The following is a 56,441-nucleotide window of genomic DNA, read 5'->3' as shown; positions in this document are numbered from 1 at the left end:
ATCCTGGCGCCGAGGCCATTTACGCCGCTCTGCCCGCCCGTTGCCCATCTGCTGCCGCGTTCGCCGTGGCATGACGCTTGCACATTGGACCTTGAACATGACATCGAATCAATCTGGAGTAGCCCCATGAAAAAATCAAAACTGGTGATGGTCGGCAATGGCATGGCCGGCGTTCGCACCCTTGAGGAGCTGCTCAAGGTCGCCCCCGACCTCTACGACATCACGGTCTTCGGCGCCGAGCCCCATCCCAACTACAACCGCATCCTGCTCAGCCCCGTGCTGGCCGGTGAGCAGACGCTCGACGAAATCGTGCTGAACAGCTGGGACTGGTACAAGGACAACCACATCACGCTGCATGCCGGCAAAAAAGTGGTTGAAGTGGACCGCATCAAGCGCGTGGTCCGCGCCGAAGACGGCACCGAAGAGGAATACGACCGCCTGCTGATGTGCACCGGCTCCAACCCCTTCATCCTGCCCGTGCCCGGCAAAGACCTCAAGGGCGTGATTGCCTACCGCGACATCGCCGACACCAACGAGATGATCGCCACAGCCCAGAAGTACAAAAAAGCGGTGGTCATCGGCGGCGGGCTGCTGGGCCTGGAAGCGGCCAACGGCCTGATGCTGCGCGGCATGGAAGTCACCGTGGTGCACGTCATGCCCTGGCTGATGGAGCGCCAGCTTGACGACGTGGCGGGCAAGCTGCTGCAAAAATCCCTGGAAGACCGCGGCCTCAAGTTCATGATCGGCGCGCAGACGCAGGAACTGGTGGGTGGTGAAGACGGCCGCGTGACCTCGATCAAATTCAAGGATGGCACGGAAGTGGCCACTGACCTCGTGGTCATGGCAGTCGGCATCCGGCCGAACACACAGCTCGCGGAATCCATGCGCCTGCACTGCAACAAGGGCATCGTGGTCAACGACACCATGCAGACCGTCACCGATGCGCGCATCTACTCGGTCGGCGAATGCGCAGCCCACCGCGGCATTGCCTATGGCCTGGTGGCTCCGCTGTTCGAACAGGCCAAGGTTGCGGCCAACCACCTGGCGCAGTTCGGCATAGGCCGTTATTCCGGTTCGCTCACGTCCACCAAACTGAAAGTCACCGGCATCGACCTTTTCAGCGCCGGCGAATTCATGGGTGGTAGCGGCGCTGAAGAAATCGTGATGAGCGACCCCTTCGGCGGCGTCTACAAAAAACTCGTCATCAAGGACGACAAACTCATCGGCGCCTGCCTTTACGGCGACACCGTGGACGGCAGCTACTACTTCAAGCTGCTGCGTGATGGCCGCAGTGTGGCCGACATCCGCGACAAGCTGATTTTCGGAGAGTCCAACCTCGGCGACGCCGGCCACGAAGGCCAGAACAAGGCCGCACTGATGGCCGACGACGCCGAAGTCTGCGGCTGCAACGGCGTCAACAAGGGCACGATCTGCAAGGCCATCAAGGAAAAAGGCCTTTTCACGCTTGACGAAGTGCGCAAGCACACCAAGGCCAGCGCCTCGTGCGGCTCCTGCACCGGGCTGGTGGAGCAGATCCTGATGTTCACCGCGGGCGGCGACTACTCGGCCACGCCCAAGCTCAAGGCCATGTGCGCCTGCACCGACCACGGCCACCAGGCGGTGCGTGACGCCATCCGCGCCAACAAGCTGCTGAGCATCTCGGACACCTTCAAGTTCATGGACTGGAAGACGCCCAACGGCTGCGCCACCTGCCGCCCTGCCGTCAACTACTACCTGATCAGCACCTGGCCCAAGCAGGCCAAGGACGACCCGCAAAGCCGCTTCATCAACGAACGCAGCCACGCCAACATCCAGAAAGACGGTACCTACAGCGTCATCCCGCGCATGTGGGGCGGCGAAACCACGGCCAGCGAGTTGCGCCGCATTGCGGATGCAGTCGACAAATACAAGATCCCGACCGTCAAGGTGACAGGCGGTCAGCGAATCGACTTGCTGGGCGTGAAAAAGGAAGACCTGCAAAACGTCTGGAAAGACATCGGCATGCCTTCGGGCCACGCCTACGCCAAGGCCCTGCGCACGGTGAAAACCTGCGTGGGCAGCGAATGGTGCCGCATGGGCACGCAGGACAGCACGCAAATGGGCAAGGACCTGGAGCGCGCCATGTGGCGCATGTATGCACCGCACAAGGTCAAGTTTGCCGTGAGCGGTTGCCCGCGCAACTGCGCCGAGTCCGGCATCAAGGACGTCGGCATCATCGGCGTCGATTCGGGCTGGGAGATGTACATCGCCGGCAACGGCGGCATCAAGACGGAAGTGGCCCACTTCTTCACCAAGCTCAAGACCGCGGCCGAGGTGCTCGAATACACCGGCGCCTTCTGCGAGCTCTACCGCCAGGAAGGCTGGTACCTCGAGCGCACGGTGCATTACGTCAATCGTGTCGGCCTGGACTATGTGAAGAAAAAAATCCTGGAAGACCACGAAGGCCGCAAAGCCCTGTGGGAGCAGTTGCAGTTTGCGCTGGACGGCGAGCCGGACCCCTGGTTTGACCTGAAAGAAGCGTCGGTGGACGCCCGTCAGTTCGAAAAACTCACGCCCGCCTGACCGGCTGCCCGTCTTAAGCCCGAATTGAGAGATCACTATGTCTGAATGGAAAAAAATCTGCCTGGTCACCGACATCCCGGTGCTCGGCTCGCGACGTGTCTCACGCGCCAAAGGTATTGATGTGGCCGTGTTCCGCAATGACCAGGACCAGGTGTTTGCGCTGCTGGACCGCTGCCCGCACAAGGGCGGCCCGCTGTCGCAGGGCATCGTGTTCGGCACCAGCGTGGCCTGTCCCCTGCACAACTGGACCATAGGCCTGGCGGACGGCTGCGCCAAGCAGCCCGACGAAGGCTGCACGCCCAAATTCACCTGCAAGGTAGAAACAGGCCAGGTCTTCCTGGACGCTGTCGAGCTGGACACGCTGGCGCTGGATTTGCAGCCCCCTCGCGCCGGCCCGGGTGCAACCAGTGGCGCATTGGGCGACGAAAGCTTCAGCGTGCAGGCGCCTCACACGGCATAAGCCGCATCACCGGAATAAACGCGAAGGCTCCCTGAACATTCATGACTGATACCCGATCAACTTGCCCGTATTGCGGTGTCGGCTGCGATCTAACAGCTCATGCTGTTGATCGCTTTGCGATGCACGACAAAGGCCGCAGCCTTGGCTTCGTCCATCATGGCTGAGACCCGGTCAACCTGCCCCTATTGCGGTGTCGGCTGCGGCGTCATCATTGAATCGCAGGGCGACGAAATCACCGGGGTACGCGGTGACCCGGAACACCCGGCCAATTTCGGGCGGCTGTGCACCAAGGGCTCGACGCTGGCGCTCACCGCGACGGCATCCGTTACGCGACAGACGCGCTTGCTGCAGCCGATGCGGCGCGAACATCGGCATGAAGCGCCCAAGCCGGTGTCCTGGGACAATGCGCTCGGCTTTGCCAGCGAAAGCTTTGCGCAGATCATCCGCGAGCATGGGCCCGATGCAGTCGGTTTTTACATTTCAGGCCAATTGCTGACGGAAGACTATTACGTCTTCAACAAGCTGGCCAAGGGCCTGATCGGCACCAACAACGTCGACACCAACTCGCGCCTGTGCATGAGCAGCGCAGTGGCGGGCTACAAGCAGACGCTTGGCGCCGACGCGCCGCCGGCGTGCTACGACGACGTGAACCACGCCCAGTGCATTTTCATTGTCGGCAGCAACACGGCCTACGCGCACCCCATCCTGTTTCGCCGCATTGAAGACGCCAAGGCAGCCAACCCGGCGATGAAGATCATTTTTTGCGACCCGCGCCGCACCGACACGGCCGAGATCGCCGACCTCTACCTGGGCATACAGCCGGGCACCGATGTGTCGCTCTTCAACGGCATGCTGCACATCATGCTGTGGGAAGGCTGGACGGACGCCGCTTACATTGCGGCGCACACCACGGGCTTTGACGCGCTCAAGGCCACGGTGCGCGACTACACGCCCGACCTGGTGGCCGAAACCTGCGGCATCAAAAAAGAAGACCTGCTGGCCGCGGCCAAACTCTTCGCCACCTCGGCCACCACGCTGAGCCTGTACTGCCAGGGCCTGAACCAGTCCAGCAGCGGCACCGCCAAGAATGCCGCACTCATCAACCTCCACCTGGCCACAGGCCAGATCGGCAAACCGGGCGCCGGCCCCTTTTCATTGACGGGGCAGCCCAATGCCATGGGCGGACGCGAAGTGGGCGGCCTGGCCAACCTGCTGAGCGCGCACCGCGACCTGGCCAACCCCGATCACCGCGCCGAAGTCGCTGCGCTGTGGGGCGTGCCATCAGTGCCAGAGACACCGGGCAAGACAGCTGTTGAAATGTTCCAGGCTGCGGCCGATGGCGAGATCAAGGCATTGTGGATTGCCTGCACCAACCCGGCCCAGTCCATGCCCGACCAGGCCACCGTACGCCGCGCCATGGAGCGCGCCGAGCTGGTGATCGTGCAGGAGGCTTTTTCCACCACGTCTAGCTGCGACTACGCCGACCTGCTGCTGCCGGCCACGACCTGGGGTGAAAAGATCGGCACGGTGACCAACAGCGAGCGCCGCATCAGCCGCGTGCGGCCGGCCGTGGCTGCGCCAGGCCAGACACGCCACGACTGGTCCATCGCGGTGGACTTTGCACTGCGGCTTGAAAAGCTGCTGCCCAGCCGCGCGGCAGCCGGCGCCACCCTCTTCCCCTATTCGCTGGCCGAGGAAGCATCAGGCGCGGAAACCATCTGGAACGAGCACCGCGAATCCACCCGCGGCCGCGACCTCGACATCACCGGCTTGAGTTACGCACTGCTCGACGCCGCACCGCAACAGTGGCCCTTCAAGACGGGCGACACGGCGGGCAAAGTGCGGCTGTATGAAGACGGCGTGTTCCCCACCGCCGACGGCAAGGCCCGCTTTGTCAACACGGTCTACAAGCCGGTAGCCGAGCCGCGCGAATCGCGTTATCCGTTTTCGCTTACCACCGGCCGGCTGCGCGACCAGTGGCACGGCATGAGCCGCACCGGCACGCTGGGGCGCTTGTTCGGCCACGTGGCCGAGCCCTCGATTCAAATGAACGTGCAGGACATGGCGCGGCGCCTGCTGAAAGACGGCGATCTGGTGCATGTCACGTCCAAGCGTGGCTCCATCGTGGTGCCGCTGCAGTCTTCACCTGAAGTGGCAGTAAGCCAGGCTTTCATGGCCATGCACTGGGGCGAAGAGTATTTAAGCGGTCAGTCGACCGGCGGCACGCCGCTGGCAGGCGTCAATGCGCTGACCACGTCGGCTTATTGCCCGAGCTCCAAACAGCCCGAGCTCAAGCACGCAGCGGTGAAGATCCTGAAAGCCGAAATGCCGTGGACGCTGCTAGCGATGGCCTGGTTGCCCGAGGGCGATGCGCTGGCGGCGCGTGAGCAGCTCAAGCCGCTGATGGCGCAATTTCCCTTCACCAGCTGCGTGCCGTTTTCCAACAACACACCGCTGGCCGACCGCAGCCTCGAACGCACCGGCGTGCTGTTTCGCGCGGCCAGCCATGAGGCGCCGCCTGACGAAACACTGGCCGCGCTGGAACGCATTCTCGGGTTGGATGCGGCCGATGTGCTGCGCTACGCCGACCGCAAAAAAGGCCAGCGCCGCACCATGCGACTGATGCGCAGCGAAGGCGACGTCCACCTCGCCGGCTTTGTACTGGCGGGCGACACCAGCGCCCAGGCCTGGATCAAAACCTTGCTGCAGGACGAGCTGGCCGCGCAATCGTATGGACGCCTGTTGCTGCTGCCCGGCGCCAAGCCACCGGTGGCGGTGCAGTCGCGCGGCAAGCCGGTGTGCACCTGCTTTAACGTCAGCGACATGGCCATCGACGAGCACTTGTCGCTGTTAGTGGCCGGTGGTGGCGGCGCCGGCCATCTGGGCACTGATGAAGAGCGCCTGGCCTCGCTGCAATCCACGCTGAAGTGCGGCACCAATTGCGGCTCCTGTGTGCCCGAACTCAAACGCCGGGTGCGGTCATCGCGCAACGACGCGCCGCCTTCAGCACCCCGTACCGTGATCCCTATCCGGCAAGTGGCTTAAGCTCATAACAAGAAGTTATCTGCATTGGCGGACAATCACGCTTATGGGCATTAGCCAATACATCAAGGAAATCGGTCGCGGCAAGGATGGCGCCCGCGCTTTGTCACGCGAGCAGGCTACGGACCTGATGGGTCAGGTGCTCGACGGCACCGTGACTGATCTGGAAATCGGCGGCTTTTGCCTGGCCATGCGCATCAAGGGTGAAACGCCCGAAGAGATGGCGGGTTTCCTCGATGCGCTGCACCAGCGCCTCAATCATCTGCCCGCCGGCGACAGCCCCACGGTGGTGCTGCCCAGCTACAACGGCGCCCGCAAGCTGCCGGTGCTCACGCCGCTGCTGGCGCTGTTGCTGGCGCGTGAAGGCGTTCCGGTGCTTATCCACGGCACACCCACCGAATCGAGCCGGGTTTTTGCATCAGAAGTGCTCCTGGCCCTTGACATACGAGCGCAAGCTGCTATTAATAAGATAGCAAACGGCGAAGTGGCCTTTGCACCGACCGAGCTGCTGCTGCCTGCGTTAAAGCGCCTCCTGGACGTGCGCCGCGCCGTAGGCCTGCGCAACCCGGCGCACAGCCTGGTCAAGATCATGACGCCCTGCCTGGGCAAGAGCCTGGTGGTGAGCAGCTACACGCACCCGGAATACGCTGTGTCGATGGCGCAGACCTTTGAGCTGACGGGCGCCAATGCATTGCTGCTGCGTGGCACCGAAGGCGAAGTGGTGGCCGACGCGCGCCGCATGCCGCAGATGGACGCCTTTATCGGCGGGCAGCGCTCACTCCTGCAAGAAACCCAGGCCGGCACGCTCGCCTCCATCCCCGACTTTCCCAAAACAGTGGACGCCGCCACCACAGCGGACTACATTCGCGCCGTGCTGGCAGGCGGCGTGCCTGTGCCGCCTTCGATTGCACGGCAAGTGGAACATATCTTGCAGTTGCTCCCTCAAATCAAGCTGCCTCACATTACGACATCATGAACAACGGAAAAGTCACTTTGGTAGGCGCCGGCCCCGGCGACCCGGAACTGCTGACCCTCAAGGCCCTGAAAGCCATCCAGCGCGCCACCGTGCTGCTGGTGGACGACCTCGTCAGCGACGAAATCGTGGCGTTTGCGCGGCCCGAAGCCCGCGTCGTGTACGTGGGCAAGCGCGGCGGCTGCAAGTCCACACCCCAGGCCTTTATTGAAAAGCTCATGCTGATGGCCGCGCGCGAAGGCGAAGAGGTCGTGCGGCTCAAGGGCGGCGACCCATTCATCTTTGGCCGCGGCGGCGAAGAGGTCGAGCACCTGCGCGCAGCGGGCATTGAGGTGGAAATCATCAACGGCATCACCGCCGGCCTGGCCGCCGTCACTTCGCTGGGCGTGCCGCTCACGCACCGCGAGCATGCGCATGGCGTGGTGTTTGTCACCGGGCATGCCAAACCCGGCGACACCGGCACCGACTGGAAGGCCCTGGCCGCCACCGCGCACAGCGCACGCCTCACACTGGTGATTTATATGGGTGTCAGCGGCGCGGAGCGCATCCAGGACGAACTTCTCTCCGGCTTGCCAGCCTCGACACCGGTCGCCGTGGTGCAGAACGCCTCATTGCCGGGCCAGCGCCACATCACCGCCACGCTGGGCACGCTCGCGCAGGCGCTTGGTCAGGCCGGCATGGCCAGCCCGGCCGTGATCGTCGTGGGCGACGTGATCAGCGGCGTCGCACTGGCCGCCAGCCACCCGCACGCGGTACGCGCAGCCTGAGTTCCTGCCGCCTGGCCGCAGCCCCGCCTCTGCCGGCACGGTGCGCGGCTACACTCCCCGAAGTCAAAACAACAGCAGGGGGAATGGGCGATGCTTGAAAAACTCAATGAACTGACGGAAAGCCACGGCGAGCTGCGCCGCGGCAAGGGCCTCATGAGCGGAGTGATCGCCCTCAGCCTGGGTGTGCTGTGCTTCCTGGGCGTGTTGGCCTTTCACTTCCCCGAATACCTCACCACACCGGAATTGCGCAAAAGCTACAACGTCGACGTGATCCGCATCGTGATGTTCACCTCGCTGGTGATTGCCGGCGGCATCTCGCTGGTCAACATCATCTTCAACCGCTCGCGCTGGCTGGCCGGCGCCGCCTTTTTGCTGGTGGTGGCCACCGCGCTGCTGGGCGGGCACAAGGTGCCGGTGAACGACTTCGCCGACAACACGCCTTACATCGGCCTGGACTGGTTCATCCTCGACCTGCTGGGCTCCTCGCTGATCTTCATCTTCATTGAAAAGCTGTTTGCGCTGCGCAAGGAGCAGCCGGTGTTTCGCGCCGAATGGCAAACCGACTTTCACCACTTCATCGTCAACCACATGATCGTGGGCTTTGTGCTGCTGGCGACCAACCTGCTGGTGCACAAGTTCTTCGGCTGGGCCGCCAACGACGGCATACGCGGCTGGGTGCAGGGCCTGCCCTTCTGGGGTGGCGTGTTGCTGATCGTTCTTGTGGCCGACCTGGTGCAGTACTGGACCCACCGCGCCTACCACGAGGTGCCGGTGCTGTGGCGCCTGCACGCAGTGCATCACAGCGCCAAAAGCATGGACTGGCTCGCCGGCTCGCGCCAGCACATACTGGAGCTCTTGATCACCCGCACGCTCATCCTGGCACCCATCTACGTGCTGGGTTTTTCCAAGGAAGTGATCGACGCCTACATCGTCATCGTCGGCTTCCAGGCGGTCTTCAACCATGCCAACGTGAGCGTGCGCCTCGGCCCGCTGCGCTACGTCATCGTCACGCCCAACTTCCACCACTGGCACCATAGCCAGGACCAGGAAGCACTGGATCGCAATTACTCGGCCCACTATGCCTTCATCGACTACCTCTTCGGCACAGCCGTGAAAAGCACCCGGCTCTGGCCGGAGCGCTACGGCGTGCTGGGCGACTACGTGCCGAATGGCTTTTTGAAGCAGCTGAAGTTTCCTTTCACCTGGAAAGGTTGAAGCGCTCGATGATTTGCTATGGTTTTTATAGCTGCTTGCGCCCGTTCACATTGACCCAGAGGCTGATTTGACACATCAATTCGATGTGGTTGTGATTGGCGCGGGTGCTGCCGGCCTGTTTTGCGCGGCCCAGGCGGGCCAGCGCGGCTTGAAAGTGCTGCTGGTCGATCACAGCGAAAAGGTCGCCGAGAAGATCCGGATCTCGGGCGGTGGCCGCTGCAACTTCACCAACCGCGACGCCACGCCCGCCAACTTCCTGAGCGAGAACCCGCACTTTTGCCGCTCGGCCCTGTCGCGCTACACCCCGCAGGACTTCATCGAACTGCTGCAGCGCCATGGCATCCCGTTTCATGAGAAGCACAAGGGCCAGCTGTTTTGCGACCGCTCGGCCGAAGACATCATCAATATGCTGCTGGTCGAGTGCGATGCCGGGCACGTGACGCGCTGGCAACCCTGCGCCATAAAAAGCATCAAATACGGCTCCAGCCCAGACGGAACAGGCGCCAGCAGCTATCAAATTGAGAGCGATCGCGGGCCGGTCGAAGCGCCGCAAGTGGTCATCGCCACCGGCGGCCTGTCGATCCCGAAGATTGGCGCCACCGATTTCGGCTACCGCATCGCCAAGCAGTTCGGGCTGCGCCTGGTCGAGCCCCGCGCGGCACTGGTACCCCTCACCTTTGACGGCGAAGCCTGGGCGCCCTATGCCCAGCTGGCAGGCCTGGCGCTGCCGGTGCTCATCGAGACCAGCCCCGCCGACGCGACGCCCAAGCAACGCAAAAAGGCCGTGGTTTTTTCGGAAGACCTGCTCTTCACCCACCGCGGCCTGAGCGGCCCGGCAGTCCTGCAAATCTCCAGCTTCTGGCGCGAAGGCCAGCCCATCCGCATCAACCTGGCACCCGGCGTGGACCTTCCGGCCCTGCTGCTGCGCGCCAAGGCCACCTCCAAAAAACTGATCGCCAACGAACTCGCCACCCTGGTGCCCAGCCGCCTGGCCGACGCGTGGGTCAGCCAGGACCCTGCGCTGCAGCGCCCCATCAGCGAAGCCACCGACAAGGCCTTGCTGGCCCTTGCGCAACGCCTGGCCGACTGGGAACTCACCCCCAACGGCTCCGAAGGCTACAAAAAGGCCGAAGTCACCGTTGGCGGCGTAGACACCCGCGATTTATCCTCCCAGACCCTGGAATCGAAGCAGCCAGGCCTCTATTTCATCGGCGAAGTCGTCGACGTGACCGGCTGGCTTGGCGGTTACAACTTCCAGTGGGCCTGGGCCAGCGCCCACGCCTGCGCGGGGGCGCTGGCCGCCCGCGCGGTAGCCGAATAGGACCAAAAAGGCCACAAAACACAGCCCCAGCCCCAGGGTTTCATGCAAGCCAGGGCCGCGGAACCGGCTTCGCCGGGCCGCAGGCGCAGCGCCCCCTCGGGGGGCAGCGCAGTACACGAAGTGACAAGCGTGGGGGTGGTATATAATCCAAGGCTTTGCTAGCAAACCCGCGCCTGGCCTGATCCTGATCAGATCAATTAAGGCGCACCTTTTGGATCAACTGAACAATGACCACCATCCGTGTAAAAGACAATGAGCCCTTCGACGTGGCTCTGCGCCGTTTCAAGCGCACCATTGAAAAACTCGGCCTGCTGACCGACCTGCGCGCCCGCGAGTTTTACGAAAAACCAACGGCAGAGCGCAAGCGCAAGAAGGCAGCCGCCGTCAAGCGCAACTACAAGCGTATCCGCTCGATGCAATTGCCGAAAAAGCTGTACTAATCTTTAGTACCGCCTCACGGCAACAAAAAGCCCGCACGAGGACGCTCTGCGGGCTTTTGTGTTTTTGGCGCAATGCGCCACCCCCACCCTATTCGCTTCAGGAGCATCACCAATGTCAGCACTCAAAGACCAGATCACCGAAGACATGAAGACCGCCATGCGCGCCAAGGACAGCGAGCGCCTGGGCACCATCCGCCTGCTGCTGGCCGCCCTCAAGCAAAAAGAGGTCGATGAGCGCGTGGTGCTGGACGACGCAGCCGTGGTCGCCATCGTCGATAAGCTGATCAAGCAGCGCAAGGACTCGCTCGAAGCTTTCCAGAAGGCTGAGCGCAAGGACCTGGCCGACAAGGAAGCAGCCGAGCTGGTCGTGCTGCAGGCCTACCTGCCCGCGCGCCTGAGCGCCGACGAAGTCGCCGCCGCCGTGAAAGCCATCGTCGCCGAACTGGGCGCCACCGGCCCCGGCGACATGGGCAAGGTCATGGGCGCAGTGAAAGCCAAACTCGCCGGCAAAGCCGACATGGGCCAGGTCTCGGCAGCGGTGAAGGCCGCGCTGGCGGGCTAAACAGAGCAGCCGGCGGTTACACCCCTCTTAGGCCAGTCCGAGCCGCGGAACCGGCTTCGCCGGGCCGCAGGCGGGGCGCCCCCTCGGGGGGCAGCGCATTACACGAAGTGAAAAGCGTGGGGGCCCTAACTCCCGGCGACCTTCATCCGGTTGACGAGAATCGAGCCCACGGTTTTGGCGCCGTAGTTGTAGGCGTCCGCACCCACCGCCTCAATGCCCATCAGCATGTCCTTGAGGTTGCCCGCAATCGTGATTTCCTCGACCGGAAAGGCGATGCGGCCATTCTCGACCCAGAAACCCGAAGCGCCGCGTGAGTAGTCGCCCGTCACATAGTTCACGCCCTGCCCCATCAGTTCGGTCACAAAAAGGCCGCGGCCCAGCTTGCGCAGCATGGCGTCCAGGTCGTCGCCCTTGCGGGTGTTGCGGCTGGTCATGATCAGGTTGTGTGAGCCACCTGCGTTGCCGGTGGTGCGCATGCCCAGCTTGCGGGCCGAATAGGTGCTCAGGAAGTAGCCCTCGACGCGGCCCGCCTCCACCACCTGGCGCGCCTTGGTCTTCACGCCCTCTTCGTCAAAAGGTGCGCTGCCTTTGCCCTTGCGCAGGTGCGGATCTTCGGCGATGTCGATGTGTTTGGGAAAAGCCGGCTTGCCCAGGCTGTCGGCCAGGAAGGTGCTTTTGCGGTACAGCGCACCGCCGCTCACGGCCTGCACAAAGCCGCCCAGCAGGCCCGCAGCCAGCGGCGACTCAAACAGCACCGGGCATTGCGTGGTCGGGATTTTGCGGCTCTTGAGCCGTGCCAGTGCACGCTCGGCGGCATAGCGGCCTACCGCTTCGGGGGCCGCCAATTCACCGGCGTCACGCATGGAGCTGTACCAGGCATCTCGCTGCATCTGGTCGCCCTTGCCGGCAATCGGCGCCACCGAAATGCTGTGGCGCGAACTGGCGTAACCGCCGCGAAAGCCCTTGGTATGCGCACTGAAAAAATGGCTTTGCTGCGCCGACACACCGGCGCCTTCGCTGTTGGTGATCAGGCGGCTGGTACTCAGGGCGGCGGCTTCGCACTGCAGGGCGAGCTGGGCGGCTTCTTCCGAATTGATGGACCAGGGGTGAAAGAGGTCGAGCGCCGGATGCACGCGCGCGATGTCGCGGTCATCGGGCAGGCCGGAGGTTTCGTCTTCCGCCGTGAACCGCGCGATGTCGTAAGCCGCTTTCACGGTCTGCTCGATCGCCGCTTTGGAGAAGTCGCTGGTGGCGGCATTGCCGCGCTTTTTGCCAATGTAGACGGTGATGCCCAACGACTTGTCGCGGTTGCGCTCGACGTTTTCAAGCTCGCCCTTGCGCACGCTGACTGAGAGCCCGCAGCCTTCGGAGGCTTCCGCGGCGGCATCGGTGGCCCCCAGTTTTTTGGCATGGCCAAGGGCGCTGTCGACGAGTTCCTCGAAAAAATCACGGTGGTAGCTGAAACCGGATTCGGGCTGGCCTGACTGGCTCTTGGGGCCCGGGACGGGGCGGGAAGCACTGCGTGTTGCGCCGCTGGCGCGAGAGGAAGCTTTTTGGGTCATATGGGTAGCTATGATACTGACTGCTATGAACAACAAGACTCCCAAGGCCATCAAGGGCTACTGGTCCAACGGCCGCTTCGTCAAACCCGAGGAAATCGCGCTTGAAGAAGTCGGCCCGCCCAGCAAAACCCAGCTCAAGGCCGAGGCCGACGAAAAACAGGCGCTCGGTGAAGCGCTGCTGACGCTGCGCGCCGATTTGATGGCGCGCCTGGACCTGCCCGACAAGCTGCGCGACGCAATTGCCGACGCAAAAAAGATCACGAACTTCGAGGGCAGGCGCCGCCAGATGCAGTTCATCGGCAAGCTGATGCGCCCGCTGGACCCTGACCCCATCCGCGAAGCGATCAACGAGCAGCTCAACGGATCGGCCGACCTGACGCTGGCCCTGCACCTGGCCGAGCAATGGCGCGACAAGCTGATCGCCGACGACGCCGCGCTGGGTGCCTGGCTCGAAGAACACCCCGGCACCGACTCCCAGCAACTGCGCGCGCTGGTCCGCCAGGCCCGCAAGGATGCCAAGCCCGAAAAACCCGGCGAAGCACCGCGCCACGGCAAGTCCTACCGCGAGATTTTCCAGCTGGTCAGGCAAGGCATGGCTCGAGGTCCTGAAGATGGCGAGGAGCCAGAAGCGTGAGCAGCGCCTTTGACGCGGTGAAGATTGGTATTGTCTCGGTCAGCGACCGCGCATCCGCCGGCGTCTATGTCGACAAAGGCCTGCCGGCACTCAAGGACTGGCTCACCCGCGCCCTGCGCAACCCCATCACCTTTGAAGAGCGCCTGATCCCCGACGAGCAGGCGGGTATCAGCGCCGCATTGATTGAGTTGGTCGACACCGGCTGCTCGCTCGTGCTGACGACCGGCGGCACTGGCCCCGCGCTGCGCGACGTGACGCCCGAAGCCACGCTGGCTGTTGCCCACAAGGAAATGCCGGGTTTTGGCGAGCAGATGCGGCAGATCAGCCTGAAGTTTGTGCCCACAGCCATTTTGTCGCGCCAGTGCGCCGTCATACGCGACAAATGCCTGATCATGAACCTGCCGGGCCAGCCCAAATCGATTGCGGAAACCCTCGAAGGATTGAAAAACGCCGACGGTTCCCAGTCTGTGGCGGGCATCTTCGCGGCCGTGCCTTATTGCATCGACCTGATCGGCGGCCCTTACCTGGAAACCGATGAAGCGGTGTGCCGGGCGTTCAGGCCCAAAAGCGCGGTGCGCCCGCCGCGCTGAACCTTGCCGCCCGCCGGTTTGGGCCTGGCCTCTTTCTCACGTAGTATTCGGGCTTTACAACACGAGGAGCTGAGATGGACGACCTGATTGAAACGCCGAGCAAGGAATCGAAAAACACCGCCGTGCTGATCTGGATCGGAACCCTGTTTCTGGGTTTCATTCCGGGGCTGATTGTCTACCTGGTGAAAAAGGACGACGCCTATATCCTGGACCAGTCCAAGGAAGCGCTGAACTGGTCGATCACCGCGACCATCGGCTATGTGGCGGCAATGATCCTGACCTTTGTGCTGATCGGCTTTCTGGTGTTCGCGGCGCTGGGCATCTGCCACCTGGTGTTCTGTGTCATGGGCGCGCTGGGCGCCTCCAACGGCAAGGCCTTCCGTGTGCCTTTCGCGCTTCGCCTGATCAACTGAAGCCCACCGGCGAAAACAAAAAAGGAAGGGCTCGCCCTTCCTTTTTTTTGCCCGTCTTATTCGCCTGCCTGTCTCACCGCCTTATTTACCGACCAGCTGATTGAGCTTGTCGGCTTCAAAGGTTTCCGTAAGCGCGGCGTCCTGCGGCACGCAATCCTTGCTCATGGCCGTCTGCGGTCCGGAGAGTTTCTCAATCGCTTGCCACAGCAGGGCGATCTGGTGCTCCTGGCCGGCGGCGCTGTCGATCAGCCCGCGCATGGCTTGCGACAGCGGGTCATCCTCCTGCGTGATGCCATAAGCCGAAAACTGGGTAATGGTGACGTCGGCGCTTTCCCCGGTCTTGGAGGGAATGATGCGCGCCGGGATGCCCACCGCCGTGGCGCCTGCCGGAACCGGCTTGATCACCACTGCGTTGCTGCCAATCTTGGCGCCGTCACCCACCAGGAAACCGCCAAGCACCTTGGCTCCCGCACTCACCACCACATCGCGGCCCAGTGTCGGGTGGCGTTTGGTGCCTTTGTACAGCGAGGTACCGCCCAGGGTCACGCCCTGGTAGATCGTGCAACCATCACCGATTTCCGCGGTTTCGCCAATGACGACGCCCATGGCATGGTCGAAAAACACACGTTCACCAATTTTGGCGCCAGGGTGTATTTCAATGCCTGTTACCCAGCGCGAAAAATGCGAAATGAAACGGCCCAGCCACTTGAAACCGTGGTTCCAGCACCAATGCGCCCGGCGGTGCAACACCTGCGCATGCACGCCGGGGTAGCAGGTCAGTGCTTCCCAGGCCGTACGGGCGGCAGGATCGCGGTCGAGAATGCACTGGATGTCTGAGCGGAGTCGGGAAAACATAGGCGAAGTCTACTGAGGCTGTGAACTGCTTGCTGGGACCACGCTTTTGCCCCTGGCTTCAGAGGCCTTCTGCAGCATGGCTTTGGCCACGCCGCGCAGGATGTGGATTTCCTCGGGGCTGAGCTGCGCGCGGTTGAACAGCTGGTTCAGGCGCGGCATCAGTTTTTTGGGCGAGGCCGGATCCAGAAAGCCGATGCCGGTCAAGGCCTCTTCCCAGTGCCTGAGCATGCCCGCCACTGCGGCCGCGTCGGCCAGCGTGGGTTCGGCCGTGGCCGGCTGCACGCTGAAGCCGCCCAGCGCCTGTCGCCAGTCGTAGGCGATCAGCTGCACGGCGGCGCCCAGATTGAGCGAGCCGAACTTCGGGTCGGTCGGAATACTCAGCGCCACATGGCAGCGGTAAACGTCCTCGTTCTGCATGCCAAAACGCTCGGAACCAAATAGAAAAGCAACCGAATCGGGTCTTTGGGCAATGGTGACGGGCGCGAGCAGCTCCTCTTTTGATAGCAGACCTGCCCGACCCAGCAGCTGCGCAAAGTGCTGGCGCGGCGCCCGCGTGGGCGGGCCAAAGTCGCGTGGCGTCATGGCGGTGGCGCACAGGTGCGCCATGCCGTCCACGGCTTCGTCCAGGGTGGCCACGATACGGGCGTTTTTGAGCACGTCGAGCGCGCCGCTGGCCCGCTGGATGGTTTCTTCGCGGTTGAGCACATTGGCCCAGCGCGGCGCCACCAGCACCAGGTCGTCAAAGCCCATGGTTTTCATGGCACGGGCCGTGGCCCCCACATTGCCCGCATGGCTGGTATTGATCAGGATGAATCGCGTGTGCATGGAGCTGGATTGTCCTATGCCGGCGGCTTCAGGACGCGGAGCAATGCCTCCACCTTCGGCGACTTCGCCCCTTTGCGCCAGATCAGGTCCGTCTGGGCGCAATCGCTGCCCGGCGGCAATGCGTGGATGCTGAGCCGGCCCCGCTCCGGAAAGGTTGCCAGCACGCTGCGCGGCACCAGCGAAATGCCCATGCCCACCACCACGCAGCCCAGCATGGCATGGTAGGACGTGATTTCAATCGTCTGCACCGGCATGCTGTTTTTCAGCAAGTACCAGGCTTCCAGCCGCGCGCGATGCGGGCAGCCCTTTTCAAAAGCCACCATGGCACGCGGCGGCTCGCTGTGGGTCGCCGTGACAGGCGGATGCCCGGCGCTCGCAACAATGACCAGTTCCTCGGTGTAAATCGCCTCCCGTTCAAAGGGACCCTCCGCAATAGCCCCAGTGACCAGCGCCGCGTCCATCTCCCCCGCCAGCACAGCTGCGGCCAGTTGCTGCGGGTTGCCGGTTTTAAGCGCGAGCCTGATTTCCGGATAGAGACGCACAAAATCGCTCAGAGGGGCCGGCAACCGCACAGCCGAAGTGCTTTCCATGGCACCGAGCACAAATGCGCCGCGCGGCTGCCCTCCCTGCACAGCATCGCGTGCTTCCTCAGCCAGGCTGATCAGGCGTCCGGCATAGTCCAGCAACACCTGCCCAGCTGGCGACAGGTGCAGCCGCTTGCCCTCACGGATAAAAAGCGGCACGCCGAGCTTTTCTTCCAGCTGACGGATACGCGTCGTGATGTTGGATTGCACGCGGTGCAAGCGCTCGGCGGCACGTGTCACACCGCCCGCCTCCACCACGGCACGAAAAATAACCAGGTCGCTCAGCTCCATGATCTCTTATGAAGATATTAATTATCTTTATTATTCATTTTTCAGATGAATTGTCACGCGTATCGTCCAGCCTTCATTACTTCACACCACCCAAGGAACAAAGAATGGCAAAGGCTTATTGGATCGTGCGCGTCTCGGTACGCAATATCGAGGAATATCCTCGTTACCTCACGGCGGCGCGGCCGGCCTTCGAGAAGTTCGGCGCACGCTTTCTGGTGCGCGGCGGCACGTACCAATGCATGGAGGGCAACTCACGCGAGCGCAACGTCGTCGTGGAGTTCGCCGACATGGCGACCGCCCAGGCCTGTTATGCCAGCCCCGAATACCAGGCAGCCCGGGCAATCCGGCAGCAACACGCTGACACGGATTTCCTGATCGCGGAAGGCGCCTAGAACAGATTCCCGGGCGATTGGGACGCGATATCGACCCTGGTAAGGAGTTAAGAAAGGACGGTTCGCGTTTATGGGAAAATACCGGCATTGCCCGCCGCCCGCATCGCCGGCGCCGGTTCGTTCCGCTCTTCCCTACAAGTTATGTCCAGCAATCTCCACCCCATGCTCAACGTGGCCATCAAGGCTGCGCGCGCTGCAGGCGCCATCATCAACCGTGCGGCGCTTGACGTCGAATCGGTTCGCATATCGGTCAAGCAGACCAACGACTTTGTCACCGAGATCGACCAGGCCGCTGAAGCCGCGATCATCGAAACGCTGCTGACCGCCTACCCCGGCCACGGCATCCTCGCCGAAGAATCCGGTAGCGAGCACGGCGCCAAAGACTCCGACTTCGTGTGGATCATCGACCCGCTGGACGGCACCACCAACTTCATCCACGGCTTTCCTGTTTATTGCGTCAGCATCGCGCTGGCTGTCAAGGGCAAGGTTGAGCAAGCCGTGGTGTATGACCCCACCCGCAACGACATATTTTGCGCCACCAAAGGCCGCGGCGCCTACATGAACGACCGCCGCATCCGTGTAGCCAAGCGCACCCGGCTGCAGGAATGCCTGATCTCGACGGGCTTCCCTTACCGTCCCGGCGACAAGCTCAAAAGCTATCTCAACATGCTCGGTGAAGTCATGAGCCAGTGCGCCGGCGTGCGCCGCCCGGGCGCTGCGGCGCTGGACCTGGCCTACGTGGCAGCGGGCTTCAGCGACGGCTTTTTTGAAACCGGCCTCAAGCCCTGGGATGTGGCGGCCGGCTCACTGCTGGTCACCGAGGCCGGCGGCCTGATCGGCAACTTCACCGGCGAGGCTGACTTCATCGACCACGGCGAATGCGTGGCCGGCAATCCGCGCATTTACGGGCAGATGGTGGCCACTTTGGGCAAATACAGCAAATTTGCCGGCGCCGGCGACAAAGCCACGGTACGGCAGGCCCTGCAGGAAGACACTGTGAGCACCGAGACCGCCGACGCCACCGCCCAGCCCGCAGACAAACCAAAGCTGACCGCCAAAAAGATCAAGGCCCCCGCGGCACGCCCCGACACCACACCGGACGCACCCTTCTAGCACCAGCCGTTGTAGGCAAAGGCCGCGATGAAGGCTTGAGCCGTATGGCCTCAGCTAAAATTTCCGCACTGCGCTGGGAGTCGCATGCATGCAGCGGCCCCGACCGAACTGTTTTCGCACCCGGTAATAACTAGTAATAAAACTATGCCTGAATCCACCGTAAAAACCTCTTCCACATCGGCTGATGCAGCCTTGCTGCGCGAGGTCGCGGAACTGGTGGTGAGCGCCCTCAACCTTGAGGTGAGCGCCGACGATGTACAACCGGACGAACCGCTCTACGGCGACGGCTTGGGGCTGGATTCCATCGACATCCTGGAAATTGCGCTGGTTGTCTCCAAGCACTATGGCCTGCAGCTCAGGGCGGACCACGAAGACAACCACGCCATCTTTCATTCGCTGCGAAGCCTGGGCGACCATATTGCCGCCTGGCGAACCCAGTGACAGCTGTGCTGGCGACACGGTTTACCCAAGCCTGTCGCTGGGGCGGCATCGCGGCTCTGGGAATCGGCTACGCCGTGCTTTCCCATCTGGCCGCGGCATCGACGGCGCCGGGCTTGCTTGAGGCGCTGGTCGCCGTGCTTCCGCTGCTGGTGCTGGCCGTTGTCCTGGCCTGGCGTTCACCGCAGCGCCCTGTCATGCTGGCCCTTTGTGGTGTGGCCTGCCTCGGGTTTTATCTGTTCAGGGAATGGCTGATCACCCATTACAACTGGGTTTTCCTGCTGCAGCATGCGGGCACGTATGCCCTGCTGTGCGGAACTTTCGGCCGGACACTCGTGCAAGGGCGCACACCGATGATTGCGCAATTTGCCCGCATCGTGCATGGCGAGCTTTCGCCTGCGCTTGTTTCGTACACGCGGTCGGCCACCTTGGCGTGGGCCTTGTATTTCGGAATCATTGCAGGCTTTTCATTGCTGCTGTTCTGGCTGGCACCCATTGCCGTCTGGTCCACCTTTGCCAACCTCCTGGGTATTCCCCTGCTCGCACTGATGTTTGCGGCGGAATATGCAGTCCGCTGCTACGCATTGCCGGCAGCAGATCGTGCCGGTCCGCTGGAAGCGATTCGTGCCTACCGGCAGGCTTCCGCAGAAAGCCGCGCACGCCGGCCATGACGACGTTTCCGCTCATCTCGCACACCCGGGCTGAAGACGTTGTGGCTTGCAGCCATGGCCAGGCCGTTACCGTTGAACATTTTCTGGCCGATGTCAGGCAGCTTGCAGCGGCCCTGCCCACAGGCAAGCATGTTCTCAATGTCTGCGCCGACCGCTACCGGTTTGCCGTGGGTATGGCGGCCGCCCTGCTGGCAGACAAGGTCAGCCTGCTGCCACCCACGCTGACGCCGGAAATGGTGAAACAGGTCCGCAGCTTTGCACCCGACGTGTTCTGCCTCGCGGACCAACCGCAGTCCCTGGCCTTGCCGTTACTGGGCTGGACGGATGCGATGACGCCACGTCCGCCGGGCACCGCAACTGGCATGCAGTGCGATATTCCACAAATTCCCGCATCGCGCATTGCCACCATCATGTTCACCTCCGGCTCGACCGGTACGCCGGTGGCGCATCGCAAGAGCTGGGGCGGGCTGGTTCGCAGCGCGCGGGCTGAAGCCGCCCGGCTCGGCTTGCTGGATGGCCGCAAGCACAGCATCGTGGCAACGGTGCCGCCGCAGCACATGTTCGGCTTCGAGTCCACCGTGTTGCTGCCGCTGCAAAGTGGTGCCATTCTGGTTGCCGCCCATCCGTTTTATCCGGCCGATATCTGCACCGCACTGGCGCAAGCGGGGCGCCCCCGCATGCTGGTGACCACGCCCGTGCATTTGAAAGCGCTGCTGGCTTCAGGCATGGACATTCCGCAGGTTGACCTGGTGCTTTCCGCCACGGCTCCCTTGCCACCCCAGCTGGCATTGGCCACCGAAGCCCGCTTGCAAGTCCCGCTGCTGGAAATCTACGGCTCCACCGAAACGGGACAAATCGCCACACGGCGCATGACCGAGGCTGTGGCGTGGACACTTTTTCCAGAAGTCACGCTGAGCATCAGGCAAGGACAGACCTGGGCCTCAGGCGGTCACGTCGACCAACCCACCCCGCTGGCCGATGAACTGGAATCGGTGTCGGACACACAATTCCTTTTGCATGGCCGGACTGCCGACCTGATCAATATCGCGGGCAAGCGAAGCTCGCTGGGCTACCTGAACCATCAGCTCCACGCCATACCGGGCGTGATGGACGGCGCCTTCTTCATGCCGGACGAGGGTTCCGGCGACACCGTGGTCCGGTTGATGGCTTTCGTTGTGGCACCGGGCCTGACGGCGCCGGCCCTTCTGGCGGCGCTGAGGGAGCGGGTTGACGCCATATTCATCCCGCGGCCCCTCGTGCTGCTCGACAGCCTGCCACGCAACAGCACCGGGAAATTGCCGCGCGATACGCTGGTTACCCTGGCGCGCAACCATCTTCAAAAGAAATCTCCCGTTCCGGGCGAAACCCGGTTTTCCATCGCCCCTGACCATCCGGCGCTTGCCGGGCATTTCCCCGGTACACCCATTGTTCCCGGTGTGGTGTTGCTCGACGCCGCCATACACGCGGTACAACACGCACGTACCGGCCATGCCACGGAGGTCTGCCAGATCAGCTCGGCGAAATTCCTCAGCACGGTGGGGCCCGGTGAGACGCTGACCATCTCCTGCAGCACCACCGCCACCGGCAGCACGCGCTTTGACATTTCCAGCGGCGACCGAAAAGTGGCCACCGGAACCTTGCTGTTATCGCCGCAGCCATGAACACGCCACGCGGAGCCAATGCGACATCAGGCGCCGAATGGCAGCAGCTCCCGGAACGCAGCAACGGCTTCATGCTGCGTGTCATGACCTGGATATCGCTGAACCTGGGCCGCAGCACCAGCCGCATCGTCCTTTACGGGATTGCAGCCTATTTCCTCGTTTTCGCGCCGGCGGCGCGCCGGACGTCACGAAACTATTTGCGGCGCGTGTTCGACCTGCCGTCGCCCGCTGCGGTCGGCTGGCGTCATCTGTTCCGGCATTTCCTGAGTTTTGCTTCTGCCATTCACGACCGTGTTTACCTGCTGAACGACCGCTTCGAGCTGTTTGATATCCAGGTGCACAACCAGCAACTGATCGACAAGGTGGTGGCTGACGGAAGAGGCGTGTTCCTCATCGGTGCCCATCTGGGCAGTTTTGAAGTACTGCGGGCCATCGGGCGCCAGCAACCGGGCCTGCGCATTGCCATGGTGATGTACGAGGAAAATGCGCGAAAAATTAACGCGGCGATGGGCGCCATCAATCCCAAAGCGCAACTGGACGTCGTGGCATTGGGACATATCGATTCCATGATCAGGGTGCACGAACTGCTGGATGAGGGTGCCGTCGTTGGCATGCTGGGTGACCGGTCACTGGGTAAGGACGACACCTATTCCATCGAGTTCCTCGGAGACGCCGCCGAGCTGCCGCTGGGTCCTTTTCGCATGGCCGCCATCCTGAAACGCCCCGTGTTGTTCATGACGGGGCTGTACCGCGGCGGCAATCGTTATGACATTCATTTCGAACCTCTGGCGGATTTCTCGACGCTGCCTTCGCGCGGCCGCACAGCGGCGGTGCAATCTGCCATGACGCGCTATGCTGCACTGATGGCGCAATACTGCCGCAGCGCGCCTTACAACTGGTTCAATTTTTTTGATTTCTGGCGGCGCGCGCCGCGGCAGTCCGGCCAGCCTGAACAAAACACCTGAGCATATGACACACCTTATTCAGCAAACGTCCACCCCCGCCTCGTCGCACATCACGCAACAGCCGTCACGGCCCGTCTTCGCGCTGGCCGCAGTTGTGATGGGTCTGGTGTTGGCCGCGTTGAGCCCGGCAGCGCTGGCCGCCTGGGACCTTCAGCAACTGATGGATTCGCTGGCGCAAACCAAGTCGGGCCGCGCCACCTTTGTCGAAAAAAAGAGCATTGCGCTGCTCGACAAACCGGTGGAATCGTCCGGCGAACTGCTCTATACCGCACCCGACCGGCTGGAAAAGCGGACGCTCAAACCGAAGCCTGAATCCATGGTGGTGAACGGCGGAGAACTGGTGATTGAACGTGGGAAGCAAAAATACCAGCTGCGGCTGCAGGCGTACCCCGAGCTGGCCGCGTTCATTGACAGCATTCGCGGCACCCTGGCGGGCGACCGCAACGCCCTGGAGCGTAACTACCGGCTCAGCCTTGAAGGCACGGCCGAACGCTGGACCCTGCAATTGCAGCCCGTCGATCCCAAAATGCAGGCGGTGATCCAACGCATCCGCATTACGGGTGTGCGTGACCAGTTGCGCAACATCGACATCGCCCAGGCCGATGGCGACAGCTCCACCATGACCATCGAGCAAGTGGCAGCCCCGTGATGAACGGCGCACGCGGCCGCATGGCAGCCATTGCGGTATGGCTGGCATTCCTGATCGGTTGCGGCATTGTCATCAGCCGCACACAGTTCACGACCGACCTGTCGGCGTTTTTGCCGCGTACTCCCACACCCGAGCAACAACTGCTGATGGACCAGCTGACCGAGGGCCTGGCCTCTCGGCTTGTCCTGGTAGGCATAGAAGGCTCCGATGCCCCTCAGCGTGCAGCGCTTTCCAAAAAGATGGCGCAGCAGTTGCGCACCGACTCCGCTTTCGCCAGCGTGGCGAATGGCGAACCCGTCAATAGCGAGCGGGACCGCAATTTCCTGCTCAACCATCGTTATCTGCTGAGCCCTTCAGTGACGCCGGAACGATTCAGCGCGGATGGGTTGCACACGGCCCTCACTGACAGCATCGAATTGCTCGCTTCGCCCGCAGGCCTGATGGTCAAGGCCCTGCTGCCCCGCGACCCTACCGGCGAAATGGTGCAGTTGCTGGGCCAGCTCAACGGCGGAAGCCAGCCGCAACAGGCCCATGGCGCCTGGACTTCACGTGATGGCAAGCGCGCGCTGATGCTGCTGCAGACCCATGCAGCAGGCTCTGACACCGATGCCCAGCAACGCGCGATGGCCGCGATTCGCCAGGCCTTCGATGTGGCGGGCGGTTCCTCAGCTGGTGCCAGCTTCGTCATGACGGGCCCTGGCGTATTTTCGGTCACGTCCCGCGAAACCATTCAAAGCCAGGTGAGCCACCTCTCGCTGATCAGCGTGGCGCTGATCGCGACGCTGTTACTGCTGGTTTACCGTTCCGTCGGCGCCCTTTTGCTCGGATTTCTGCCCGTGCTGAGCGGCGCGCTGGCGGGGATTGCCGCGGTCAGCCTGGGCTTTGGGTCGGTGCACGGTATCACGCTGGGCTTCGGCACAGCGCTGATCGGGGAAGCCGTGGACTATTCCATTTATCTTTTCGTGCAGTCCGAGGATGCGGGCGCCGACCAGGCGCATTGGGTCAAGCGCTTCTGGCCGACCGTCCGGCTCGGCGTTCTGACCTCCATTGCCGGTTTTGCCTCTCTTTTGTTCTCGGGCTTTCCGGGTCTGGCTCAACTCGGCCTGTATTCGATTGCCGGCCTGGTCGTGGCCGCCGCAGTGACCCGCTATGTGCTGCCGCATCTGCTGCCGCGCCATTTCCGCATCCATGATGTGTCGGCCATCGGGCGGGCGCTGGAGGGGCTGGTGCAACATGCGGCCTTGTTGCGATGGCCTGCCGCGGCCCTGCTGATAGCCGCCTGTGCCGTCCTTGTGGGAAATCACGCAAGCCTCTTCAACGACAAGATTTCCTCGCTCAGCCCGGTCTCGCAAGCCGATGTAGCGCTGGATGAAAGCCTGCGTGCCGATATGGGGGCGCCTGACGTGCGCTATGTGGTGGTGGTCTCCGGTACCAGCCAGGAGTCGGTGCTCCAGACTGCTGAACAGGTTTCAACCCTGCTCCAGGCACAGGTCGAGCGCGGCGAGATTGCCGGGTTTGAGAGCCCCAGCCGCTACCTCCCCAGCGTGGCCACGCAACGCGCCCGCCAGGCCAGCCTGCCCGCCGCTGAGGTGTTGCAGGCCCGCATGACCCAGGCCACGCAAGGCCTGCCAGTGCGCCCCGGGGTGTTTTCACCTTTCCTGGCAGAGGTCGCCGCCGCCCGCAGCCAGCCCCTGCTGCAGCCAGCCGACCTTGAAAAAACCTCGATGGCCATGGCCTTGGCCGCATTGCTGATTGGTAAAGACGGCCGCTGGAGCGCCCTGCTACCTTTGACTGCGTCCCAGGGACGAAACATCGACGCCGACAACATTCGTGCCGCGCTGGCCACCAAGCCCTTGCCTGGCGTACTTTTTGTCGACATGAAAACCGAGTCTGACCGTTTGTATTCCAGCTACCTGCACGAAGCCATCGTGCTGTCACTGGGCGGGCTGGCAGTCCTCGTGGCCCTGTTGCTGGTGGTTTTCCGCTCCCCTTCCCGGGTGCTGCGGATCATTGCGCCGCTGGCGGCCGCGGTCGTCACAGTCACGGCCGGGCTGGCCCTGCTGGGCCAGCAACTGATCATCCTGCACCTGGTGGGCCTGTTGCTGGTCGTGGCCGTGGGCTCCAACTACGCGCTGTTTTTTGACCGGCCCGATCCCCATGCCCCGATAGCGCCCAGAACCCTGGCGTCCATGCTGCTGGCTAATCTGACCACCGTCGCAGGGTTTGGCCTGCTCGCATTTTCCAAAGTATCCATCCTCCAAGCCATGGGCGTTACCGTTGCCCCGGGGGTCATCCTGGCGCTGGTTTATGCCGCAATTTTTGCCAGGAAGCCCCATGCCTGACCTCCGGTGGAAGCCCAGCATCCTGGTACGTGCGAGCATCACGCTGCATGCGGCGGCACTTGCGGCCATCCTTGTTGATTCCGGCTGGTGGCGCTGGGCGCTTGCCGCCGTGGTCCTCAACCACCTGTTGCTCACCGTCGTGGGTATGTGGCCCCGCAGCCAGTGGCTTGGCCCCAACTGGACCCGCCTGCCCCAGGCCTCCGTCGCCAGGCGGGAAATCGCCCTGACCATCGATGACGGCCCCGACCCCGCCGTGACACCCAAAGTCCTGGACCTGCTCGACCGGTATGCGGCCCGCGCGACCTTTTTTTGCGTCGGTGACAAAGCCGCCCGCCATCCCGAGTTGTGCCGCGAGCTGGTGCGGCGCGGACATGCCGTTGAAAACCACAGCCAGCACCACCGCCACTACTTTGCCCTGACGGGCCCGCGCAGCATGTTTCGCGAGTTGCAGGCGGCGCAAAACACACTGAGCGGCCTGACAGGCCGGCGGCCTCTCTTCTTTCGCGCTCCCGCCGGCCTGCGCAACCCCTTTCTTGATCCGGTACTGGCCCGGCTCGGCCTGAAGCTTGCCAGCTGGTCCGTGCGCGGTTTCGACACCCGCGTCGCCAATGCCGAGCGTGTAAAACGCAAACTCACAGCCGGGCTGCAAGCCGGCGCCATCCTGCTGTTGCATGACGGCAATGCAGCACGCACACCGCAAGGTGTTCCGGTCATCCTGGATGTCCTGCCCGCCTTGCTGGAGTCCATTGCGGCCGCCAACCTGCGCACCGTGACCCTGCAGCAGGCCCTCGCATGAATCCTACGCAGAAAACCCGGCAGAGCCCGTGGTCACAAATAGGGCGGGTTATCTTTCAGCACATCTATCTGAAAGCCATTGGCACGATGCTTTTCATCGGCGTGTTTTTCGGCGCCTACTTTTACCTGCTCAAGCACCCGGCCTTTCCGATCGCGGTGATGCCTCTCACCTGGCCCGACCGCTTCATCGCTTTTGAACCGCTGGCCTTGCCGGTTTACCTCTCGCTATGGGTTTATGTCTCGCTGCCGCCCATCTTCTTTGGCGACCGGCGCGAACTCCTGCGCTATGGCGGCGCCATTGCGCTGACCTGCCTGGCGGGTCTGCTGGTTTTTTATTTCTGGCCCACGGCCGCACCCGCCCCAGACATTGACTGGCCGAAATACCCTCAGATGCTTTTCCTGAAAAACATGGACGCGGCAGGCAACGCCTGCCCTTCGCTTCATGTGGCAACAGCCATTTTTTCAGGCATCTGGCTGCACCACCTGTTGCGCCGATTCTCCGTCCCCGCATGGTTGCTGGCGGTGAACGCCCTCTGGTGTTTCGGCATTGCCTATTCCACACTGGCCACAAGGCAGCATGTCGCGGTGGACGTTGCCGGAGGCCTGCTCCTGGGGGGGGTGGCAGCCTGGTTGTCCCTGCATCTTCACAAACAGCGCACCGCAGGCAAGTAACAGCTGGTGTCCGGCATCGCAACGGCGCCGGATTTGCCACCTGATTTGCTAAAGTGTCTTTTTCTTCAGATTGGTTTTTTCTCTGTATCCACTTTGGCTTTCCCACTTCACCGCAACCAGCAGCATGGGTCGCGGTCTTGCACAAACTCTCGACGCGTTGCGTACGCGGCGGAGCGGGCTCGCCCCATGCACTTTTGACACGGTCGACCTGCCGACCTTTGCAGGCGAGGTCACGGGCACCGACAGCGTGCAGCTTCCTGCGCAATGGGCCCGCTTCGACTGCCGGAACAACCGGCTCGCCCTGCTGGGGCTTCAGCAGGACGGCTTTACTGAAGCGGCGGCAGCCGCCAGCAAAAAATACGGCGCGCACCGCGTGGGAGTCTTCATCGGCACCAGTACATCGGGCATTTTGCAAACCGAACTCGCCTATCGCCGGCGCGACCCCGAGACCGGTGCCCTGCCCCCCGATTTCATTTACGGCACAACACACAATACATTTTCTGTCGCTGATTTCACGCGTCAGTACCTTGGGCTGACCGGCCCGGCCGCCGTCGTCTCGTCAGCCTGCTCTTCCAGTGCCAAGGTGTTTGCCTCCGCGCGAAGGATGATGCGGGCGGGTCTGATCGATGCTGCCGTGGTCGGCGGGGTCGATTCGCTGTGTCTCACAACCTTGTATGGCTTTAACTCGCTGGGCCTGATTTCCCCCCAGGCTTGCAGGCCATTCGACGCCGCACGCAATGGCATCACCATTGGCGAAGCGGCCGCTTTCGCCCTGCTGGAGCCCACGCCGGCACAACCCGCCCCAGGTGACGTGCTGCTCCTGGGCGTCGGCGAATCCAGCGACGCCCACCACATGTCTTCCCCCCATCCCGACGGCCTGGGCGCACGGCTGGCAATGCAGCAGGCACTGGACATGGCCGGCCTCACCACGGCCGGGATCGATTACATCAACCTGCACGGTACCGCCACACAAAGCAACGATGCCGCGGAAGCCAAGGCAGTGTCCGGGCTATTCGGCCCAGGCACCCCCTGCAGCTCCACCAAGGGCGCCACCGGCCACACGCTGGGCGCCGCAGGCGGGCTTGAAGCCGTGATCTGCGCGCTTGCATTGCAGCACGGCCTGCTGCCCGGCGGCATCAACACCCATGAGCGCGACCCGGCCCTGCCTGTCAACTACCTCCTGGACAACCAGGAGGCCGCCCCCCGGCATGTGCTCAGCAACTCCTTTGGCTTCGGCGGCACCAATTGCAGCCTGATTTTTGGCCGTGCCGGTTAAGGTCCCGACATGACACAAGCACAATCCCCATCCGCAACAGCGCTGACGGTCTTTGTCGAAGGTATCGGGCTACTGGGCCCCGGACTGGCGGGGTGGGCGCAAGGGCGCGAACATCTCAAAGGCAGCACCGCTTATCAAGCCACGCGCTGCGTTCTTCCGCCACCCATGGCTTTACCGCAGGCCGAACGCCGCCGGGCCGGCGCGGTGGTCAAGGTGTCGCTGGCTGTGAGCGAGGAAGCCGTTGCAGCTTCGGGCCTGCAAGCTGCCATGCTGGCATCCGTGTTTTCATCTTCCAGCGGCGACGCCGTCAATTGCCACGAAATTTGCAATGCACTGGCCTCCAGCGACAGGCTGATCTCCCCGACGCGCTTTCACAATTCAGTGCACAACGCCGCCTCCGGCTACTGGAGCATTTCAAGCGGCTCGATGGTTTCGTCTTCAGTGCTTTGCGCGCGCGATGCAAGTTTTTCGGCAGGCCTGCTCGAGGCCATGACCCAGGTAGCGGTGGACCAGGTACCCGTGCTGCTGGTCGCTTATGACACCGATTACCCGGAGCCGCTGTACAGCACACGCCCCATTCCCGACACCTTTGGCCTGGGACTGGTGCTGACACCCTACCGCAGTGAACACAGCCAGGCGCAGTGGACGCTGGAACCAGACAACTGCCTGACGGCCTTGCCTGCCGACCGGCTCGATGACGCCGCGCTCGAACAGCTGCGCACAGACATTCCTGCGGCACGCTGCCTGCCGCTGCTGCTCAGCATCGCGCGGCAGCAAAGCGGCCGGATCGTGCTGGACTACCTTGACGGCCGGCAGCTGGCCCTGCAGGTGGCACCGTGACGCTTGCAGGCCTGATGCCCACCAAGGCCTGCAACGCGCCTTTGAGTCTTGAGCACGACGAGATCGCGCGCCGCATTCCCCATCAAGGCAGCATGTGCCTGCTTGAACGCGTCACGGCGTGGGACAACAGCCAGATTGCCTGCGAAGCCACCAGCCACCGCGCTGCCGGCAATCCTCTGCGTGCCTACGGAAGGCTGGGCGCCGCATGCGGGATTGAATATGCGGCGCAAGCCATGGCCGTGCATGGCGCACTGATCTCGGAAGCCGTGGCCGGTACCCAGGAAAACCACCCGCAGGCCGGCGATGCCGCCCCCTTCGGCTACCTGGTCAGCGTTCGCGGCGTCACCCTGCATGTCGAAAGACTCGACGACGTCGACCTCGCGCTCACCATTCATGCCGAGCGCACGAGCGGCGACGCCGGCAGTATTCTTTATGGGTTTACGGTCCACGCGGGCCCTGCATTGCTTCTGTCAGGCCGCGCCGTGGTGATGCTCGGCGCACCATCCAAGGGGACTGCATGAACGCCTCCGTACTCAAACGCGCGCTGGTCACCGGTGGCAGTGGCGCCATTGGCTCGGCCATTTGCCGGCAACTGGCTGCCGATGGATTTCACGTCATCGTGCATGCCAACCGCGGCCTTGATGCCGCCTTAGCGCTGGTGGCCTCCATCCAGGCGTCAGGCGGTCATGCGGAGGCTGTGGCGTTTGATGTCACTGATGCCGCCGCAACCGCCATTGCCCTGGAAACCCTGCTGCTGCAGGGGCCGGTCCAGGTGATCGTGAACAACGCCGGCATCCATGACGACGCGGTCTTTCCGGGCATGCAGCTGCGGCAATGGCAACAGGTCATTGACGTCTCGCTGAATGGTTTTTTTCATGTCACCCAGCCCTTGATGATGCCGATGATCCGTACGCGCTGGGGGCGTATCATCAACATCACGTCGGTCGCCGCAGTGGCAGGCAACCGCGGACAGGTGAATTATTCGGCTGCCAAAGGCGCATTGCATTCGGCCACAAAATCCCTTGCACTGGAGGTGGCCAGCCGCGGCATCACGGTCAATGCGGTCGCGCCCGGCATCATCGCAACGCCGATGAGCCAGGACAGTTTTGATGCCACTGCCATCGCGCAGCTGGTACCCATGAAACGAGCCGGCCGACCCGAAGAAGTCGCCGACCTCGTGAGTTTTCTGACTTCAGAGCGCGCAGCTTACATCAGCGGCCAGGTTATTTCCATCAACGGCGGCATGATTTAAAAAGGCACTCCATGACCATTCCTGAAAACACTCCCACGGTGCATGCACCCCATGTCCCGCTGACCGAGTATTACCAGACAGAGCAGGACCGGCAAACCTATCTGCGCAGGATTTTTGACAGCACGGCGCCGGACTACGACCGCATCGAGGCGATCCTGGCCTGGGGCAGCGGTTCACGCTATCGACGCGACGCACTGATTCGCGGCGGCCTGAAAACCGGCATGAAAGTGCTCGATGTGGGCGTGGGAACCGGGCTGGTTGCCGCGCAAGCCTGCCTCTTGACTGGAGACCCCACGCTGGTGACCGGCCTTGATCCCAGCCCCGGCATGATGGCCGCCAGCAAGCTGCCAAAAACCATGGTGCTGGTGGAAGGCCGGGCCGAGTCCCTGCCGTTTCCGGACAACCATTTCGACTTTCTAAGCATGGGCTATGCCCTGCGCCACATCAGCGACCTGGGTGTGGCATTTGCAGAATTTGAACGCGTGTTGAAGCCCGGTGGACGGCTCTGCGTGCTAGAAATCACCCAAGCAAAAAGCCCCTGGGGCCGCTGGTTGCTCAAGACCTACATGCGCGGCGTCATACCGCTGCTGACGCGCTTCGTTTCGCGGCAAAAGGAAACCGCGTCCATCTGGCGCTACTACTGGGACAGCATAGAAGCCTGCGTGCCGCCCGAACAGGTGCTGGCCACGCTGCGCGCGGCGGGTCTGGCGGATGTCAGGCAACACCTGGAAGCCGGCGTATTTTCAGAATACCAGGCAGTCAAGTCGCTGCCCGGCTCCGCGGCGCTGGCCTCAACTCATCACGATCGCTGAAACAGGCGCCGGGCCAGCAACACCGGCAAGCGCAGCACAAACCCGATGAAAAGCCGGGAATGCATCCAGGTGAGCAAGAGGTTGTCGCGCAAGTAGTTGAAGTGCGACACACCCCCTTCGTCGGGCCGAAAATACTTCACGGTGGCCGGCAGGTTGACTGGTTTCACGCCGCGCCAGCACATGCGCACCACCGCTTCCGGGTCAAAATCAAACCGGCGCATCCAGCGTTGCCCGGCCATCACATCACGCAGCGGCGCGATCGGGTAAACACGAAAGCCGAACAGGGAGTCCCCGATGCCGGCCCAGAGGGTTTCCAGGTCGGCCCATCCATTGGACACCTTGCGTCCATTGACCCGCAGGCGCGGGGCATCCGCGGCGAACACCGGCACGCCGAGCACCATAACAGCGGGTTGGGCCAGCGACGCGACCATGAACTCCGGAATCAGGTGGGCGGGGTGCTGCCCATCGGAGTCCATGGTCAGCACATGCGTGAACCCCTGGGCCGCAGCCAGCTCAATGCCGTGCAGCACCGCGGCACCCTTGCCCACATTGCGCGGCAACACCACGACACGCAAGCGCGCATCGTCTGCGGCCATTGCCAGCAGGCGGTCGGTGCTGCCGTCCGTGCTGCCGTCGACGACCACCCAGACCGGCGCCCACTGAGCAAGTGCACTGCGAACTGTTTCGTCAACTTTGACACCGGGGTTGTAACTGGGAATCAGGACGAGATGCGTCCTGGACATGTCGCGAAGGGAATCATTCATCGAGAGATTTAACTTGAACGGAAAACTGCGTGCAGCTTCACGCCGGCGGCGCTGAAGCAGTCAGGGAGGACGAGCGGGTACGCCCCAGCTCGGTCTGGAAGTATTGCTCCAGCTCTGCGGTGAAGTGCGCCGTGTCGCTTACCGGCTCAAAGCATTTGCCGAGGCGAACACGGTAAGTGACCGGCATTTTCGGCGTCCATAGCAGGGACCAGCCCTTGCCCAGAAACCTCGAATCGGTTTCGATAAAAACGGTCTGTACCGACACACCCGCGTATTTGGAAATCAGGCTGGTCGTTCCCTGCATGCGCCCCACAGGAAACCGCCGCGTGCGGGTGCCTTCCGGGAAAAGCAGCAAACTGCTGCCCTGGCGCAAGTCGGCGACGGCCAGCTGCACCATGGTGCGCAGCGGCGTATTGCGGATGTAGCCTACCAGCCGCGCACCGGCCCCAAAAAAAACGCTGTTGACGATGTCCGCCTTCATGATGCAGGTGGCGTCAGGCAAGCGCGACAGGATCATGATGGCGTCCAACAGGGAAGGATGATTGGGCGCGATGATCACCGCCGGGCCCGCCTGCAGCGCATCCAGCGCCGTCAGGTCGAACCGGCAGGCCCCCATCAACACCAGCAGGCGCAGGTAAGACCGGAACGTGGCCGCAACCAGCCTGCGCCCCCATCGTTTGCTCAATACCCTCGGCAACAATGGCCGCATAAGCACCGCCAGCAACGAGACCGCCAGGCTGACGCCGACAAGCACCAGATAACCCACACAAAGACGGGCGGTTTCATGCACCGCCCTGCGGCCCTTATTGGCCAGGGACGGCTCGGCAAGCACGGTATCAGTCGGCTCCGCCCCGCTTGCGCTGTTGAAAGGCGAGATACTCGGCTCGGTCATTGCTTGCCTTTCGGTTGAGGTCGTGGGCCCTGGCGCAGACCGTATCCGGCTTGCTTTTTTGAATGGATGAATGCAAGTGAGTCTACCTCCTCACAAATACCGTTCTTTGGCAAATTGCCGGATTTCAGCGTAGGGCTTCATCCCGACTGAAGGCCGCACTCCAGGTTTTTCAGGCAGAAGCCGACCCTGACGGTAAGTGCCTGATAGTAAAGGACAATCAGGAGCCGGAAACATCGAGGAACGGCCCCTGAGATAGGCGCCAGGTGAGACGAAAATGCAAAAAGAAGGAAGCGCGCACGCGCTAGGTCATTGATGCAAAAAGAAACAATTCGCGGCAAAAACCCAACAGGCGGGGCGCCGGAAGACACACCCATGATGACGCAATACAAGCGCATCAAGGCGGAGTACCCCGACACCCTGGTTTTTTACCGCATGGGGGATTTCTATGAAGTCTTTTTTGCCGACGCGGAAAAGGCCTCCCGCCTGCTCGACATCACGCTGACGCGGCGCGGCCAGTCCGCGGGCGAGCCGGTCGTCATGGCGGGTGTGCCCTTTCATTCCCTGGAAGGCTACCTGGCCAAACTTATCAAGCTCGGCGAGTCGGTGGCCATCTGCGAGCAGGTCGGCGACGTCGCCACCAGCAAGGGCCCCGTGGAGCGCAAAGTGGTGCGCGTGGTCACGCCCGGCACACTGACCGACACCGAGCTGCTGAGCGACAAAACCGAATCCATCCTGCTGGCCGTGCACCAGGGCGCACGCAACACCTGCGGCCTGGCCTGGCTCAGCGTGACGCAGGGCGAAATCCACCTGGCGCACTGCGCCAATGACGAACTCGAAGCCTGGCTGGCGCGCGTGGCGCCCAGCGAACTGCTTTACAACGTCGACGCGACGCCGGCCTTTGAGCAGCGCCTCAAAGCCCAGCGCTGCGCCGTCAGCGCCCGCCCGGCATGGCAGTTTGATTCCGCCCTGGGCGCGCGCCGCCTGCTGGACCAGCTCAAAGTCGCCTCGCTCGCATCCTGGAACGCCGAAGCGCTGAATGAGGCGCACGCCGCCGCTTCGGCGCTGCTGGGCTACGCCGAACACACACAGGGCCGGGCGCTGTCGCATGTGCAGGGCCTGCAGGTGGTGCGTTCGGGCGAGCTGATCGAGCTGCCGCAAACCACGCGCCGCAACCTGGAACTCACGCAGACCTTGCGCGGCGAAGAATCGCCCACGCTGTTTTCATTACTGGACACCTGCACCACCGGCATGGGCAGCCGCGCACTGAAAAGCTGGCTGCTCACCCCGCGCCGCGATCGCGCACAGGCCGCCGACAGGCTGGATGCCATTACCCACCTGCGCAGCGGCTCACAGCAAACCCTGCGCGCCAAACTCAAGGGCTGCAGCGATGTGGAACGCATTACGGCCCGCATCGCGCTGCGCCAGGTGCGCCCGCGCGAGCTCGTGGCCCTGAAAGACACGCTACAAAAAACAGAGCTGGTGGCGCCCGCCGGTATTGGGCTACCAGCACTTTTAATCAAAATCTTTGAGGACCTGCAGCCGCCGGAAGGCTGCCGCGAGCTGCTGGGCCGCTATGTGCTGGACGAGCCTGCCGCACTGATACGCGACGGCGGCGTCATCAACCACGGCTGCGATGCCGACCTGGACGAATTGCGCGCCATCCAGACCAACTGCGACGACTTTTTGCTGGACCTGGAAGGCCGTGAGAAAGCCCGCACCGGCATCGCCAACCTGCGTGTGCAGTTCAACAAGGTGCACGGCTTCTACATTGAAGTCACACAAGGCCAACTCGACAAGGTGCCCGACGACTACCGCCGCCGCCAGACACTGAAAAATGCCGAGCGCTACATCACGCCCGAGCTCAAAGCCTTTGAAGACAAGGCCCTGTCGGCGCAGGAGCGCGCACTGGCGCGCGAGAAGTGGCTGTATGAACAGCTGCTCGACCAGTTGCAGGACTTCATTCCCGCGCTGAGCCGCCTGGCGCGCGCTCTCGCCTCACTCGACGCGCTGTGCGCGCTGGCCGAACGCTCGCTCACCCTCAACTGGGCCGCGCCCGTGTTCGTACGCGAGCCCTGCATCGACATCAGCCAGGGCCGCCACCCTGTCGTCGAAGCGCGCTTGGCCGAAACCGGCGGCGGCGCCTTCATCGCCAACGATTCCGTCATGAGCGGCAAGCACCGCATGCAGGTCATCACCGGCCCCAACATGGGCGGTAAATCGACCTATATGCGCCAGGTGGCGCTGATCGTGCTGCTGGCCAGCGTGGGCTCTTACGTGCCGGCGGCCAGCTGCCGGCTCGGGCCCATAGATGCTATCCACACCCGCATAGGCGCAGCCGACGATGTGGCCAACGCGCAATCGACCTTCATGCTTGAAATGACCGAGGCCGCGCAAATCCTGCATGCCGCCACGCCGCATTCACTGGTACTGATGGACGAAATCGGCCGCGGCACCTCGACCTTCGACGGCCTGGCGCTGGCCGGCGGCATCGCGGCCTACCTGCACAACAAGACCCAGGCCTTCACGCTGTTTGCCACGCATTACTTTGAGCTCACCGAATTCCCGGCGCAGCACCACGGTGCGATCAACGTGCACGTGAGCGCGGTCGAGTCCGGCGCCGACATCGTGTTTTTGCACCACATCGAGCCCGGCCCCGCCAGCAAAAGCTACGGGATTGCCGTGGCCAAGCTGGCCGGCGTGCCCGCCGCCGTCGTCAACCACGCCCGCTATGCACTCACCGCGCTGGAGGCCCATCAGACTGAAGCGCGCGCCCAGGTCGACCTGTTTGCCGCCCCGCCCGAAGCCGCCGCGCCCGAGCAAAGTGCCGTGGACAAGGCATTGGGTACCATAGACCCTGACGCACTGAGTCCGCGCGAAGCGCTGGACGCTCTGTACCGCCTGAAAAAGATCTCCGCCTCACCGTGACCCAGCGCAACCCGACCGCCCCCACACTTCCAAGCCACCAAAGCCACCTCATGACTTACTGCGTCGCCGCCAAACTCAACGCCGGGCTGGTGTTCCTGTCAGACTCCCGCACCAACGCGGGCCTGGACCACATCAGCACCTTCCGCAAAATGATCGTCTATGAAAAGCCGGGCGACCGTTTCATGGTGCTGCTGTCGGCCGGCAATCTGTCGATTTCCCAGTCGATCCGCGAGATCCTGCAGGTCGAGCAGCTCAAGGACCCCGACGGCGGCGAAGCCATCACGATCTGGAATGCCAAAAGCATGTTCGACGCTGCGCGCGTGCTGGGCTCGGCGATCCGCCGCGTCTACGACCGCGACGCCGAGGCGCTGAAAAACGCCGACGTCGACTTCAACGTCTCGCTGGTCTTTGGCGGGCAGATCCGCGGCGAGAACATGCGCCTCTTCCAGATGTATTCGGCCGGCAACTTCATCGAAGCGACCGACGAGACACCTTACTTCCAGGTCGGCGAATCCAAATACGGCAAACCCGTGCTGGACCGCGTACTCACCCCGGCCACGCCGCTGGCCGAAGCCGCCAAGTGTGTGCTGGTGTCCATGGACTCGACGATGAAGTCGAATCTCTCGGTTGGCCTGCCGCTGGACCTGGTGGTCTATGAGGCCGACACCTACCGGAGCGACAAGATCGTCTGCATCGACAACGACAACCCCTACTACCGCATGATGCACAGCAGCTGGGGCCAGAAGCTGCGCGAGGTGTTCGACAGCATCGAAGACCCGGTGTGGGACGACGCGCACACCGACATCCCGTTGAAGATGCCGGCCACGCGCCATGAGCCGTTGAAGAAGATCAGCACGCCTGACGAAAAACTGATTTAAGCCGTGCCCGCCAACGCAAAGCCGCTGGTCATTTTTTCCCACGGCAACAGCTTCCCGGCCAGTACCTACAGCGCGGTGTTCCAGAGCCTGAAAGCACGCGGCTTTCAGGTCAAGGCGATTGAAAAATTCGGCCACGACCCACACTACCCCGTCACCAGCAACTGGCCGCACCTGGTGCAACAGCTGGCCGACTTCACAGCCCGCGAGGTTGAAAAATCCGGCCAGCCGGCTTTCCTGGTGGGGCATTCACTGGGCGGGTTTTTAAGCCTGATGTGCGCCGCACGCAACCCGGTGCTGGGCGGCCAAGCCGTCAAGGGCGTGGTGCTGGTCGACTCCCCCATCCTGGGTGGCTGGCGCGCCGCAGCGCTGAGCGTGGCCAAGCGCGCACAACTGGTGGGCTCCATATCCCCCGGCGCCATCAGCCGCAAACGCAAGAACCAGTGGCTGGGCAAAGAGGAAGTGTTTGAACACTTTCGCAGCAAGAAGGCATTTGCCGCCTGGGACGAACAGGTACTGCGCGACTACATCGAGCATGGCACCTACGAAGGCACCGGCGACGACGATGGAAAGCAGTTGCTGAGCTTCGACCGCGACGTCGAAACCGCGATCTACAACACGCTTCCGCACAATCTGGAAGGTTTGCTCAAACGCCATCCGCTGAAATGCCCCGTTGCCTTTATCGGCGGACGGCAATCGGTGGAGATGAAGCAGGTTGGAATGGCGATGACCGAAAAGGTGACGAAGGGGCGGATCATGATGCTGGATGGGAGTCATCTGTTTCCGATGGAGAAGCCGTTGGCAACGGCGGCTGCGGTTGAGGCGGCTTTGAGGAATTTCCTCGAGTAGGCTGCTGTTGTTTCCGGCGGGGCGCCCTCTGCTGGGTGTTGCTGGCCGGGGGTAGCCCGGCGGCTACTCACTTTTCTTTTGGCGAAGCAAAAGAAAGTGAGTTGCATGCCGGGCAACCCCGGCCAGCAATCCTCAGCAAAGAGCGCAATGCCGGAGCAAAATCCGGCCTCAAGGAACCGCTATCAATTCAATAGCTGCCAGCGCCCGTCCCTATTGCCCCAAAGGCCAAAAAACCTCCCTAAAAATGTAGATTTCAGCGATGTTGACGCTGCGGGGACTTACCCTTAAGACTGCGGTTCAACATTCGCAACAGACTGGATAAACTAGCCCAGCACATCCGGCAGCCCCTGTGCCGCACATCAGAACGACTCTCAGAGGAGGTTTCTCATGGCCCTGTCCTTTATCGTCACCCTTGCCGTGACCTTTCTAGCCTGGGCCGTTGCCGCGGTGCTGTCCCAAAGCATGGGCGACGCGATGACGCTGAGCGCATCCGTCTGGCTGGCCACGGGTGTCACCTTTGGCGCGCTGCTGGCCGTGAAGCCGCCCAAACGCCCCGCCGTGCTGGCGGGCGCCGCGCTGGCGGCCGTCGCGCTGGCTTTGCTGGACGGCCTGGCCGTGCTGCCGGCCATCGCTTTTGGCCTGAACGAAGCACTCTGCGCAAGCCTGGGCGCCTGGGTGGCGCGCCTGCTGCGCAGCACCGGGCCCGACGGCGGCATGGAGCCGGGCAAGGCTTACGCCGGCGTGCTGCTGGGCGCACTGCTGACCTCCGCGCTGGGTGCCAGCATCGGCGTGATGCTCTGGAGCTGGGCCCTGCCGGAGCCCGTTGTCCTGCTGACCGAATGGCGCGTGTGGACCTGCACCACCTTTGTCGGCATCTTGCTGATTGCGCCGCTCATCACTGCGTTTTCCGGCTTCAAGGTCAAGCGATCGGGCGGCATGGCCACCAGCCAGTTCCTGGCGGGCGCCGGCACCTTCCTGCTTTTCTTTGTGGTGGCGGGGCTGATCTTTTCGAGCGATGTGTCCGACCGGTTCAGCGCATCACTGGGCCCCACCCTCACCTACCTGCCGCTGCCCTTCATGGTGGTAACCGCCATCCTCTGGAAAGAACGCGGCGCCACGGTGGCCACGCTCATCGGCGCGCTGGCCCTGGTCGCATGGACCAACGCCGGCGGCGGCCCCTTCGCCGAGGTGGAAGGCTTTCCCGGTGAGGCCGTGATCGAGATCCAGGGTTATGTCGCCGTGATGGCGCTGCTGGTGGGCGTGGTCAATGCCCTGGGCGCCACCGCCGCACAGGCCCTGGCGCAGGCACAGGACTGGCGCACCCGCTACCGCCAGGTGCTGGACTCCAACCGCACGGTGGTCGCCAATTTTGACGCCAGAACGGGCGCTGCCGAATGGGGCGAAGGCGCCAGCGAGTTGCTGCGCACCAACGCCAACGCACTGCTGACCGTGCAGGACTTCATCGCCCACGCCGACCCGCAAGAGCAGTCCGGACTGCAAGCCGACTGGCGCGACCTGACGCAGGGCCAGCGCGACCACGTGCTGTGGAAGAACACCTTGCGCTGGAGCGACGGGCGCGTGGCCAGCGTGAACGCACGCCTGTCGGGTGTGCGCGGCGCCGACGGCAATGTCGAACAGGTTGCAGCGCTGCTGGAAGTCGAGGCCTGACGTGGCTCTGGACACTTCCAGCACCGCGTCCGCCGAGTCGCCAGCGCCGGCCGCGGACACGAAAACGCCGGCCGTTTTCCTTATCCACGGGCTGGGCGGCACGCAATACGATTTGGGCTCCATGCACAAGCGGCTGAAAAACGCCGGTTTTGTCACCCATTCGCTGACCCTGCCTGGCCACGGCACCACGCCCGAAGACCTGGTCAATGTCACCGCCGAGCAGTGGATGGATGCCGTCACCGCCAAGTACCACGAAGTGGCCGCGCTGCACGACAACTTCCACATCATGGGCATGTGCATGGGCGCGCTGCTGGCCACCGAGCTGGCCAAGCGGCAAAAGCACACGCGCGGCAAGCTGATCGCGCTGGCGCCGCCTATCTACATCGACGGCTGGGCCACCGCCTGGTACACCCCGCTGCGCCACCTGATGTACCACGTGCCCGGCGTTGCGGCACGCATGAAGGTCGAGGAAGAAGACCCTTTCGGCATCAAGAACGAACAGCTGCGCGCCATCGTTAAAGCCAAATTTGCGCGTGGTGAAGCCTTTCATTACCGCTGGGTACCGCTGGCCTGCGTGCGGCAGGTAGACCGGCTTCGCGGCTGGGTGATGACGGGCCTGAAAGACATGGCCAGCGAAACCCTGGTGATCCATGCACGCGAGGACGAACTCACCAGCCTGAGCTCGGCCAACTACCTGGTCGAGCAGATCGGCGGCGCCAAAGCCCGCATGGTGGTGCTGGAAAACAGCTATCACATGATCTGCGTCGACAACGACCGCGAACAGGTTGCCCGCAACGTGCTGGAGTTTTTCGGCGCCAGCAGCGCGGCCTCACTGGGCATGGCGGTAGACGATCCGAAGATGAGCCCCGAAGCACTGGCCGCCTTTGCGCAAACGCTGCGCACGGCGCTCGAAGCCGGCGACTTCACCGGCATCTTTGCCAGGGGCGCTTCGGACATGGCATGGTTCCAGCCCGGCGCCAACCGCGCCAGCGGCGTCTACCGCGGCAACAAGGGTCTGCAAGCCATGCTGCCGTGGGCCGCTGCAGTGCGGTTCACCGCATTCGGGCAGCCGGTGTTCAATGCCGGTGTGGCCGTGGTACCCGCCACGCTCACGGCCGGCGGCCTGATGTCGCAGGGTGTGCTGGCCTTTGCGGTGCGCTCGGGCCGGCTGCTCGATGCGCGCTGGTTTCCCGACGACGTGGCGCTGGAAGACGCGCACTTCGGTGAACCGGTGGCCCCTGCCGGCCCCAGCGAAGCCGAACGCGCTTTTGAAGCCGCCGGCATCGCGGTGAAGACGCTGGCCCAACCACCTGACAACGAAGCCCTGCTGGGCCTCTATGCCCTGTACAAACAGGCGACGCTGGGCGACGCGACCGGCGAACGCCCCGGCATGATGGACGTGACCGGCCGCGCCAAATACGATGCATGGGCCCAGCGCAAGGGCATGGCCCGCGAAGACGCGATGGCGGGCTACACAGCCCTGGTGGAAAAGCTCAGGTCCGCCTGAGCGTTACCCCTCGCAAGCCTAGTCCATCAGGTCGGCGGGTACCTTGCCGCCGTTGGCTGCCAGCTTGTTCATGACCTGCTTGTGCAGCCAGATGTTCATGGTCGCGCTGTCATTCATGTCGCCCGTGTAACCCAGCTCCTTCGCCAGCTCCTTGCGCTCACCCAGGCTGCTGTCCAGGTGCAGGAGCTTCATCAGGTCGACGATGGAGGTCTTCCAGTTGAGTTTTTCCGGGTTCTTGCTGGCCATGCCGTTGAGCAGGGCTTCGACATCGACCTGCTGCATGGGTGGCGCTGCAGGCGCCGGGGCAGGCGCTGTGTCAGCGGGGGCGGCAGCCACCGGCGGCGCTGCGTCGGGCGTTTGCAGCGAGGGAAATATCTTGCCGAAAATTTTGCCGAGAATACTCATGGTGCGCCCCTGGGTGAAGTTTAAAAATCCAGCGTAACACCGGGATGTGACAGCTTTTGTCAGACGTCACGCCAATCGCAGCTTGGGCAACGCATCGCTCAACGGGCTGGCGCACTCACGCGTTTCAGGCCCGCTTCACCCGCTCGCGCCGCCGCATCGGGCTGCCACACCACCTGATCGTCTACCGCATACAGCCAGCACCTTGATTTTGCCCTCGCACACTGCTGGAAGGTCGTCGCGATCGCTTCGGGCTCGCCAGCGTTGAAGTACCAGCCGCCCTTTTCCGTCACGGCAAAGGCTTTGGGGGACGGCAAGGTACGGAAGTGGGCATAACGCGCCTTGCCGGCGTCGCTGAGCGGCACGGCGGCCGTGTCATCGGCCGCCGCAAAGCCGGAGGCCGGCGGCACCACGTAGTGATGCCCTTTGAAACGCTGGGCATGCGACAACAGCAAAGGCTGACCCAGCTGCGCCGAGAGAAACTCGAACATGCGCGCATGCGATGCTTCCCGCGCTGCGGGGTTGCCGCCCACCGTGGCCTTGCCGGTTTTGGTGTTGCCCAGGCCTTCCATTTGCTTGACAGGCCCGGGGCCGTCAAAGCCGTGGTAACTGCCGGGGTAAACCGTCAGTTCTACCGGCGCATTGGCTTTGTTCTTTTGCAGGCGCCCATGCAGGGTGACGCACTCCGGGGCCAGCGTCCAGTCGTCAAGCTCACCGATCATGATCAGCAGCGGCACATGGACTTCATAGTTCCACATCTTGTTGTTCGCCAGGCAGCCCGGGTAAAAAGCCACGGCTGCGCGTGGCTGCACCTTCTGTGCCTGCACATATTTGTCTGTGGCGTCGATGGTACTGAGCACCGTCTGCGCACCATGCGACCAGCCCAGGACCACAATGCGTGAAGCATCAACAGACGGCTGCTGCACCAGCCAGTCGATGGCGGCGAACACGTCCTCGCGGCGGTCGCTCTCATGGATGGTGCGAAGCTTGTTGGGCGTCTCGCAAATCGATTTCTGGCCGCGCGGGGTGAAACTGTCCAGTGCGAGGAAATGCATGCGCTCCGCGTTGAAGTACCCGCCATAGCGGAAGAGCCGCTCGGCAAAATTGCCTTTGCTGTCGAGCCCACCGCCACAGCCATGCAGGCCGATGACGGCGGGCCGTGGCTCCTTGTCGCCAGCGTCAAACCAGTAGCCGGGAATCTGCAGCTTGCCGTCCTGCGACGGGATAAATACCGGGCCGCCCGCATGCGACAGCTGTGCCAGCAGCAAGCCCACAAGAAGAACAGAAAAATAACGAAGCCAGGTCATGGCAGTCCCCCCTCTGCGTCTCTTTTACCGGACGCTCAGTTGTTTACGCCGCCCAAACCACCAGCCCGCTCCATGCCGTAGCCAGCACCACAATGCCGAACGCGATGCGGTACCAGGCAAACGGCACAAAGCTGTTGGTCGAGATGTAGCGCAGCAGCCAGCGCACGCAGAGCCAGGCGCTGAAAAACGAAAACACCAGGCCTACCGCAAACATGGGCATGTCGGCAGCAGACAGCAGCGCCCGTTCCTTGTACAGGCTGTAGGCGCCGGCACCGATCAGCGTCGGCATGGCCAGGAAAAACGAGAAGTCGGTCGCGGCCTTGCGCGACAGCCCCAGCAGCATGCCGCCAATGATGGTCGCACCGCTTCGGCTGGTGCCGGGAATCATCGCCAGGCATTGCACCAGGCCGACCTTCACCGCGTCCATCACGGTCATGTCCTCCACCTCTTGGATGCGCGCAGCCTGGGTGTTCTTTTGCTGCCGCTTTTCGGCCCAGAGGATGATGAAGCCGCCGATGATGAAAGTGCTGGCCACCACCACGGGCGTGAAAAGATGGGCCTTGATGGCTTTGCCGAACAGCAGGCCCAGCACCACGGCGGGCACAAATGCCACCAGCACATTCAGCACAAACTGTTGCGCCTGTTTCTCGGTCGGCAGGGCTACGGCGGTGGCGCGGATCTTCTGCCAGTACACGAGGATCACCGCAAAAATGGCGCCAGTCTGGATCGCGATGTCAAACACCTTGGCTTTTTCATCGTCAAATCCCAGCAGCGCGCCGGCCAATATCAGGTGCCCTGTCGAAGAGATCGGCAGGAATTCAGTCAGGCCCTCGACGATGCCCATGACGGCGGCTTTGATCAACAGTGCTATATCCACGCGGTCTCCAGAAAATGAAAGATTATGGCCCCCACGGTCGCTCACTTCGTGTAGCTCCCTGCCCCCCGAGGGGGCCGCCCGCCTGCGGCCTGGCAAAGCCAGTTCCGCGGCTCATGCTTGCCTGAAGAGTTCAGTGGGCGTAGCCAGCGGGCGGTATTCACCAGTGGGGGCCGAGGGTCCGGCTTCGCCGGCCCCAGGCGCCGTCCCCTGCAAGGGGAGAACAGGCTACACGCAGTGAGCCTGGACAGGGGTGAATGTTTATTCATACAATTCGTTACCTGCATCGTTCGCCACCGCCGCCATGCAACTGACACCGCTGATCGCCATTCACCTGTTTGCCGCCAGCACCGCCATCGTCATCGGGCCGGTCGCGCTATGGGCGCGCAAGGGGCGCTTGCAGCGGCCCAAGCTGCACCGGGCTTTTGGTTATGCCTTCGTGACGATGATGCTGGTCACCGCCGCGACGGCAGTTTTCATCCGCGACTATGACTATCCCAATATCGCCGGCTACACACCTATCCACCTGCTGGTGCCCTTCACACTGCTCAGCCTGAGCGGCGCGTTCTGGCATTTGAGCCGCGGCAACATTGCAGGCCACCGCCGCGCCATGCAGTCCCTCTACATTGGCGCATGCCTGGTGGCTGGCGTGTTCACGCTGATGCCCGACCGCTACCTGGGCAAGATGCTGTGGACGCAGCTCGGCCTGCTGTGACTTTCCACATCGCCCGGAAAAGCTGCAGCATTTTTTGACGAGCCCGTGGCAGGACGGTCCGTGCGCGGAGTCCGGTGAAAATCCCTCAGACGCACACCATGCCCCACCCGGGCGCCCAGAAAAAGAAGGAACACCCATGCGCCGTTATGTCCTGAGCGGCCTGTTGCTGCTCGCCGCCACCTGCGTGCAGGCCGGCATGGGTTTCACCGAACTGCCCGGCCTGCAGGACGATGGCCCCATCAGCGTTTTTTACCCTTCCGCCGGTGAAGACCGGCAGGCCCAGTTCGGCCCCTATTCCCTCAAACTTGATCGCGGTGGCCAACCGGTGCGCGGCAACACGCGCCTGGTGGTGATATCGCATGGCTCGGGCGGCTCGCCCTGGACCTACACCGACCTGACGCGCCGCCTGGTCGAAGACGGCTTCGTCGTCGCGTTTCCCCTGCACCGCGGCGACAACGCCAGGGACCCATCTACCCCCGGACCCGAAAGCTGGAAGCAGCGGCCAGCCGAGGTCTCCCGCGCCATTGACGCGGTAGCACGTGACCAGCGCCTTGCACCGCTGCTGTCGCTGGACAAGGTCGGCATGTACGGCATGTCGGCCGGCGGACACACCGCCCTGACGCTCGCCGGTGGCCGCTGGTCCCCGGCGCTGCTGGCCCGGCATTGCGAGGCCAACATTGCAGAGGACTTTCACACCTGCGTCGGGCTGACCACCCGGCTCACGGGCGGCATGCTGGACGGCCTGAAAAAATCAGTGGCGCTGGCAGTGATCCGCCAAAGATTCAGCGACGCAGGCTGGCAAACCCACACCGATCCACGCATTCGCGCTGTGGTTGCCGGCGTTCCGCTGGCCGCCGATTTCGACATGGCCTCGCTGGCCGCACCGCCGGTGCCGCTCGGGCTGGTGACCGCCCGGCAAGACCGCTGGCTGGTGCCACGTTTTCACAGCGACGTGGTGCTGCAGGCCTGCAAGCGCTGCGAACACCTGGCTGACCTGCCCACCGGCGGCCACGGTGCGCTGCTGTCGCCGCCGCCACCGGCCGATGCCATGTCGGCGCTGGCCAAAGACCTGCTGCTGGACCCGCCCGGCTTTGACCGCAGCGAGCTTCCCGCGGTGGACCAGAAGATCAGCAGCTTCCTGCGCAGGCACCTTCTTCCTTGAATTCCCGGCAACGGGTTTGTGAGGCGGGCCACAGGCACGCCTGGCGGTCACGCATCGAAGTGAACCAAAAATGAACGTTTCAGGTGCATTTTTGAGTCAAAAACGAACCAATAAGAACCATTAGTAAAACTTATCTACTCGTACATTCATTCGCTGATGGGTGAACCCTACTACCGCTTCATGAAGGTGAAATATACATTCAGTTACACCAACATTACCACCAAGGTTCTCACGATGAACAGCTTCAGATCCCGCCGCCATGCCCTGGTCGGCCTGACCGCCATTGCCGTAGCCGGCGCCCTGCTCTCGGGCTGTGACAACCCGCCAGACACCATCAAGATCGGCGTTGCCCAACCGCTGTCGGGGAACCTCGCCGCGCTCGGCCAGGACTTGCACAACGGCGTGAAGATGGCCGTGGACGAGATCAACAAGGAGGGCTTCCAGATCAAGGGCAAGACGGTCAAGATTGAAATCGTGGCCATGGACGACCGGTCTGATCCAAAAACCGGTGTGGAAGTCGCGCAGCAGCTCGTCGATGCCGGCGTGGTCGCCGTGATCGGCAACCTCAATTCGGGCGTCAGCATCCCGGCCGCACCGGTCTATGCCGCCAAAAACATTCCCCAGCTGGCCATCTCGACCAACCCCAAGTTCACCGAGCTGGGCCTGGCCACCACCTTCCGCCTGGTGGCCAACGACAACCTGCAGGCCCGCGCGATCGGCTCCTTCGCCGCCAACCAGCTCAGCGCCAGCAAGTTCGCCATCGTCGATGACGGCACCACCTACGGCAAGGGCCTGGCCGCCGGTGCGGCCGTCGAGCTGAAGAAAGCCGGCAAGGCAGTAGTGGTCACCTATTCATCCGACGACAAGACCACCAAGTTTGACGAGCTGGCCGGCAAGATCAAGGACGGCAATGTCGAAGTGGTCGTGTCCACGCAAGGCGACTTCCAGATCCTCGCGCTGATTGATGCCCTCAAGAAGATCGACTACAACCAGCAGATCAGCATCCTGGGCGGCGACACCATCAAGACGACCGACATGCTCAAGGGCAGCGACACAGTCAAGGGCATCTACGCTACTTCGCCCATCCTGGACGCCAAAGAGTTCGTCAACGGCAAGGCCTTCCTGAGCAAGTACCAGGACACCTTCAAAAGGGAGCCGGCTTACGGTGGCCACTACACCTACGACGCGATGTACATCCTGGCCGGCGCCATGCGGCGCGCCAACTCGGTCAAACCTGAAAAGATCACCGAAACCCTGCGCACCTTTGACGGCTACGCGCCGATTACCGGCTCCATGAAGTGGGACTCGGTGGGCGAGCAGCGTTACGGCGTGGTCGGCGTTTACTCGATCCGCAAGGGTGTTTGGGACCTGCAGCTGCGCTCCGACCGCTGGTAGGCTAAGCTTTCGGTCGTCATGACCGAGCCCACCTCATTCCCAGGCGCACTCCCTGGCGCATCTTCCGGCGCGGCGCCTGCCCGCCACCACGCCACGCCCGCCGAAGTCCTGGACTTCTGGCTGGGCGACGGCGTCGAAAAAGACTGGCCCACGCAAGACCTTGGCAAACGCTGGTTTGGCGGCGGCGCCGAACTCGACGAAGACATCCGCACGCGCTTCGGCCTTGAGGTCGAGGCAGCCGTGGACGGCGGCCTGCAAGGCTGGGCGCAACCGCCCCTTCACCGCCTGGCGCTGGTCATCCTTTTGGACCAGTTCACACGCAATGTCTTTCGCGGCTCCGGCAAGGCCTTTGCCGGCGACGCGCGAGCCCAGCAACTGGTACTGGAGGCGCTGGCCGCCCAAACCGACCTGCAGCTGCCCTGGGCCGGGCGCGTCTTTTTGTACATGCCGCTGATGCATGCCGAAAGCCTGGCGCTGCAAGATGAATGCGTGGCGCGCTTCACGCGGCTGGTGGATGACGCGCCCGACTCACTCAAGCAGCGCCTGCGCGGCAATCTTGACTTCGCCCACCAGCACCGGGACATCATCGCCCGCTTCGGCCGCTTCCCCTACCGCAACGCGGCGATGGGGCGTACCGATACGCCCGAGGAAGCCGACTTTCTCCTCAAGGGCCCGCGCTTCGGGCAGTAGCACGCTCCCCCCTGTCCAGGCTCACTGCGTGTAGCCTGTTCTCCCCTCAAGGGGACGGCGCCTGGGGCCGGCGAAGCCGAAAATTGGCACACCCCTATCGGGCTCACTTCGTGTAGCCCTTTTCCCCTTGCAGGGGACGGCGCCTGCGGCCCGGCAAAGCCGGTTCCGCGGCACCCTTGGTCGTGGGCACTAAGCGCTTCTTCAGGTTTTTGAATCCACTGGCTTGGCCGCTCCGTACTAGCAACGGGACGTCCCGCGCCACATCGCCAACAACAACGGGCGGACGTCTTGCCAACGCCGGCCATCCCTGGCCGGTTCACAAAAACCCAGGAGTTCAAAAATGACTTTACGCACAGCCACCGCCTCAGTATCAGTTCTGCTTGTGTCCCTGCTCGCCGCCTGCGGCAGCATGTCGCCCATGATGCCCACCTACTCGCAGGCCGGCCTGCCGGCGGCCGTGCAGGTGCCGGCTGGCAACAAGGTCGCGATGGAGACCGTCGGCGTGGGCGACATCACCTACCAGTGCAACGCAAAAAAAGACATGGCCGGCCAGTTTGAATGGGTCTTTGTCGGCCCCGACGCGAAGCTCAATGACCGCAGCGGCAAGCAGGTCGGCAAATACTACGGCCCGCCGGCCACCTGGGAAAGCATGGACGGCTCCAAACTGACGGCGACGCAAATCGCGGTCGCCCCCGGGGGCATGGGCAACATCCCTTTGCAGCTCGTCAAGGGCAACCCGGCCATGGGCAGCGGCGCCATGAGTGGCGTGACCTACATCCAGCGCGTGGACACCCAGGGCGGCGTTGCACCCGCCATGCCTTGCGCCGCTGGCAACATGGGAGCCAAACAGGTCGTGAAGTACCAGGCCGGCTACATCTTCTACAAGGCGATGTAAGCATGGGGAGGTTCCTACAGCCTCCTGCGCCCGATACCCTTCACCCGCATCTCCTCAGGGTGAGCTGCCAGCTCTGAAGTCAGGCGGGGCTGGTCTTACGCCCGCAGGCTCGCCGCAAGGCCGGCGCTGCGGGCTTTTTTACGGGCGGTTGGCCTGCCGCTTTGGCTGGTTGCCTGACTGTCTTTTTGACTTGCCGCCTGAGCTGTCGCATTTGCCCGCAAACGGTCCGGCAAGGCGCTGGCAATGAGGCTGCGCGGCGTCCTACAGATGTTTACATTTCAGCGGGCTTTACTGGCAAGCAGGCAAAACAACAACCCGAGGAGCCTTCATGAAAAGCACACACAACACCTTTTGGGCCTACAGCAAGAGCGTTGCCGTCACGCTGGCCATGGTCACCGGCACTGCCGCGCTGATCACCGCCTGCTCCGGCGTCGCGCCGCTTCCCAAGGAATACACGCAGGACCCGTTGGATACATCGGTCAAGGTGCCGCCCGGGCATGTTGTGGCGCTTGAGACCACCGCCAGCGGCCTGCTTCATTACGAGTGCAAGGCCAACGCGGACACGGCCGGCACCATCGGCTGGGTTCTCGTGAGGCCCGAGGCTGACCTGCTGGACCGCACCGGCAAAACCGTCGTGAAATATTCCGGCCCGCCCGCCACCTGGACACACATCGACGGCTCCAGCGTGGTCGGCACGCAGGTAGCGCTGGCACCCCGCATAGGCGCCACCAACCTGCCGAACCAGCTTTCCACAGGTGCATCGGGCGCCACGCCTGGCGTCCTGCAAAACATCACCTACATCCAGCGCATCAAGACCAAGGGCGGGCAAGACCTGAGCAAGGCCTGCACGCAATCCGACCTCGGCGACAAACTGACAACGTCTTACCAGGCCGACTATATTTTCTGGAAAGCCTCTTGAAGCAGAGTGGCAATGGAACCCAAAAGCCCGCAGGCCCCTGGTCTGCGGGCTTTTTTTCTGGCGTGGGCAGGATCAAATTGCTACTGAATTTATAGCTGCTCGCGCTGGTTCTTATTGGGCTACAGCCAGATTTGGCACTGGGATGGAGCTGCATCACGCTACCGGCATTGGCACCGGCATCGAATACCGGCTGCACGCCTCAATGCGCCATCACCCCACCCGGTGAAACCTGCCGACCTTTGCCCGCACCCATTCTCTTCAGCGTCCTACAGCAGGCCTGGCTTATTGTGTTTTACTGTGCCTGAGACCATCGCCCCTCACCTGGAACCTGCCGTGAACACCAAAGCCTCTCGCGCTCCCTGCTTCGCCCTGCTGCGAAGCGTGCTCATGGTCACCGGCGCAGTGGGGGTGCTTGGCGCCTGCAGCGTGCGCCTGCCCAACCCCTACAACGCCCAGCAGACCCTGCCTGAAGCCATACGCGTGCCGGTGGGCCACAAGGCCGTACTGGAAGCGCAGGGCAAGGGCGACCTCCTGTACGAATGCCAGGCCATCAAACGTGCGCCCTATGAATACGCCTGGCTGCTCCAGACGCCCGGGCTGCGGCTGCAAGACAGTTATGGCCAGACCGTCATGTACTACCCGGGTTTGCGCTCACGCTGGGTGCACAGCGACGGCTCCAAAGTCGCCGCGCGGGAACTGGTCGAAGTGTTCACCGACCGCAGCAGCCTACCGCTGCAGCGGGCCATGGTGAGCCCTTCAGACACCCCGGGTGCCCTCGCCAGCGTCAGCTACATCCAGAGCCGCAGAACAGCGGGCGGGGTTGTGTCGGCCACCCCATGCACCTCCGCCAGCCTGGGCATGCGGGTGTCGGTGCCTTACGAGGCCGACTATGTCTTTTGGCGCCCGGCCGCCTAGTACTGCAACCTTCCAACCTTTCAGCGCCCAACAAAAAGCCCGCACGAAGCGGGCTTTTTCTTTGAGGGTTTTGGGGCGTGATTGACCGGCAGGATGCCTTTCAAAACCCCTTAACGATTCTTAGCGATATCCGTGGCCGTGACCATGTCCGCGGCCGTGGCCATGCCCCTGGTAATACACCGGGCGCGGACCATAGTAGCCGCCGTGCCTGGGGCCGTAGTACACCGGCTGCGGTGCGTAATACACCGGTGCAGGCCTGACGTACACAGGGCGCGGCTGGTAGTACACCGGAGCAGGCTGGTAATACACAGGTGCCGGCTGCACATAAACAGGCTGCTGGTACACCGGGTAGGCGTTTGTCACGCCGACCTGCACACCTGGGGCGGCAACCCCTACAGAAAAGGTCACGTTGTCGCGGGCCTGGGCTGCACCGGCAAAGCCGAAGGCGGCCAGGGCCAATGCGGCTGCGGCACCAGCCATGGCGACGGAGCGGTTTGCCTTGAATGCTGTCTTCATATGATCTCCTTAACAGGGCAGGAAATGCCCATGTGTTTATTAAACGCGCCACCCCCGTAACGGCGTACCGTACGCACAGTGAAGAGCGTAGCCAAACGTAACCCCCCCGGGTAAGCCCTAAAATCGGCCAATGACCACCCCCGTCCCCTCCAAAGCAGCCCCCGCCGACAAAGAAGCCCACAAGCCCAGCAACTTCCTGCGCCAGATCATCGAAAAAGACCTGGCCGAAGGCACTTATGCCAGCCGCCGCTGGGGCGGCAGCCCCGGGGACGCCGCCCACCATGCTGGAGGCCAGCCTGACCCGGCCAAGGTGCGCCTACGCTTTCCGCCCGAGCCCAATGGTTACTTACATGTGGGCCATGCCAAGAGCATTTGCCTGAACTTCGGCCTGGCACGCGACTACGGCGGCGTGTGCCACCTGCGCTTTGACGACACCAACCCCGAAAAAGAAGACACCGAATACGTCGACAGCATCATCGAAGCCGTCAGGTGGCTGGGCTATGACTGGGCGCAGATCGGCAACGGCAAAGGGGGCGACAAGCCCTACCAGGCCAGCGACTACTTCGACTTCATGTACCGCGCGGCCGAGTATCTGATCGAAAGCGGCAACGCCTACGTTGACGAACAAACCGCCGAAGAAATGCGCCACAACCGCGGCGACTTCGGCCACCCCGGCACCAACAGCCCCTTCCGCGGCCGCACACCCGCTGAAAACCTGGCGCGCTTTCGCGAGATGCGAGACGGCAAGCTGCCCGACGGCGCCGCCGTGCTGCGCGCCAAGATTGACATGGCCTCGCCCAACATCAACATGCGTGACCCGGCCATCTACCGCATACGCCGCGCCCACCACCACAACACGGGCGACAAATGGTGCATTTACCCCATGTACACCTTCGCCCACCCGGTCGAAGACGCACTTGAGCAAATCACCCACAGCATCTGTACGCTCGAGTTTGAAGACCAGCGCCCGTTTTACGACTGGCTGCTCGACCGCCTGGCCGAAGGCAAACTCATTGCCACACCGCACCCACGCCAGTACGAATTTGCGCGCCTGAACCTCACCTACGTGCTCACCAGCAAACGCAAGCTCGCCCAGCTGGTGACTGAAAAGCGCGTGAGCGGCTGGGACGACCCGCGCATGCCCACCATCGTCGGCCTGCGCCGCCGCGGCTACACGCCCGAGTCACTGCAACTGTTTGCCGAACGCATCGGCGTCACCAAGAGCGACAGCTGGATCGACTACAGCACGCTCGAAGGCTCGCTGCGCGATACGCTCGACCCGATTGCCCCACGCGCCATGGCCGTGCTCGACCCCGTCAAACTGGTACTGACCAACTGGGACGAAGTCATGGGCGCAGGAAAGCTCGATGATTGCAGCGCCCCGGTTCATCCGCACCACGAAGAGATGGGCAAGCGCCAGTTCAAGATCGGCAAGGAAGTCTGGATTGAGCGCACCGACTACGAAGAAACTCCCCCCAAAGGTTTCTTCCGCCTGTTCCCGCCCCACATCAACGCGAGCAAGCAAGCCATTGCCGGCAGCAAGGTGCGCCTCAAGTACGGCCACGTCATCGAATGCACAGGCGCAGTGAAAGACGCCAACGGCAAAGTGACCGAAGTGCACGCCACCCTGATCCCCGACACAAAGAGCGGTACCCCCGGCTCAGACGCCATCAAGGTCAAGGGCGTGATCACCTGGGTGGGTGTGAACGACGCGGTGCAGGCCGAAGTGCGCCTTTATGACCGCCTCTTCACCACCGAACACCCCGGCACCGGCGACAAGGATTTCCACGATGAGTTGAATCCCGACAGCCTCAAGGCAGTGACTGCCTACGTTGAGCCGTCATTGACCAATGTGCCTGCCGGCACGCGCTTTCAGTTTGAGCGGCATGGGTACTTTGTGACTGACCTGGTGGATCACTCTGCCGGTAAAGCCGTATTCAATCGGGTCACAGGCATGAAGGACAACTGGGCCAAATAGCTGGCAACCCGAAGGACGCAGCGCCAACGAAGCCCAAAAATGCGTCTACAAAACAATTCGAATTACGAGGGAGAATATTTTGAAAATCTGGTTGCATGCCGTGCGCAGCACGATGTTGATGGGCACGCTCGCTCTGTGCGCACTGGCCGCGCACTCCCAGCCGGCGCCTGCTACCCAGGGTCCGAACGAAGGCGTCAAGGAAGTGCGGATTTCATCCGACAAATTCGAGCGCCAGGCGGCCCTGCCGAGTTGGGTCGAACCCATCACCAACCTGCCTGCCACGCAAAGCAAGGCACCAGTGGTAACCATACTGGCGGACACGCAGTTCATGGTGGCCGCACAACCTACCAGCTTTGTACACCGGGCCTGGCTGGCCAACACCAATGCCCCGTTGCAGTCGCTGGGCACGATGCAGGTGTCCTTCAACCCCGAATACCAGCGGGCCAAGCTCCATATCCTGCGCATTCACCGCGCAGGCCAGGTTCTTGACAAACTCGCCACGGCCGAAATCCGCTTCCTTCAGCAGGAAACCGGCCTCGACATGGGCGCCTATAACGGCGAAACCACCGCATCCATCCTGGTTGAGGACCTGCGCGTCGGCGACATGCTGGAGATCGCCTACTCCACCATCGGAGCCAACCCGGTCATGGGCAACCGCTTCATTGACTACGCCAGCTGGGACCAGGGCGGCCCCGTTGAACGCCGCCGCGTCACGCTTAACCACCCTTCCGCGCGCAAGATCAATGCGCTCTTTTTGGGCGACCTGAACAAGGACTATCCAAAGCCTGTCGAGTCAGTCAGCGGCGCGATGAAAAAACTCCGGTGGGAACAGCTCGCGCTGCCGGCCGTGGACTTTGAAGCGTCGGTTCCTTCCAGTTTTTATGTGGGCCGCTCCATGCAGTTCTCGGAGTTCCAGAGCTGGGCCGAGGTGTCGGACTGGGCTGATCAGCTGTTCCGTAGCAACGCACCCTTGCCTCCTGAAATCATGCAGGTCGTGCAAACGCTGGGCACCAAGCCCACCATGGACGAGCGCGTCTCCGGTGCACTGCAATGGGTGCAGAACGAAATCCGTTATTTCTCGGTGTCCCTGGGTGAAAGTTCGCACCGCCCCACACAACCCGCGCTCACCCTGCAGCGCCGCTATGGCGACTGCAAGGACAAATCAGTCATGTTGATCGAGATGCTGCGCGCGCTGGGCATCAAGGCACAGCCCGTGCTGGTGTCCACCCGCTTTCGCGACGGGCTTTCGAAGAAGCTGCCTTCACCTTACGCTTTCGACCACGCCATCGTGCGCGCTGAAGTGGAAGGCAAAACCTATTTTCTCGACCCCACCCTGATCGGCCAAATCGGACGGCTGGACGCGCTAGGCCAGCCGCATGAAGGCTCTGAGGTACTCGTTGTTCAACCCGGCAACAGCAGCTTCACCCGCATCAAGTCAGCTGATTACGCCGCGATCTCCCGCAACGAACTCACCGAAAAAATCACCCTGCCGAAATTTGGCGGCGACGGCACGCTCGAAAGCCAACACCTCTGGTCGGGCTACAGCGCGGAAGTGCGCCGCATCCAGCTGGCCGCCTGGACGACGGAGCAGCGCGACAAGGTGTTCCGCGAAGCGTATGAGCGGCGCTACCCGGGCATCCGTTTTTCTGCACCGCTCCAGGTGCTCGATGACACCATCAACAACGTTGTAACCGTCAAAACCCAGTACACCGTTCCCAACCTGGCCATCTCGGCTGGCAGCGAGTGGGCGGTGCGCTACAGCGCCAGCAACATGGCAGGCATGGTGGTCATGCCGCCGTCGGTCAATCGCACCCAGCCGCTGTCCATGGAAGTCCTGCCGCGCAAGAATCGCTACTCGATCGAGATTGAATTTCCGCCTGAGGTGTCTGTGGTGCGTGACCCCCTCACGCGCTCCGTGCGCGACGACGCCTTTGACTACCAGGTCTCCAGCAGCTTCCGCGGTAACCGGGCATCAACCACCATCGAGCTGGCCGTATTGCAAACCCAGATCGAGGCCTCACGCGTGCCTGCCTATGCGGCCGCCCTGCGCCGCACCGGCGAGATTTTTTACCCCATTGCGGTAGTGCGTAAAGACGACATCAAGTCATCCGGCCTGCTGGGCCTGGGGGCCAAAACCCTGCGCAAGACGATTGAAGACCGCCTGAACGACCGCATCGGCAAGGTCGGCAAAGGCATCGACAGCGGCCGGCTGAGCGGTGACGACCTGGCAGATGCCCTGTGCGAACGCGCCGAAGCACTCACCGACCTCGGCAAACCCGAAGAAGCCCTGAAAGATGCCCAGCTTGCCATCAAGGGCAGCCCCAACTCTGCACGCGCCTATGCCTGCCGCGGCAATGTGTACTTTGGCCTGCGCGACTACACCCGCAGCGTTGCCGACTACAGCAAGGCCATTTCACTGGGTGACGAAAGCGACCACGTGATGTACCGGCGCGGCCATGCGCGTTTCTACGGCGGCCAGCTTGCGGCAGCGGCGGAAGACTTTGCCAAAGCAAGCCAGTCCAAACAGGCTGATGCCGACGCCGCACTTTATGCAGAGCTGTGGCGCGTATGGACACAAAAGCGGCTGGGCATCACGCCGGACGCCGCACAGCAAGCGCTTGCCAGGGCCAAGCCTGGCGGTGACTGGCCCCGCCCCGCCCTTGCCATGCTGCACGGCCTGATGACGCCCGAACAGGCCCTGGCCACACTCGACAGCAAAAAGGGCGACGAACGCGACATGGCCCTTGTGGAGGGCTACTTCTATGTTGGCCAGAACTACTATGCCCAGGGCGACAAGACAAAAGCCGCGGAGTTTTTCAACAAGGCCCGCGAAAAAGGCGTCCTCCTCTACATCGAGCACGTCGCAGCGGGCCTGGAGCTGCAACAGATGGGTGTCGCCAAGCCCTAGGCCCACATATGCTCCCATCGCCCTATCCCAAGCGCCTCCGGAATTTTCTGGTGATGACGGGATGGGCGGCATCCCTGCTGGTACCGGCCACCGGTCATGCCCAGTTCGGCCGTTTCGAATTTAGCGACACAGGCGATTTTTCAGAATCGGCCATCCTGCATGGTGTCAAGGCCACACAGGCGCAATGCGCAGCCGCCGCCAATACCGTCTGGGCCGCCACGGCCAGCTCGGGCGCTGAATGCCTCAAATACTGGAAGGCCGGCTTTGGCGACCAGCCCGTCAAACGCGCCATCGTGTTCTTTCATGGAGATGTCTTTGTAGGCGTAGGCAAGACCAGCAAAAACTACCTGGACTTGACCAATGCCCAGTTGCAAAACTTCGCCGACGGTTGGGCCAAAACACTCGGCATGCCCTACATCTACATGGGCCGCCCGGGCACCCACGGCTCATCAGGCGACCACATGCAGCGCAGGCGCATTGACGAATCACTCATCATCTCGGCCGCGTTAGACGAGATCAAGAAGCGCTACGGCGTAGAAGAATGGGTCATCGCCGGACAAAGCGGCGGCGGCCACGTCACCTCGTCCTTGATCACCGAACGCTCGGACATTGTTTGCGCCATCCCCACCTCAGCACCCTCCTCTCCCCGCATACGCTGGGAAATGATGGGCCGCACCAAAGACACCACCAACTACGCCGACTCCTACGAGCCGTGGAAATTTGTCGCCAAAGACAAGGTCAACCCCAAACTGCGCGTGTTCGTGCTGGGCAACCCCAACGATAAAAACGTTTTCTGGGCCTCTCAAACCGTGATGGCCGACGCCTTGCAAAAGGCGCAGATTTCGGTGCAGGTTTTGCAAGGTGAAGGGAGTGGGCCGGATGCGCATGGGCTGTCGAATTCGTCGCGCATTGTGGCGGGGTGGTGTGCGAAGGATCTGGGGACGGAGGAGATGGTGGCTCGGGCGGGCAAGGGGCTTAAGGGTTGAGGTAAACATTACTGCTCAAAGATGGACGTAATATCTATAGTCAAAATGCCCGTAACACTGCATGTCACGTTAATCCGCTTCGCAAATCACAGTTCGACCAGCAGCAACAGACTTCTGAGGAAAATAAATGTTGAATTCCGTCGAAATCTGATCCACTTAGCGCAGTAATTTCCATCCAAAACTGACCCACGTAGGCACTACTCTGCTTGTTTTAAAAGCAGGGGGAAATTAGGAGTGATAGACGTGGCGACATTGAATGTCATCAGACGTTGGGCATTGCGGGATCAGATGTCCATCCGCGAGATCTCAAGGCGTACAGGCCGCC

The 56,441-nt window shown here is 62.8% G+C and carries 54 protein-coding genes and 1 pseudogene (1 of these 55 running past the window's edge); 45 read left to right on the top strand and 10 right to left on the bottom strand.

Annotated features, from left to right (window positions below; all coding sequences use genetic code 11):
• From AC1DYQ_RS10000 to AC1DYQ_RS09950, 11 genes are all read left to right on the top strand, one after another.
• Positions 1 to 74, top strand: partial view of a hypothetical protein gene (locus AC1DYQ_RS10000; RefSeq protein WP_477686667.1) — the 3' portion only. Its footprint begins 76 nt before the window's first position; only the last 74 of its 150 coding nucleotides appear in the window; the start codon falls outside the window, past its left edge; the stop codon is at positions 72 to 74.
• Positions 75 to 126: 52 nt separating this feature from the next.
• Positions 127 to 2,562: a nitrite reductase large subunit NirB gene (gene nirB / locus AC1DYQ_RS09995; RefSeq protein WP_477671575.1), complete on the top strand. Its 2,436-nt coding sequence runs from the start codon at positions 127 to 129 to the stop codon at positions 2,560 to 2,562.
• Between the two features lie 37 nt (positions 2,563 to 2,599).
• Positions 2,600 to 3,022: a nitrite reductase small subunit NirD gene (gene nirD / locus AC1DYQ_RS09990; protein WP_457279086.1), complete on the top strand. Its 423-nt coding sequence runs from the start codon at positions 2,600 to 2,602 to the stop codon at positions 3,020 to 3,022.
• A gap of 41 nt (positions 3,023 to 3,063) precedes the next feature.
• Positions 3,064 to 3,186 (top strand): hypothetical protein, encoded by a 123-nt coding sequence (locus AC1DYQ_RS09985; protein ID WP_457279087.1) that lies wholly within the window; start codon positions 3,064 to 3,066, stop codon positions 3,184 to 3,186.
• On the top strand, positions 3,179 to 6,067 hold the full coding sequence (locus tag AC1DYQ_RS09980; RefSeq protein WP_477686666.1) for a nitrate reductase: 2,889 nt from the start codon (positions 3,179 to 3,181) through the stop codon (positions 6,065 to 6,067). The genes AC1DYQ_RS09985 and AC1DYQ_RS09980 overlap by 8 nt, the downstream gene beginning before the upstream one ends.
• A gap of 43 nt (positions 6,068 to 6,110) precedes the next feature.
• Positions 6,111 to 7,040 carry a DNA-binding protein YbiB gene (gene ybiB, locus AC1DYQ_RS09975; RefSeq protein WP_477686665.1) on the top strand — a complete coding sequence of 310 codons (930 nt, stop codon included), beginning with the start codon at positions 6,111 to 6,113 and terminating at the stop codon, positions 7,038 to 7,040.
• On the top strand, positions 7,037 to 7,804 hold the full coding sequence (gene cobA, locus AC1DYQ_RS09970; protein ID WP_477686664.1) for a uroporphyrinogen-III C-methyltransferase: 768 nt from the start codon (positions 7,037 to 7,039) through the stop codon (positions 7,802 to 7,804). The genes ybiB and cobA overlap by 4 nt, the downstream gene beginning before the upstream one ends.
• Before the next feature lie 90 nt (positions 7,805 to 7,894).
• On the top strand, positions 7,895 to 9,019 hold the full coding sequence (locus tag AC1DYQ_RS09965; RefSeq protein ID WP_457279092.1) for a sterol desaturase family protein: 1,125 nt from the start codon (positions 7,895 to 7,897) through the stop codon (positions 9,017 to 9,019).
• Positions 9,020 to 9,086: 67 nt separating this feature from the next.
• Positions 9,087 to 10,340 carry a BaiN/RdsA family NAD(P)/FAD-dependent oxidoreductase gene (locus AC1DYQ_RS09960; RefSeq protein ID WP_477686663.1) on the top strand — a complete coding sequence of 418 codons (1,254 nt, stop codon included), beginning with the start codon at positions 9,087 to 9,089 and terminating at the stop codon, positions 10,338 to 10,340.
• A 227-nt stretch (positions 10,341 to 10,567) separates the two neighbouring features.
• On the top strand, positions 10,568 to 10,780 hold the full coding sequence (gene rpsU, locus AC1DYQ_RS09955; RefSeq protein ID WP_007872347.1) for a 30S ribosomal protein S21: 213 nt from the start codon (positions 10,568 to 10,570) through the stop codon (positions 10,778 to 10,780).
• Between the two features lie 112 nt (positions 10,781 to 10,892).
• Complete coding sequence (locus AC1DYQ_RS09950; protein WP_477666378.1) at positions 10,893 to 11,342, top strand: GatB/YqeY domain-containing protein; 450 nt, start codon at positions 10,893 to 10,895, stop codon at positions 11,340 to 11,342.
• A gap of 125 nt (positions 11,343 to 11,467) precedes the next feature.
• Here the strand turns inward: AC1DYQ_RS09950 and pmbA are convergent, their stop codons facing one another.
• Positions 11,468 to 12,904, bottom strand: coding sequence for a metalloprotease PmbA (gene pmbA, locus AC1DYQ_RS09945; RefSeq protein WP_477686662.1), 1,437 nt, complete (start codon positions 12,902 to 12,904; stop codon positions 11,468 to 11,470).
• A 25-nt stretch (positions 12,905 to 12,929) separates the two neighbouring features.
• Here pmbA and yjgA point away from each other — a divergent pair, with 25 nt between their 5' ends.
• From yjgA to AC1DYQ_RS09930, 3 genes are all read left to right on the top strand, one after another.
• Positions 12,930 to 13,538 carry a ribosome biogenesis factor YjgA gene (gene yjgA, locus AC1DYQ_RS09940; protein ID WP_477686661.1) on the top strand — a complete coding sequence of 203 codons (609 nt, stop codon included), beginning with the start codon at positions 12,930 to 12,932 and terminating at the stop codon, positions 13,536 to 13,538.
• Positions 13,535 to 14,128, top strand: a complete 594-nt coding sequence (gene mog, locus AC1DYQ_RS09935) for a molybdopterin adenylyltransferase (protein WP_477686660.1) — start codon at positions 13,535 to 13,537, stop codon at positions 14,126 to 14,128. Before yjgA ends, mog begins: the two co-directional genes overlap by 4 nt.
• Positions 14,129 to 14,202: 74 nt before the next feature.
• The gene (locus AC1DYQ_RS09930) at positions 14,203 to 14,541 is read left to right on the top strand and encodes a DUF4870 domain-containing protein (RefSeq protein WP_477648091.1); all 339 of its coding nucleotides are present in this window, start codon (positions 14,203 to 14,205) and stop codon (positions 14,539 to 14,541) included.
• Positions 14,542 to 14,622: 81 nt separating this feature from the next.
• Here AC1DYQ_RS09930 and cysE read toward each other — a convergent pair whose 3' ends face one another.
• The 3 genes from cysE to AC1DYQ_RS09915 are packed head-to-tail and all read right to left on the bottom strand — an operon-like array spanning position 14,623 to position 17,096.
• The gene (gene cysE, locus AC1DYQ_RS09925; protein WP_457279099.1) at positions 14,623 to 15,396 is read right to left on the bottom strand and encodes a serine O-acetyltransferase; all 774 of its coding nucleotides are present in this window, start codon (positions 15,394 to 15,396) and stop codon (positions 14,623 to 14,625) included.
• 9 nt (positions 15,397 to 15,405) lie between these two features.
• Positions 15,406 to 16,221, bottom strand: coding sequence for an RNA methyltransferase (locus tag AC1DYQ_RS09920; protein WP_477686659.1), 816 nt, complete (start codon positions 16,219 to 16,221; stop codon positions 15,406 to 15,408).
• Positions 16,222 to 16,235: 14 nt separating this feature from the next.
• Positions 16,236 to 17,096 carry a LysR family transcriptional regulator gene (locus AC1DYQ_RS09915; RefSeq protein WP_477686658.1) on the bottom strand — a complete coding sequence of 287 codons (861 nt, stop codon included), beginning with the start codon at positions 17,094 to 17,096 and terminating at the stop codon, positions 16,236 to 16,238.
• A gap of 104 nt (positions 17,097 to 17,200) precedes the next feature.
• Here AC1DYQ_RS09915 and AC1DYQ_RS09910 point away from each other — a divergent pair, with 104 nt between their 5' ends.
• From AC1DYQ_RS09910 to AC1DYQ_RS09840, 15 genes are all read left to right on the top strand, one after another.
• A complete protein-coding gene (locus AC1DYQ_RS09910; protein WP_477686657.1) occupies positions 17,201 to 17,488 on the top strand; it encodes a DUF1330 domain-containing protein in 288 nt (95 codons plus the stop codon).
• Positions 17,489 to 17,629: 141 nt separating this feature from the next.
• Complete coding sequence (locus tag AC1DYQ_RS09905) at positions 17,630 to 18,601, top strand: inositol monophosphatase family protein (protein ID WP_477686656.1); 972 nt, start codon at positions 17,630 to 17,632, stop codon at positions 18,599 to 18,601.
• A 144-nt stretch (positions 18,602 to 18,745) separates the two neighbouring features.
• Positions 18,746 to 19,042: a phosphopantetheine-binding protein gene (locus AC1DYQ_RS09900; RefSeq protein WP_457279104.1), complete on the top strand. Its 297-nt coding sequence runs from the start codon at positions 18,746 to 18,748 to the stop codon at positions 19,040 to 19,042.
• Complete coding sequence (locus AC1DYQ_RS09895; protein WP_457279105.1) at positions 19,039 to 19,710, top strand: COG4648 family protein; 672 nt, start codon at positions 19,039 to 19,041, stop codon at positions 19,708 to 19,710. The genes AC1DYQ_RS09900 and AC1DYQ_RS09895 overlap by 4 nt, the downstream gene beginning before the upstream one ends.
• Positions 19,707 to 21,371 (top strand): AMP-binding protein, encoded by a 1,665-nt coding sequence (locus AC1DYQ_RS09890; RefSeq protein WP_477686655.1) that lies wholly within the window; start codon positions 19,707 to 19,709, stop codon positions 21,369 to 21,371. Before AC1DYQ_RS09895 ends, AC1DYQ_RS09890 begins: the two co-directional genes overlap by 4 nt.
• The gene (locus AC1DYQ_RS09885) at positions 21,368 to 22,336 is read left to right on the top strand and encodes an LpxL/LpxP family acyltransferase (protein ID WP_477686654.1); all 969 of its coding nucleotides are present in this window, start codon (positions 21,368 to 21,370) and stop codon (positions 22,334 to 22,336) included. Before AC1DYQ_RS09890 ends, AC1DYQ_RS09885 begins: the two co-directional genes overlap by 4 nt.
• 4 nt (positions 22,337 to 22,340) lie before the next feature.
• Complete coding sequence (locus tag AC1DYQ_RS09880; RefSeq protein WP_477686653.1) at positions 22,341 to 22,985, top strand: LolA-related protein; 645 nt, start codon at positions 22,341 to 22,343, stop codon at positions 22,983 to 22,985.
• On the top strand, positions 22,985 to 25,327 hold the full coding sequence (locus tag AC1DYQ_RS09875; RefSeq protein ID WP_477686652.1) for an MMPL family transporter: 2,343 nt from the start codon (positions 22,985 to 22,987) through the stop codon (positions 25,325 to 25,327). The genes AC1DYQ_RS09880 and AC1DYQ_RS09875 overlap by 1 nt, the downstream gene beginning before the upstream one ends.
• Positions 25,320 to 26,123: a polysaccharide deacetylase family protein gene (locus tag AC1DYQ_RS09870; protein ID WP_477686651.1), complete on the top strand. Its 804-nt coding sequence runs from the start codon at positions 25,320 to 25,322 to the stop codon at positions 26,121 to 26,123. The genes AC1DYQ_RS09875 and AC1DYQ_RS09870 overlap by 8 nt, the downstream gene beginning before the upstream one ends.
• Positions 26,124 to 26,209: 86 nt before the next feature.
• Positions 26,210 to 26,794, top strand: coding sequence for a phosphatase PAP2 family protein (locus AC1DYQ_RS09865; RefSeq protein WP_477648079.1), 585 nt, complete (start codon positions 26,210 to 26,212; stop codon positions 26,792 to 26,794).
• An 82-nt stretch (positions 26,795 to 26,876) separates the two neighbouring features.
• Positions 26,877 to 28,070, top strand: coding sequence for a beta-ketoacyl-[acyl-carrier-protein] synthase family protein (locus tag AC1DYQ_RS09860; protein WP_477686913.1), 1,194 nt, complete (start codon positions 26,877 to 26,879; stop codon positions 28,068 to 28,070).
• Positions 28,071 to 28,079: 9 nt separating this feature from the next.
• Entirely contained in the window at positions 28,080 to 28,910 is an 831-nt protein-coding gene (locus tag AC1DYQ_RS09855) for a beta-ketoacyl synthase chain length factor (RefSeq protein WP_477686650.1), read from the top strand.
• Positions 28,911 to 28,924: 14 nt separating this feature from the next.
• Complete coding sequence (locus AC1DYQ_RS09850) at positions 28,925 to 29,431, top strand: ApeP family dehydratase (RefSeq protein ID WP_477686912.1); 507 nt, start codon at positions 28,925 to 28,927, stop codon at positions 29,429 to 29,431.
• Positions 29,428 to 30,162, top strand: a complete 735-nt coding sequence (gene fabG / locus AC1DYQ_RS09845; protein WP_477686649.1) for a 3-oxoacyl-ACP reductase FabG — start codon at positions 29,428 to 29,430, stop codon at positions 30,160 to 30,162. The genes AC1DYQ_RS09850 and fabG overlap by 4 nt, the downstream gene beginning before the upstream one ends.
• An 11-nt stretch (positions 30,163 to 30,173) precedes the next feature.
• Positions 30,174 to 30,974: a class I SAM-dependent methyltransferase gene (locus AC1DYQ_RS09840; RefSeq protein ID WP_457279114.1), complete on the top strand. Its 801-nt coding sequence runs from the start codon at positions 30,174 to 30,176 to the stop codon at positions 30,972 to 30,974.
• On the opposite strand, the gene AC1DYQ_RS09835 is transcribed toward AC1DYQ_RS09840, so the two are convergent.
• Together AC1DYQ_RS09835 and AC1DYQ_RS09830 are read right to left on the bottom strand one after the other, a co-directional pair.
• Entirely contained in the window at positions 30,962 to 31,738 is a 777-nt protein-coding gene (locus AC1DYQ_RS09835; protein WP_457279115.1) for a glycosyltransferase family 2 protein, read from the bottom strand. The genes AC1DYQ_RS09840 and AC1DYQ_RS09835 overlap by 13 nt on opposite strands.
• A gap of 37 nt (positions 31,739 to 31,775) precedes the next feature.
• Positions 31,776 to 32,630 carry a lysophospholipid acyltransferase family protein gene (locus tag AC1DYQ_RS09830; protein ID WP_477686648.1) on the bottom strand — a complete coding sequence of 285 codons (855 nt, stop codon included), beginning with the start codon at positions 32,628 to 32,630 and terminating at the stop codon, positions 31,776 to 31,778.
• A 312-nt stretch (positions 32,631 to 32,942) separates the two neighbouring features.
• On the opposite strand from AC1DYQ_RS09830, the gene mutS reads away from it, so the two are divergent.
• The 5 genes from mutS (at position 32,943) to AC1DYQ_RS09805 (ending at position 40,454) form a co-directional block, all read left to right on the top strand.
• On the top strand, positions 32,943 to 35,555 hold the full coding sequence (mutS, locus tag AC1DYQ_RS09825) for a DNA mismatch repair protein MutS (RefSeq protein WP_477686647.1): 2,613 nt from the start codon (positions 32,943 to 32,945) through the stop codon (positions 35,553 to 35,555).
• A 50-nt stretch (positions 35,556 to 35,605) separates the two neighbouring features.
• Positions 35,606 to 36,433, top strand: coding sequence for a proteasome-type protease (locus tag AC1DYQ_RS09820; RefSeq protein WP_457279118.1), 828 nt, complete (start codon positions 35,606 to 35,608; stop codon positions 36,431 to 36,433).
• Positions 36,434 to 36,436: 3 nt separating this feature from the next.
• A complete protein-coding gene (locus AC1DYQ_RS09815) occupies positions 36,437 to 37,279 on the top strand; it encodes an alpha/beta hydrolase (RefSeq protein ID WP_477686646.1) in 843 nt (280 codons plus the stop codon).
• Positions 37,280 to 37,666: 387 nt separating this feature from the next.
• Positions 37,667 to 38,947: an MASE1 domain-containing protein gene (locus AC1DYQ_RS09810; RefSeq protein ID WP_477686645.1), complete on the top strand. Its 1,281-nt coding sequence runs from the start codon at positions 37,667 to 37,669 to the stop codon at positions 38,945 to 38,947.
• A 1-nt stretch (position 38,948) separates the two neighbouring features.
• The gene (locus AC1DYQ_RS09805) at positions 38,949 to 40,454 is read left to right on the top strand and encodes an acyl-CoA-binding protein (RefSeq protein ID WP_477686644.1); all 1,506 of its coding nucleotides are present in this window, start codon (positions 38,949 to 38,951) and stop codon (positions 40,452 to 40,454) included.
• An 18-nt stretch (positions 40,455 to 40,472) separates the two neighbouring features.
• Here the strand turns inward: AC1DYQ_RS09805 and AC1DYQ_RS09800 are convergent, their stop codons facing one another.
• From AC1DYQ_RS09800 to AC1DYQ_RS09790, 3 genes are all read right to left on the bottom strand, one after another.
• Positions 40,473 to 40,859, bottom strand: coding sequence for a DUF3597 domain-containing protein (locus tag AC1DYQ_RS09800; RefSeq protein WP_477686643.1), 387 nt, complete (start codon positions 40,857 to 40,859; stop codon positions 40,473 to 40,475).
• Between the two features lie 98 nt (positions 40,860 to 40,957).
• Positions 40,958 to 42,163 (bottom strand): dienelactone hydrolase family protein, encoded by a 1,206-nt coding sequence (locus tag AC1DYQ_RS09795; RefSeq protein WP_477686642.1) that lies wholly within the window; start codon positions 42,161 to 42,163, stop codon positions 40,958 to 40,960.
• Between the two features lie 43 nt (positions 42,164 to 42,206).
• On the bottom strand, positions 42,207 to 43,040 hold the full coding sequence (locus AC1DYQ_RS09790) for an undecaprenyl-diphosphate phosphatase (protein WP_477686641.1): 834 nt from the start codon (positions 43,038 to 43,040) through the stop codon (positions 42,207 to 42,209).
• Positions 43,041 to 43,341: 301 nt separating this feature from the next.
• On the opposite strand from AC1DYQ_RS09790, the gene AC1DYQ_RS09785 reads away from it, so the two are divergent.
• The 7 genes from AC1DYQ_RS09785 to AC1DYQ_RS09755 all read left to right on the top strand — a co-directional run bounded on the left by AC1DYQ_RS09785 (position 43,342) and on the right by AC1DYQ_RS09755 (position 49,728).
• The gene (locus AC1DYQ_RS09785) at positions 43,342 to 43,752 is read left to right on the top strand and encodes a DUF2306 domain-containing protein (protein ID WP_477686640.1); all 411 of its coding nucleotides are present in this window, start codon (positions 43,342 to 43,344) and stop codon (positions 43,750 to 43,752) included.
• A gap of 136 nt (positions 43,753 to 43,888) precedes the next feature.
• A complete protein-coding gene (locus tag AC1DYQ_RS09780; RefSeq protein ID WP_477686639.1) occupies positions 43,889 to 44,914 on the top strand; it encodes an alpha/beta hydrolase family protein in 1,026 nt (341 codons plus the stop codon).
• A gap of 234 nt (positions 44,915 to 45,148) precedes the next feature.
• Positions 45,149 to 46,309, top strand: coding sequence for a branched-chain amino acid ABC transporter substrate-binding protein (locus AC1DYQ_RS09775; protein ID WP_477686638.1), 1,161 nt, complete (start codon positions 45,149 to 45,151; stop codon positions 46,307 to 46,309).
• 18 nt (positions 46,310 to 46,327) lie between these two features.
• Positions 46,328 to 46,999 carry a DUF924 family protein gene (locus AC1DYQ_RS09770; RefSeq protein ID WP_477686637.1) on the top strand — a complete coding sequence of 224 codons (672 nt, stop codon included), beginning with the start codon at positions 46,328 to 46,330 and terminating at the stop codon, positions 46,997 to 46,999.
• A gap of 340 nt (positions 47,000 to 47,339) precedes the next feature.
• Positions 47,340 to 47,894, top strand: a complete 555-nt coding sequence (locus tag AC1DYQ_RS09765; protein WP_477686636.1) for a DUF3455 domain-containing protein — start codon at positions 47,340 to 47,342, stop codon at positions 47,892 to 47,894.
• A gap of 328 nt (positions 47,895 to 48,222) precedes the next feature.
• Complete coding sequence (locus AC1DYQ_RS09760; protein ID WP_477686635.1) at positions 48,223 to 48,813, top strand: DUF3455 domain-containing protein; 591 nt, start codon at positions 48,223 to 48,225, stop codon at positions 48,811 to 48,813.
• A gap of 333 nt (positions 48,814 to 49,146) precedes the next feature.
• Positions 49,147 to 49,728: a DUF3455 domain-containing protein gene (locus AC1DYQ_RS09755; protein WP_477686634.1), complete on the top strand. Its 582-nt coding sequence runs from the start codon at positions 49,147 to 49,149 to the stop codon at positions 49,726 to 49,728.
• A gap of 120 nt (positions 49,729 to 49,848) precedes the next feature.
• On the opposite strand, the gene AC1DYQ_RS09750 is transcribed toward AC1DYQ_RS09755, so the two are convergent.
• Positions 49,849 to 50,244 (bottom strand): hypothetical protein, encoded by a 396-nt coding sequence (locus tag AC1DYQ_RS09750; RefSeq protein WP_457279131.1) that lies wholly within the window; start codon positions 50,242 to 50,244, stop codon positions 49,849 to 49,851.
• Between the two features lie 130 nt (positions 50,245 to 50,374).
• On the opposite strand from AC1DYQ_RS09750, the gene AC1DYQ_RS09745 reads away from it, so the two are divergent.
• The 4 genes and pseudogenes from AC1DYQ_RS09745 to AC1DYQ_RS09730 all read left to right on the top strand — a co-directional run.
• Positions 50,375 to 52,222 (top strand): glutamine--tRNA ligase/YqeY domain fusion protein, encoded by a 1,848-nt coding sequence (locus tag AC1DYQ_RS09745; protein WP_477686633.1) that lies wholly within the window; start codon positions 50,375 to 50,377, stop codon positions 52,220 to 52,222.
• A gap of 79 nt (positions 52,223 to 52,301) precedes the next feature.
• On the top strand, positions 52,302 to 55,130 hold the full coding sequence (locus AC1DYQ_RS09740; RefSeq protein WP_477686632.1) for a DUF3857 domain-containing protein: 2,829 nt from the start codon (positions 52,302 to 52,304) through the stop codon (positions 55,128 to 55,130).
• A gap of 8 nt (positions 55,131 to 55,138) precedes the next feature.
• The gene (locus AC1DYQ_RS09735) at positions 55,139 to 56,116 is read left to right on the top strand and encodes an alpha/beta hydrolase family protein (protein WP_477686631.1); all 978 of its coding nucleotides are present in this window, start codon (positions 55,139 to 55,141) and stop codon (positions 56,114 to 56,116) included.
• A 234-nt stretch (positions 56,117 to 56,350) separates the two neighbouring features.
• Positions 56,351 to 56,441, top strand: a pseudogene (locus AC1DYQ_RS09730) (XRE family transcriptional regulator); the annotation flags it as partial.

It is taken from the genome of Polaromonas sp. P1_F4, from assembly GCF_056405675.1.
This window is presented reverse-complemented; position numbering and strand designations above follow the sequence as displayed.

Excerpts from the sequence above, each read along its gene's own strand:
- nirB (WP_477671575.1), top strand. The coding sequence starts at position 127 with ATGAAAAAATCAAAACTGGTGATGGTCGGCAATGGCATGGCCGGCGTT.
- nirD (WP_457279086.1), top strand. The coding sequence starts at position 2,600 with ATGTCTGAATGGAAAAAAATCTGCCTGGTCACCGACATCCCGGTGCTC.
- AC1DYQ_RS09985 (WP_457279087.1), top strand. The coding sequence starts at position 3,064 with ATGACTGATACCCGATCAACTTGCCCGTATTGCGGTGTCGGCTGCGAT.
- AC1DYQ_RS09980 (WP_477686666.1), top strand. The coding sequence starts at position 3,179 with ATGGCTGAGACCCGGTCAACCTGCCCCTATTGCGGTGTCGGCTGCGGC.
- ybiB (WP_477686665.1), top strand. The coding sequence starts at position 6,111 with ATGGGCATTAGCCAATACATCAAGGAAATCGGTCGCGGCAAGGATGGC.
- cobA (WP_477686664.1), top strand. The coding sequence starts at position 7,037 with ATGAACAACGGAAAAGTCACTTTGGTAGGCGCCGGCCCCGGCGACCCG.
- AC1DYQ_RS09965 (WP_457279092.1), top strand. The coding sequence starts at position 7,895 with ATGCTTGAAAAACTCAATGAACTGACGGAAAGCCACGGCGAGCTGCGC.
- rpsU (WP_007872347.1), top strand. The coding sequence starts at position 10,568 with ATGACCACCATCCGTGTAAAAGACAATGAGCCCTTCGACGTGGCTCTG.
- AC1DYQ_RS09950 (WP_477666378.1), top strand. The coding sequence starts at position 10,893 with ATGTCAGCACTCAAAGACCAGATCACCGAAGACATGAAGACCGCCATG.
- pmbA (WP_477686662.1), bottom strand. The coding sequence starts at position 12,904 with ATGACCCAAAAAGCTTCCTCTCGCGCCAGCGGCGCAACACGCAGTGCT.
- yjgA (WP_477686661.1), top strand. The coding sequence starts at position 12,930 with ATGAACAACAAGACTCCCAAGGCCATCAAGGGCTACTGGTCCAACGGC.
- AC1DYQ_RS09930 (WP_477648091.1), top strand. The coding sequence starts at position 14,203 with ATGGACGACCTGATTGAAACGCCGAGCAAGGAATCGAAAAACACCGCC.
- cysE (WP_457279099.1), bottom strand. The coding sequence starts at position 15,396 with ATGTTTTCCCGACTCCGCTCAGACATCCAGTGCATTCTCGACCGCGAT.
- AC1DYQ_RS09920 (WP_477686659.1), bottom strand. The coding sequence starts at position 16,221 with ATGCACACGCGATTCATCCTGATCAATACCAGCCATGCGGGCAATGTG.
- AC1DYQ_RS09915 (WP_477686658.1), bottom strand. The coding sequence starts at position 17,096 with ATGGAGCTGAGCGACCTGGTTATTTTTCGTGCCGTGGTGGAGGCGGGC.
- AC1DYQ_RS09910 (WP_477686657.1), top strand. The coding sequence starts at position 17,201 with ATGGCAAAGGCTTATTGGATCGTGCGCGTCTCGGTACGCAATATCGAG.
- AC1DYQ_RS09905 (WP_477686656.1), top strand. The coding sequence starts at position 17,630 with ATGTCCAGCAATCTCCACCCCATGCTCAACGTGGCCATCAAGGCTGCG.
- AC1DYQ_RS09900 (WP_457279104.1), top strand. The coding sequence starts at position 18,746 with ATGCCTGAATCCACCGTAAAAACCTCTTCCACATCGGCTGATGCAGCC.
- AC1DYQ_RS09890 (WP_477686655.1), top strand. The coding sequence starts at position 19,707 with ATGACGACGTTTCCGCTCATCTCGCACACCCGGGCTGAAGACGTTGTG.
- AC1DYQ_RS09885 (WP_477686654.1), top strand. The coding sequence starts at position 21,368 with ATGAACACGCCACGCGGAGCCAATGCGACATCAGGCGCCGAATGGCAG.
- AC1DYQ_RS09880 (WP_477686653.1), top strand. The coding sequence starts at position 22,341 with ATGACACACCTTATTCAGCAAACGTCCACCCCCGCCTCGTCGCACATC.
- AC1DYQ_RS09875 (WP_477686652.1), top strand. The coding sequence starts at position 22,985 with ATGAACGGCGCACGCGGCCGCATGGCAGCCATTGCGGTATGGCTGGCA.
- AC1DYQ_RS09870 (WP_477686651.1), top strand. The coding sequence starts at position 25,320 with ATGCCTGACCTCCGGTGGAAGCCCAGCATCCTGGTACGTGCGAGCATC.
- AC1DYQ_RS09865 (WP_477648079.1), top strand. The coding sequence starts at position 26,210 with ATGCTTTTCATCGGCGTGTTTTTCGGCGCCTACTTTTACCTGCTCAAG.
- AC1DYQ_RS09855 (WP_477686650.1), top strand. The coding sequence starts at position 28,080 with ATGACACAAGCACAATCCCCATCCGCAACAGCGCTGACGGTCTTTGTC.
- AC1DYQ_RS09850 (WP_477686912.1), top strand. The coding sequence starts at position 28,925 with ATGCCCACCAAGGCCTGCAACGCGCCTTTGAGTCTTGAGCACGACGAG.
- fabG (WP_477686649.1), top strand. The coding sequence starts at position 29,428 with ATGAACGCCTCCGTACTCAAACGCGCGCTGGTCACCGGTGGCAGTGGC.
- AC1DYQ_RS09840 (WP_457279114.1), top strand. The coding sequence starts at position 30,174 with ATGACCATTCCTGAAAACACTCCCACGGTGCATGCACCCCATGTCCCG.
- AC1DYQ_RS09835 (WP_457279115.1), bottom strand. The coding sequence starts at position 31,738 with ATGAATGATTCCCTTCGCGACATGTCCAGGACGCATCTCGTCCTGATT.
- AC1DYQ_RS09830 (WP_477686648.1), bottom strand. The coding sequence starts at position 32,630 with ATGACCGAGCCGAGTATCTCGCCTTTCAACAGCGCAAGCGGGGCGGAG.
- mutS (WP_477686647.1), top strand. The coding sequence starts at position 32,943 with ATGCAAAAAGAAACAATTCGCGGCAAAAACCCAACAGGCGGGGCGCCG.
- AC1DYQ_RS09820 (WP_457279118.1), top strand. The coding sequence starts at position 35,606 with ATGACTTACTGCGTCGCCGCCAAACTCAACGCCGGGCTGGTGTTCCTG.
- AC1DYQ_RS09810 (WP_477686645.1), top strand. The coding sequence starts at position 37,667 with ATGGCCCTGTCCTTTATCGTCACCCTTGCCGTGACCTTTCTAGCCTGG.
- AC1DYQ_RS09800 (WP_477686643.1), bottom strand. The coding sequence starts at position 40,859 with ATGAGTATTCTCGGCAAAATTTTCGGCAAGATATTTCCCTCGCTGCAA.
- AC1DYQ_RS09795 (WP_477686642.1), bottom strand. The coding sequence starts at position 42,163 with ATGACCTGGCTTCGTTATTTTTCTGTTCTTCTTGTGGGCTTGCTGCTG.
- AC1DYQ_RS09785 (WP_477686640.1), top strand. The coding sequence starts at position 43,342 with ATGCAACTGACACCGCTGATCGCCATTCACCTGTTTGCCGCCAGCACC.
- AC1DYQ_RS09780 (WP_477686639.1), top strand. The coding sequence starts at position 43,889 with ATGCGCCGTTATGTCCTGAGCGGCCTGTTGCTGCTCGCCGCCACCTGC.
- AC1DYQ_RS09775 (WP_477686638.1), top strand. The coding sequence starts at position 45,149 with ATGAACAGCTTCAGATCCCGCCGCCATGCCCTGGTCGGCCTGACCGCC.
- AC1DYQ_RS09770 (WP_477686637.1), top strand. The coding sequence starts at position 46,328 with ATGACCGAGCCCACCTCATTCCCAGGCGCACTCCCTGGCGCATCTTCC.
- AC1DYQ_RS09765 (WP_477686636.1), top strand. The coding sequence starts at position 47,340 with ATGACTTTACGCACAGCCACCGCCTCAGTATCAGTTCTGCTTGTGTCC.
- AC1DYQ_RS09760 (WP_477686635.1), top strand. The coding sequence starts at position 48,223 with ATGAAAAGCACACACAACACCTTTTGGGCCTACAGCAAGAGCGTTGCC.
- AC1DYQ_RS09750 (WP_457279131.1), bottom strand. The coding sequence starts at position 50,244 with ATGAAGACAGCATTCAAGGCAAACCGCTCCGTCGCCATGGCTGGTGCC.
- AC1DYQ_RS09745 (WP_477686633.1), top strand. The coding sequence starts at position 50,375 with ATGACCACCCCCGTCCCCTCCAAAGCAGCCCCCGCCGACAAAGAAGCC.
- AC1DYQ_RS09735 (WP_477686631.1), top strand. The coding sequence starts at position 55,139 with ATGCTCCCATCGCCCTATCCCAAGCGCCTCCGGAATTTTCTGGTGATG.